Annotated in this window: 38 protein-coding genes and 1 pseudogene (1 of these 39 running past the window's edge); 34 read left to right on the top strand and 5 right to left on the bottom strand. The window is 66.7% G+C overall.

Annotation, left to right across the window (positions count from 1 at the left end; translation table 11 throughout):
- The 4 genes from ACIGII_RS05270 to ACIGII_RS05255 form a co-directional block, all read left to right on the top strand.
- A protein-coding gene (locus tag ACIGII_RS05270) for a hypothetical protein (RefSeq protein WP_399634615.1) crosses the window boundary here: on the top strand, nucleotides 1-577 show its 3' portion. The gene continues 107 nt to the left of window position 1, outside the view; the window shows 577 of its 684 coding nt (coding positions 108-684); its start codon lies off the left edge, out of view; its stop codon occupies nucleotides 575-577.
- Between the two features lie 87 nt (nucleotides 578-664).
- Nucleotides 665-955 carry a hypothetical protein gene (locus tag ACIGII_RS05265; RefSeq protein ID WP_399634617.1) on the top strand — a complete coding sequence of 97 codons (291 nt, stop codon included), beginning with the start codon at nucleotides 665-667 and terminating at the stop codon, nucleotides 953-955.
- Nucleotides 956-1,028: 73 nt separating this feature from the next.
- Complete coding sequence (locus ACIGII_RS05260) at nucleotides 1,029-1,328, top strand: putative quinol monooxygenase (protein WP_399634619.1); 300 nt, start codon at nucleotides 1,029-1,031, stop codon at nucleotides 1,326-1,328.
- A gap of 143 nt (nucleotides 1,329-1,471) precedes the next feature.
- On the top strand, nucleotides 1,472-2,083 hold the full coding sequence (locus ACIGII_RS05255) for a hypothetical protein (RefSeq protein ID WP_399634621.1): 612 nt from the start codon (nucleotides 1,472-1,474) through the stop codon (nucleotides 2,081-2,083).
- Nucleotides 2,084-2,177: 94 nt separating this feature from the next.
- On the opposite strand, the gene ACIGII_RS05250 is transcribed toward ACIGII_RS05255, so the two are convergent.
- Nucleotides 2,178-2,744: a hypothetical protein gene (locus ACIGII_RS05250; RefSeq protein ID WP_399634622.1), complete on the bottom strand. Its 567-nt coding sequence runs from the start codon at nucleotides 2,742-2,744 to the stop codon at nucleotides 2,178-2,180.
- Nucleotides 2,745-2,986: 242 nt separating this feature from the next.
- On the opposite strand from ACIGII_RS05250, the gene ACIGII_RS05245 reads away from it, so the two are divergent.
- Together ACIGII_RS05245 and ACIGII_RS05240 are read left to right on the top strand one after the other, a co-directional pair.
- Nucleotides 2,987-3,262, top strand: a complete 276-nt coding sequence (locus ACIGII_RS05245; protein WP_314101665.1) for an alanine-zipper protein — start codon at nucleotides 2,987-2,989, stop codon at nucleotides 3,260-3,262.
- 157 nt (nucleotides 3,263-3,419) lie between these two features.
- Nucleotides 3,420-4,136 carry a hypothetical protein gene (locus tag ACIGII_RS05240; protein ID WP_399634698.1) on the top strand — a complete coding sequence of 239 codons (717 nt, stop codon included), beginning with the start codon at nucleotides 3,420-3,422 and terminating at the stop codon, nucleotides 4,134-4,136.
- Nucleotides 4,137-4,151: 15 nt separating this feature from the next.
- On the opposite strand, the gene ACIGII_RS05235 is transcribed toward ACIGII_RS05240, so the two are convergent.
- The 3 genes from ACIGII_RS05235 to ACIGII_RS05225 form a co-directional block, all read right to left on the bottom strand.
- Complete coding sequence (locus ACIGII_RS05235) at nucleotides 4,152-5,042, bottom strand: LysR family transcriptional regulator (protein WP_399634623.1); 891 nt, start codon at nucleotides 5,040-5,042, stop codon at nucleotides 4,152-4,154.
- Between the two features lie 14 nt (nucleotides 5,043-5,056).
- Nucleotides 5,057-6,091, bottom strand: a complete 1,035-nt coding sequence (locus ACIGII_RS05230; protein WP_399634625.1) for a YeiH family protein — start codon at nucleotides 6,089-6,091, stop codon at nucleotides 5,057-5,059.
- Between the two features lie 96 nt (nucleotides 6,092-6,187).
- Nucleotides 6,188-7,255, bottom strand: coding sequence for a LacI family DNA-binding transcriptional regulator (locus tag ACIGII_RS05225; protein ID WP_399634627.1), 1,068 nt, complete (start codon nucleotides 7,253-7,255; stop codon nucleotides 6,188-6,190).
- A gap of 325 nt (nucleotides 7,256-7,580) precedes the next feature.
- Here ACIGII_RS05225 and ACIGII_RS05220 point away from each other — a divergent pair, with 325 nt between their 5' ends.
- The 7 genes from ACIGII_RS05220 (at nucleotide 7,581) to ACIGII_RS05190 (ending at nucleotide 19,655) form a co-directional block, all read left to right on the top strand.
- The gene (locus ACIGII_RS05220; RefSeq protein WP_399634629.1) at nucleotides 7,581-10,712 is read left to right on the top strand and encodes a TonB-dependent receptor; all 3,132 of its coding nucleotides are present in this window, start codon (nucleotides 7,581-7,583) and stop codon (nucleotides 10,710-10,712) included.
- A gap of 71 nt (nucleotides 10,713-10,783) precedes the next feature.
- Nucleotides 10,784-11,542 (top strand): SapC family protein, encoded by a 759-nt coding sequence (locus ACIGII_RS05215; protein ID WP_399634631.1) that lies wholly within the window; start codon nucleotides 10,784-10,786, stop codon nucleotides 11,540-11,542.
- Between the two features lie 3 nt (nucleotides 11,543-11,545).
- Nucleotides 11,546-12,565, top strand: coding sequence for a cupin-like domain-containing protein (locus ACIGII_RS05210; RefSeq protein ID WP_399634633.1), 1,020 nt, complete (start codon nucleotides 11,546-11,548; stop codon nucleotides 12,563-12,565).
- Between the two features lie 13 nt (nucleotides 12,566-12,578).
- The gene (locus ACIGII_RS05205) at nucleotides 12,579-14,108 is read left to right on the top strand and encodes a tryptophan halogenase family protein (protein WP_399634635.1); all 1,530 of its coding nucleotides are present in this window, start codon (nucleotides 12,579-12,581) and stop codon (nucleotides 14,106-14,108) included.
- Between the two features lie 79 nt (nucleotides 14,109-14,187).
- Nucleotides 14,188-15,681, top strand: coding sequence for a xylulokinase (xylB, locus tag ACIGII_RS05200; RefSeq protein WP_399634637.1), 1,494 nt, complete (start codon nucleotides 14,188-14,190; stop codon nucleotides 15,679-15,681).
- Between the two features lie 45 nt (nucleotides 15,682-15,726).
- Nucleotides 15,727-17,061 carry a xylose isomerase gene (gene xylA, locus ACIGII_RS05195; protein ID WP_399634639.1) on the top strand — a complete coding sequence of 445 codons (1,335 nt, stop codon included), beginning with the start codon at nucleotides 15,727-15,729 and terminating at the stop codon, nucleotides 17,059-17,061.
- Between the two features lie 23 nt (nucleotides 17,062-17,084).
- Entirely contained in the window at nucleotides 17,085-19,655 is a 2,571-nt protein-coding gene (locus ACIGII_RS05190) for a glycoside hydrolase family 3 protein (RefSeq protein WP_399634641.1), read from the top strand.
- A 14-nt stretch (nucleotides 19,656-19,669) separates the two neighbouring features.
- On the opposite strand, the gene ACIGII_RS05185 is transcribed toward ACIGII_RS05190, so the two are convergent.
- Complete coding sequence (locus ACIGII_RS05185; RefSeq protein WP_399634643.1) at nucleotides 19,670-20,728, bottom strand: LacI family DNA-binding transcriptional regulator; 1,059 nt, start codon at nucleotides 20,726-20,728, stop codon at nucleotides 19,670-19,672.
- A gap of 137 nt (nucleotides 20,729-20,865) precedes the next feature.
- On the opposite strand from ACIGII_RS05185, the gene ACIGII_RS05180 reads away from it, so the two are divergent.
- The 21 genes and pseudogenes from ACIGII_RS05180 to ACIGII_RS05080 all read left to right on the top strand — a co-directional run.
- Nucleotides 20,866-23,049 (top strand): alpha-glucuronidase family glycosyl hydrolase, encoded by a 2,184-nt coding sequence (locus ACIGII_RS05180; RefSeq protein WP_399634645.1) that lies wholly within the window; start codon nucleotides 20,866-20,868, stop codon nucleotides 23,047-23,049.
- A complete protein-coding gene (locus tag ACIGII_RS05175; protein WP_399634647.1) occupies nucleotides 23,046-25,043 on the top strand; it encodes a sialate O-acetylesterase in 1,998 nt (665 codons plus the stop codon). Before ACIGII_RS05180 ends, ACIGII_RS05175 begins: the two co-directional genes overlap by 4 nt.
- A complete protein-coding gene (locus ACIGII_RS05170) occupies nucleotides 25,043-26,731 on the top strand; it encodes a glycoside hydrolase family 43 protein (RefSeq protein ID WP_399634649.1) in 1,689 nt (562 codons plus the stop codon). Before ACIGII_RS05175 ends, ACIGII_RS05170 begins: the two co-directional genes overlap by 1 nt.
- Nucleotides 26,731-29,400: a glycoside hydrolase family 3 C-terminal domain-containing protein gene (locus ACIGII_RS05165; RefSeq protein WP_399634651.1), complete on the top strand. Its 2,670-nt coding sequence runs from the start codon at nucleotides 26,731-26,733 to the stop codon at nucleotides 29,398-29,400. Before ACIGII_RS05170 ends, ACIGII_RS05165 begins: the two co-directional genes overlap by 1 nt.
- Nucleotides 29,303-30,859 (top strand): annotated as a pseudogene (locus ACIGII_RS05160) (MFS transporter); the annotation flags it as partial. The gene ACIGII_RS05165 and the pseudogene ACIGII_RS05160, both read left to right, overlap by 98 nt.
- Nucleotides 30,833-31,849, top strand: coding sequence for a glycoside hydrolase family 43 protein (locus ACIGII_RS05155; protein WP_399657462.1), 1,017 nt, complete (start codon nucleotides 30,833-30,835; stop codon nucleotides 31,847-31,849). The pseudogene ACIGII_RS05160 and the gene ACIGII_RS05155, both read left to right, overlap by 27 nt.
- Nucleotides 31,839-32,687, top strand: coding sequence for an aldose epimerase (locus tag ACIGII_RS05150; RefSeq protein ID WP_399634652.1), 849 nt, complete (start codon nucleotides 31,839-31,841; stop codon nucleotides 32,685-32,687). Before ACIGII_RS05155 ends, ACIGII_RS05150 begins: the two co-directional genes overlap by 11 nt.
- Before the next feature lie 66 nt (nucleotides 32,688-32,753).
- Nucleotides 32,754-33,674, top strand: a complete 921-nt coding sequence (locus ACIGII_RS05145; protein ID WP_399634654.1) for a 4'-phosphopantetheinyl transferase family protein — start codon at nucleotides 32,754-32,756, stop codon at nucleotides 33,672-33,674.
- Between the two features lie 231 nt (nucleotides 33,675-33,905).
- Complete coding sequence (locus ACIGII_RS05140) at nucleotides 33,906-34,706, top strand: thioesterase II family protein (RefSeq protein ID WP_399634656.1); 801 nt, start codon at nucleotides 33,906-33,908, stop codon at nucleotides 34,704-34,706.
- A gap of 72 nt (nucleotides 34,707-34,778) precedes the next feature.
- Nucleotides 34,779-36,209, top strand: coding sequence for an AMP-binding protein (locus tag ACIGII_RS05135; RefSeq protein WP_399634657.1), 1,431 nt, complete (start codon nucleotides 34,779-34,781; stop codon nucleotides 36,207-36,209).
- Nucleotides 36,206-37,768 (top strand): histidine ammonia-lyase, encoded by a 1,563-nt coding sequence (gene hutH / locus ACIGII_RS05130; protein WP_399634659.1) that lies wholly within the window; start codon nucleotides 36,206-36,208, stop codon nucleotides 37,766-37,768. The genes ACIGII_RS05135 and hutH overlap by 4 nt, the downstream gene beginning before the upstream one ends.
- A gap of 47 nt (nucleotides 37,769-37,815) precedes the next feature.
- Nucleotides 37,816-38,187, top strand: a complete 372-nt coding sequence (locus tag ACIGII_RS05125; RefSeq protein ID WP_399634661.1) for a phosphopantetheine-binding protein — start codon at nucleotides 37,816-37,818, stop codon at nucleotides 38,185-38,187.
- Between the two features lie 21 nt (nucleotides 38,188-38,208).
- Nucleotides 38,209-43,722 carry a beta-ketoacyl synthase N-terminal-like domain-containing protein gene (locus ACIGII_RS05120; protein WP_399634663.1) on the top strand — a complete coding sequence of 1,838 codons (5,514 nt, stop codon included), beginning with the start codon at nucleotides 38,209-38,211 and terminating at the stop codon, nucleotides 43,720-43,722.
- A 47-nt stretch (nucleotides 43,723-43,769) separates the two neighbouring features.
- On the top strand, nucleotides 43,770-45,158 hold the full coding sequence (locus ACIGII_RS05115) for a PfaD family polyunsaturated fatty acid/polyketide biosynthesis protein (RefSeq protein WP_399634665.1): 1,389 nt from the start codon (nucleotides 43,770-43,772) through the stop codon (nucleotides 45,156-45,158).
- Complete coding sequence (locus ACIGII_RS05110) at nucleotides 45,155-46,195, top strand: ABC transporter ATP-binding protein (protein WP_399634666.1); 1,041 nt, start codon at nucleotides 45,155-45,157, stop codon at nucleotides 46,193-46,195. The genes ACIGII_RS05115 and ACIGII_RS05110 overlap by 4 nt, the downstream gene beginning before the upstream one ends.
- Nucleotides 46,188-46,967, top strand: coding sequence for a hypothetical protein (locus ACIGII_RS05105; protein ID WP_399634668.1), 780 nt, complete (start codon nucleotides 46,188-46,190; stop codon nucleotides 46,965-46,967). Before ACIGII_RS05110 ends, ACIGII_RS05105 begins: the two co-directional genes overlap by 8 nt.
- A gap of 27 nt (nucleotides 46,968-46,994) precedes the next feature.
- Nucleotides 46,995-47,309: a hypothetical protein gene (locus ACIGII_RS05100; protein WP_399634670.1), complete on the top strand. Its 315-nt coding sequence runs from the start codon at nucleotides 46,995-46,997 to the stop codon at nucleotides 47,307-47,309.
- A 73-nt stretch (nucleotides 47,310-47,382) separates the two neighbouring features.
- Nucleotides 47,383-47,595, top strand: a complete 213-nt coding sequence (locus tag ACIGII_RS05095) for an MbtH family protein (protein WP_399634671.1) — start codon at nucleotides 47,383-47,385, stop codon at nucleotides 47,593-47,595.
- Between the two features lie 51 nt (nucleotides 47,596-47,646).
- Nucleotides 47,647-54,369, top strand: a complete 6,723-nt coding sequence (locus ACIGII_RS05090; RefSeq protein ID WP_399634673.1) for an amino acid adenylation domain-containing protein — start codon at nucleotides 47,647-47,649, stop codon at nucleotides 54,367-54,369.
- The gene (locus ACIGII_RS05085; RefSeq protein ID WP_399657439.1) at nucleotides 54,359-56,905 is read left to right on the top strand and encodes a condensation domain-containing protein; all 2,547 of its coding nucleotides are present in this window, start codon (nucleotides 54,359-54,361) and stop codon (nucleotides 56,903-56,905) included. Before ACIGII_RS05090 ends, ACIGII_RS05085 begins: the two co-directional genes overlap by 11 nt.
- Nucleotides 56,906-56,993: 88 nt before the next feature.
- Nucleotides 56,994-57,671, top strand: a 678-nt coding sequence (locus tag ACIGII_RS05080) for a hypothetical protein (RefSeq protein ID WP_399657436.1), incomplete at its 3' end; no start/stop codon positions are given.

Here is a 57,671-nt window from a genome sequence, read left to right as displayed (position 1 = left end):
GACGCTCATTGTCGACCGATCCCCGCAGACCACCGTGGACACCCCCGACCACGACCGCATCACCGCGCGCCGCATCGATATCGTCGACGAGAAGGGCACGATCCGCATGACCCTGTCCGGGCAGACCCCGGCCCCGATCATCGACGGCATCCAGTACAAGCGCGCCTTCAACGTCGCCGGCATGGTCCTGTACGACGACAAGGGCAGCGAACGCGGTGGCTTCGGCACTGCCGACCTCAATGGCGGCATGGCGGTGCTGGCGCTGGACCACCCGGCCATGGACGCGATCGGCTGGCGCGTGTCCCCGGACGGCGAAGTGCGGTTCTCGATCAACCAGGCGCCGCCCCTGATCCGCGAGCCCGGGCTCGACAACCGGCTGATTCCCGGCGTGGCAACGCCCACCCGCATCCAGCTGGTGGTGGGCGCCGACGGCACCCCGGCCATCGCCCTCAACGACAAGGCCGACCGTGCGCGCCTGCGCCTCACCGTCACCCCGGAAGGGTACGGCGCCATCGAGTTCCTGGACGCGCAGGGCAAGGTCATCCACACCCTGGCCCCGGAGGCGAACCTGCCCTGAGCCCGGACCTGCGTTGGCAGAACCGCTTGACCGCCAGGCAGCCGGCACCCGAAGATCGGCGCTGACCAACGGGATCAGGGATCGACCATGGCAGGCATCATCGGGGAACTGCTGGAGGGCATCGCGGATTTCGTGACTGACGTGTGGCTGCTGCGCCGGCAGCGCAGCGCCAGCGGCCGTCCCGGAAACAGATGGGGCACCGATGCCGCCGATGTCGCGGTATTCAATGCGTGGGCGATCGGCCTGTCGATCGCAGCGGTGGCGCTCGCAGCAATCCTGTTCTTCGTGCTGAAGCTTCCGCCCTGGATCGGCCTGGCCCCGGTGGTGGCAGCTGGCATCTACCTCGGCTATCGATGGCTGACACTGGCACGCGCGTGAGGCGGGGACAGCGGAAGCGCGGGGACGCTGGTGCACGCATAGCAGTGACTTACCTACATAGTCAGGACGCTCCATGTACGGATTGATCGGCAAGATGCTTGTCGCACCTGGCCAACGCGATGCGGTGATCGATATCCTTCTGCGGGGAACGGGGTCCATGCCCGGGTGCCAGAACTACATCGTGGCCCGCGACCCCGCCGACCAGGACGCGATCTGGATCACAGAGGTGTGGGACAGCGCGGAGCAACACCGCGCCTCGCTGGCATTGCCGGCCGTGCAGGAGGCCATCGCCCAGGCGCGTCCGCACATCACCGGCTTTGGCGAGCGCTTCGAGACCGAGCCGGTGGGCGGGATCGGGTTGCCGACCGCATAGCGGACGGTCGCCATGCTCCTGGCGAACCTGGCTGGCCGGTATCTTTTCTGAGCACGGCACAGTAGTTGTACGGGGGCGCCGGGGCAGGGCAGCTGATGCAATGCCGGGGCATCGGCCGTCCGGCCGCCGTCCTGGAGCTTTCCATGCGCATTCGTTCGCTTTCTCCCTCCGCCGTGCTCGTTGCGGCCCTTGTAGCCGCCGGTGCGGGCAGTGCCGCACCGCCCGCCGCCGCACCCGCCGCCCGTAGCATGCCCGGGCCCGTCAACGCCGCATCCGCAGGCGTGACCCTGCAGGGCACGATCACCGCACTGGATACCCGCACCCGGGCGGTCACCGTGACCGGGGCCGATGGCAGTGCGGTGGACTTCGTTGCCGGCGCCGACGTGCGCAACTTCAACCAGTTGAAGGTAGGCGACAAGGTCACGCTCGATTACACCGCTGCGGTGGCCCTGGACCTGCAGCCGGCCGGCAGTGCGCCGGTGGGCCTGACGAAGTCCCAGGCGCAGACCGTGCCCACCCGGGGCGCCAAGCCCGGCGGCGCACGCTCGAGCACGATAGAGCTGGTCACCGAGGTGGCCGCGGTGAATCCCACCGCCAACACGATTGCCCTGCGAGGCCCGAGCGGCAATACACAGCTCATCGCCGTGGAACGGCCGGACCTGCGTGCCAAACTCCCCAGCGTAAAGCGGGGCGATCTTGTCAAAATTTCCTATACCGAAGCGGTGGCGCTGTCGATTCGCCGCGACAGCAAATGACCGGGTGAACCGAAGGGGCCCGGCCACGGAGTGTGGCTGGGCCTGGAGGCATTTCCTATCCTTTACTGCAGCTCGCGCCGCAGGCGACGGGCGGTTACAGCGCGCCTTCGCTGCCGGAATACGTGACGCTCCACGGCTTTCCCTTCGCGTCGGTCATGCACGACCAGGGGGCATCGGCGCCGGGCACGCGCACCTTGACCAGGATGCCCGCTTCGGCGCCCAACGCCTCGTTGACCGTGAGTTTGGCAGCGGGGACGCGCGTCTTGGCAGCCACGGCGGCCAGGCAGGCCTTCTCTGCGCCAGGGTGCGATTCGCGCGGTGCCGCGGCGGTCGGCGGCGCGCCCGGCGCAGCCGATGCGGCCGGCACCACCCTGCACACGCCATTGGCGCGGTTCTTCCCGGTGTAGCTCACGTCGGTGGAACCGTCCGGGTTCCGACTGATCGAGACAGTGACGCCAAGTTTCGCATCCCTGGCTTCGTAGTAGTTTTCGTTGGATGCCTTCAAGACGGCTTCCCGCCCATTGATGAAGGCTGGCCCGCCCTGGTCCACGTGCAGCTCGATGTTGCCCGGGCAGGTCGCGTTGAGCTGTGGAAGCTGCGCCTGCGCCGCGAAGGACGCCAGCGAAGCAAGCAGGGACACGGATACCAGCAGTGTTTTCATCGGCGTACTCCGTTGGCGGGATGGCGCCAGATTATCGACTGCAGCCGCATACGCAGCGTGTTGATCCAGCCAGGCGGCGGCGCACGCCAATGCGAGTGCAACGCCCTACCACGTGCCCGTTCAGTCTTCTTCACAGTTCATCTACGTAACCCAACGCAAGCTACATGCGGGGTCATGGCTCCGGTAAAAATCCGCTCCAAGCCTGCAATATTTCCGACGTCCCAGACGAAAGGAGAAGTGGAATGAACATCTCGAAGAAGCATGTGGCAACAGCGCGTACCCTCGTCGTCGCACTCGTCGCAGGCCTGAGCCTTGCCGGTTGCGCCAGCTACAAGAACGAGTTTGCAACGATCAACTCGCGACTGGATTCACTGGATACCAAGGTGAACAGCGCGGCCCAGAGTGCAGACCAGGCCAACCAGTCCGCACAGCAGGCCAACCAGCGTCTGGACCAGATCGAAGGTCGCCTCCAGCGCCTCGAATCGCAGCCGACCACCAAGCGTCAGCCGCGCGGCTGATTGCCGTTGGGCAACACGTAATACATTGTTGAAAACCGGGACCCGGTGGCCGTTCGTGGCCACCGGCTTCTTTTGCTTGACCCGCAGTAGATTCAAGGAATCCCCCATCATCATGTCCCTGCATTCCTCCTTCCGGCCTGTTTTTGGCGCCTTGGCGCTGGCCCTGTCATTGGCCTGTTCTGGTGCGGCTGTCGCCCAGGAAGCGCGGTCGATCGAAGCTGATCACTCGACCGAGGCCGTGGACATGCTGCCCACCGGGCAGGAAGTCTCGCAGACGGTCATCGATCTGGCGGGATGGATCAAGGCAAGCAACAACACCGTCGGCTATCCCTTTGCCGTCATCGACAAGGGAAATGCACAGATACTGGTCTTCGACGGCAAGGGCAAGCTGCGTGGAGCGGCGCCCGCACTGTTCGGTTCGGACAAGGGCGACTACTCCGACCCCAGCGTCACCAAGTACGCATTGAAGGATATCCCGCAGGGCCAGCGCACCACGCCGGCCGGGCGATTCATCGGTGGGTATGGCCCCTCGCTGGACACCGGGCGGGTCCTGTGGATGGACTTCGATACCGCGGTGTCCATCCATCCCACGGCGACCGGGGTCAAGTCCGAACGTCGACCCGAGCGACTGGCATCGCCGGCTCCGGACGACAACCGCATCACCAACGGCTGCATCAACGTCGACCCCGGGTTCTACGCCAAGGTGATCAAGCCCACCTTCGAGAAGGGCGGGCTGTTCTTCGTGCTGCCGGAGGTCATGGCAATGGCCGACGTCTTCCCGGAGTTCGTCGAGAGCCAGTCCACCGCGCAGCACAAGGAGGGCAAGCGCCCCCGGCGTGAGCGGGCGGACGTGCAGGACGGCGTCTCGCCGTAACGTTTCGCGTGCCAGTCAGCCGGCCGGTGTCGGCTGGCGCACCATCTCCAGAAACGCATCGACGGCGGGCGCCTGCCAGGCACCCTCGCGGCGGATGATGCTGAGCGGCCGCTGCAGGGCAAGCGCCCGCGCTGGCAGCTTGACCAGTCGACCTTCCTGCAATTCGCCGTCAACGCTGATGCTGGGCAGCCACGCGATGCCGCCCCCGTGGATCGCAGCCTGCTTCAGCGCTTCGGTGTTACCGAACTCGACGATGCTGCCGGTCTGCACGCCGAGCTGCTGCAGCAGCGTGGAAACCAGCTCGCGCGTGCCCGATCCCGGTTCACGCATCAACAGCGGTTCGCCGTCGATGTCCGACGGCGCCAGCCGCCTGCGTCGCGCAAGCGCATGCCCAGCGCCCACCACCGGGACCAGCTCGTCGCGGCTGAACGCCTCCGTGGCAAGCCCCTCGGCCCGGATCGGGCCTTCCACGAAGCCCAGGGTGAAGCGCAGATCGGCCACGCCCTGCGCGACTTGTCCGGTATTGCCCACGAACAGGGAAATGCCAATACCGGGGAAGGCACGCCGGAACTGCGCGATGTAGCGGGGCAGTACGTAGGTGCCGATGGTGTTGCTGGCGCCGATCGACAACTGCCCTGCACGCGCGTCGGCAAATGCGCGCATGGCCGCCTGCGCGCTGTCGGCCACCGCGAACAGCCGCGCCGAATAGCCGTGCAACACGCTGCCCGGTTCGGTCAGGCGCATGCCGCGCGCTTGCCGTTCGAACAGCGCCACTCCCAACCGCGACTCGAACGCCTTCAGTTCCCGTGACAGCGCCGGCTGGGAGATGTGCACGCGAACGGCCGCCGCCGAAATGCTGCCGGTTTCGGCAATGGCATGGAAGATGGCCAGGTGATGGAGGTTCATGCGCGGAAAAACGGTCAGAGCTGCCCGCTAAAGTACTGCACAAGGAGGCTGCTGACTGCCACGGCCACCCAGACGCCCAGGCCCAGCATGATGGGGCGGAGGCCTGCGGCCGCCATGCGACGCAGGTTGGCCGACAGGCCGATCGCAGACAGGGCGAACACGATCAGCACCTCGGCGACCCCCTGCAGCACGGGCAGCGCGGCGGCGGGAACCCAGCCCGCGGTGCGGATGCCCGAGGCGGCCAGGAACCATAGGATGAACCAGGGGAAGATCGCCCCCAGGGTGAACCCGGCGGCGCGCGCCTGGGTGGCGCTGCGGCGCCTGGCCAACGCGGCCATGGCAACGGTCAGTACCAGGCAGATCGGAATGATCAGGGTCGAGCGGGTCAGCTTGACGATGGTGGCGTAGCCGCCGGCAAGGTCGCTGTAGGCGTAGCCGGCGGCGACGACCGAGGAGGTATCGTTGATCGCGGTGCCGGCCCACAGGCCAAAGCCCAGGTCGCTCATCTGCAGCAGGTGGCCGAGCAGCGGGAACAGCAGCACCGCGATCACGTTGAACAGGAAGATGGTGGAAATGGCGAGCGCGGTATCGTGGTCATCCGGTTTGAGGATGGGCGTTACGGCGGCGATGGCCGACCCACCGCAGATGGCGGTGCCAACCCCGATCAACACGGTCAGCTTGCCGTCCACGCGCAGCCAGCGGCCCAGCGCCCACGCACTGGCGAAGGCCACGGCAACCGTCACCAGCGTCACCGACAGCGATTCCCGTCCGGTCCTGAGCACGTCGGCCAGGCTGAGGCCGAAACCCAAGGCAATGATCGACCCCTGCAGCACCTGCCGGCCGCCGAAGCGGATGCCCGGGTCGAAGCGCGGCGGCGGCGACAGCAGCTGCCTGGCCGCCATGCCCAGCACGATGCCGAACACCGGGCCGCCTACCCAGGGCAGCAGGTGCCCCAGCAGCAGCGCCAGCGCCGCGACAGCGGCGGTCAACAGCAGGCCGTGGGCGTGATGGCGGATCCAGCGGGAGGGAAGGGCGGGGGCGGTGTTCATGGCGCATGTGGACGGGAGGAAGGGGCCCAGTCTGGGCCGCCACGCACCATGCATCCAATACAAATAATCTGGCTGAGCCATGCCTTCAAAGCATGGCTACACAGGCCCTGCGGCGCCGGGGGCCGCCACCGACGCCCGGGTGATCAGCTGGTGCGCCAGCACGTGGTTGACCGTGACCGGTCCGGCGCCGTTGCTGCGTCGAATCTCCCGCAGCAGGATGTCGATGGCGGTGTCGGCCATCTCCGCCACCGGTTGATGGACGGTGGTCAGCTCCGGCCAGACCATGGTCGAGGCGGAGGTGTCATCGAATCCCACCACCGACAGATGGCCCGGCACCTGCAGGCCACGACGATGCGCCACCGACACCACTGCCGCGGCCATGTCGTCGTTGCTGGCGAAGATCGCGCTGGGTGGCTGCCGCAGGCTCAGCAACGTTTCCGCCGCTTCCAGCCCGGAGCGGTAGGTGAAGTAGCCGGGCTGCACCAGCGCCTCGTCGTATGCGATACCGGCCGAGGCCAGCGCATCGCGGTAGCCCTGCCACCGGTGCGCGCTGGCGGTCTGGTTCGGGTCGCCGGTGATGTAGCCGATGCGGCTGTGTCCGTGGGCGATGAGGTGCGACACCATCTCCTGGCTGGCGCGGCGGTCGTCGATGCTTACGCAGGAGATGCGGTCGCTGAAGTGGCTGGAAGCGATGGCCACCACCGGCACCCCCGCCTTGACGAATTCGTCCACGATGCGTGTTGACTCGCACAGCGGCGGCGGCAGGATCACGCCCGCCACGCGGGTGGACAGCTGGCGCGCGGCGTCACGGCGTGCCTGTGCGCCCAGGCCATCCCACGCCGCGATCACCAGCTGCGCTGCGGACTGGGTGGAGCCCTGCAGCGCACCCACCAGCAATTCGCGCAGGTAACTGGCGCTGGGGTTGGTGTAGATCAGGGCGATGCAGGTGTGCTGCGCTGCCGCCAGTGCGCTGGCCGCCAGGTTCGGGCGGTAGTCCAGGGCGAGCACGCTGCGCATCACCCGTTCGCGGTTTCTTTCGCGCACGCCGGCATGGCCGTTGATCACCCGCGACACGGTCATCGGGGACACGCCGGCATGCGCGGCGACCTCGTCGATGGTGACCGCACTCGCTTTGCGACGCACTGCCTTCGGGGGGGTGCTCAAGGGCCGGGCTCCTTTGCTGCGCTGCATGATGACAAGCGTATTACCGGGTGATTAGTCTGCGCCCTGACGCGATGGTAGCGCTACCACTGAGCCGACATGAGGCGAAGCGGGACCCCCCCATTTACCGCGCGGCTGTTCTGGCAATTCTGAAAGCGAGCTTGAGTCGCACTGCGCCAAAAACGCGTGTTGCGATATTCGGTGTGGAAGACGGGCCTCGCCCGTGCGTGCCCCCAGGAGGGGCGGTACATCCATTCGATCGTATGTCAGAGGGGAGAGTCATGAGCGCTTGTGCTTTCCGTCGTACCCCAGCCCTGGGGGCTCATCCATGAGCCGCACGCTGGCGAAACTTACTTCCCGGGCCATGTTCACCTTCGTCGGTGGCGTCCTGGTCATCAACCCCGCTTTCGCACAGGACGCCGCGGCGCCGGCCACCGCCACGCAGCAGCCGTCCCAGCCCAGCCCGACCCAGCTGGACACCGTGCAGGTCACCGGTATCCGTAACAGCCTGAGCCAGGCGATGGATATCAAACGCGATTCGGCCGGCGTGGTGGATGCGATCAGCGCCGAGGACATCGGCAAGTTCCCCGACACCAACCTGGCCGAATCGCTGCAGCGCATCACCGGTATCTCGATCGAACGCCGTGATGGCGAAGGTGCGCAGGTGACCGCACGCGGCTTTGGTCCGCAGTTCAACCTGGTCACCCTCAATGGCCGCCAGATTCCGGGTGCCGACGCGTTCGGTGCGGCCGGGCAGGTGGCCATCGGCGGCGTCGACGGCGGCACCCGCGCGTTCAACTTCGCCCAGCTCGCCGCTGAAGCCATCAACGGCATCGAAGTGTTCAAGACCAGCCAGGCCAACGTGCCCAGCGGCGGCATCGGCGCCACCATCAACATCCTCACCGCGCGCCCGTTCGACCATGAAGGCGTGGTTGCCAGTGCCGGCGCCAAGGCGGTCTCCGACGAGAGCCAGCCGTTCGGCAACGACATCACCCCGGAACTGTCGGGCATCTTCAGCTACAGCAACCCGGACAAGACCTTCGGCGTCGGTGTCAGTGCCAGCTACCAGAAGCGCAAGGGTGGCTCGGTGCAGGCCACCAACAACTACTGGAACATCCAGCCGTGGACCGGCACCATGCCGGGCAACCCGACCGTGGTCAACGCACCGGCGGTGGGCGCGCTGTACGGCCGTCCGAACGACCTGCGCTACGCCTTCGCCGAGTTCGAGCGCGAGCGCACCAACGCGCAGGCGGTCCTGCAGTTCGCACCCACCGACGCGGTGACGCTGACCCTGGACTACACCTACTCGACCAACGAGATCGAAGAGAATCGTGGCGAACAGGGGATGTGGCTGCAGAACAGCAACTACACCGACGTGGAGTTCGACACCAGCGGCGCGGTGGCCACGCCGATCTACATTCGTGAGATCGCCGGCACCAAGGACTTCGGGCTTGAACAGCAGCGCAGCATGCAGAAGTACAAGCTGGGCTCGCTGGGCTTCAACGCGCTTTGGAATGTCACCGACCGCTTCAAGCTGACCTTCGACGCGCACAACTCCAAGAACGAAAGCCGCCCCAACGATCCGCTGACCGGCGGCGGTTCCATCTTCGCCAGTATCGCCGGTACCAACAACTGCACCGTGGGGCCGCATTGCGGTGGCACCTATGTGCAGGAAATGAACTTCAACAATGGCCTGCCGGTCGGCACCAAGACCTGGTACCCGACCTCGGCCGACGCCATCGCCGGAACCAATGGCGTGGTCAATCCCGCCTTCGAGACCGGCGAGATCGGTTCGCAGGTGCTGCGCATCAATTCGCAGACCCAGGTCAGCGAGGTCAAGGCCGGCCGCGTCGACGGTGAGTGGAGCTTCGACCAGGGCCGCTTCCAGTTTGGCGTGGACTCGAGCAAGCAGACCACCCACCGCATCCAGGCAGCGGAGAACTACAACACCCTGGGCGACTGGGGCGTGGCCAACGTCGACGGGGACGTGGCCAATGGACTGATGGACCTGCTGCAGCCGGTGAACATCGTGGGGCTGTTCAACGACTTCAATGCCAACAGCTTCACCGCCTGGCGCGGGGATGCCGGCCGGCTCGCGCAGTGGTCGGCAGACAACTACGGTGCCGACCTGGGCGTAAGCCCGCAGCGCGCCGCCGACAACTTCGTGGAAGAGAAGACCAAGTCCGCCTACTTCCAGGTGGAACTGGATGGCGAACTGGGCGGGCTGCGCACCAATACCCGCCTGGGCGTGCGCTATGAAACCACCGACGTGGTGTCCACGTCGATCATCGCCATTCCCGAAGCCATCGAATGGCAGTCCAACAACGACTTCCGCGTGATGTTGTCCGACGAGCAGCAGCCGTTCACCGAAAAGAACAGTTACAGCTACATCCTGCCCAACCTGGACTTCAGCATCGACCTCATGGACGACCTGAAGGGCCGCGTCTCGTTCGGCAAGAGCATCGCGCGCGCGCCGATCGGCAACCTGTATGCGGGGCCGACCGCCCAGCAACCGTTCGGCTCGGTGCTGATCGACCCCTCCACCCGGGCCAGCGGAACGGCACAGAACCCGCAGCTGAAGCCGCTGGAGTCGGACAACCTGGACCTGGCGCTGGAGTGGTACTTCGCTGACGCCAGCTATGTGTCGGTGACGTACTGGAACAAGCAGGTCGACAACTTCATCGGCAATACCATCGTCCAGGAGAACCTGTACGGCCTGCGCGACCCCACCTCCGGCCCGGATGCGCAGACCGCGCTGTCGTTCCTCACCAGCGGTGCCTGCGTTACCCAGGTCGGCCCGGCCAATGCGGCGGCCTGCAACGCCAACGACACCGCGTTGTTCACCGCGCTGGCGTTGCTGCGCAACAATCCCGCCGGGCTGGGTGCCTACAACGGCACCGACGCACAGGTCCTGGCCACCGAAGCGGCGTACGACCTGTACGGCACCGCCGCCGACCCGCTGTACCAGTTCAACGTCAACCGCCCCATCAACCAGAACCAGTCCAAGCTGCATGGCTGGGAACTGGGGGGGCAGTACTTCTTCGGCGATACCGGGTTCGGCGTGCTGGCCAACTACACCATCGTCAACGGTGACGTGGGGTACAACGACGCCGGCGACCCGAACATCGACCAGTTCTCGCTCACCGGCCTCAGCGACACCGCCAATGCCATGCTGATGTACGAAAAGTACGGCTGGTCGGTGCGCCTGGCCTGGAACTGGCGCGACGAGTACCTGATCCTGGCCAACCAGGGCGCCAGCCGCAATCCGTACTACGTGGAGGAGTACGACCAGTGGGATCTCAGCGTGAACTACACCCTGGATGATCACTGGTCGTTCGGCCTGGAAGCGATCAACCTCACCGGCGAGGACGTCCGCTGGCGTTCGCGCACCTCGCAGATGATCGTGAAACTGGCCGACCAGAGCCCGCGCTACATGCTCGGCGTGCGGTACCGGTTCTGACGGGCCACTGGTACCGCTGCTCCGGCAGCGGTACCTTGGCGGCGCGGCTTCTGATTGCTCTGGACATCCCCATGGCTCGATACGAAACGCTCAACAACATCGCCCACCAGGACCTGCGGGTGGTCACCGGCTTTGGCCCGGAATACGGCGATGCCGTCGGCATGGTGCCGGCCTATCCGAGCGAGTTCGCCGAACTGCAGCGCGAGTACCCGATCTTCCTGCGCCGCGACACGGCGAGCGGGGAATGGCAGTCGGTGGTACTGCTGGGGTTCGAACAACACGAAAACCTGTACCTGCAGGACGACCGCTGGAATGCCTCCTACGTACCCGGGGCGGTAGCCAAAGGGCCGTTCCTGATCGGATTCCAGGACCACCAGGTCGACGGCATGCCGGCTCGCGAGGCGGTGATGCATGTGGACCTGGAACATCCGCGGGTCAGCGCGGGCACGGGCGAACCGCTGTTCCTGCCGCAGGGCGGCAACACGCCCTATCTGGACCATATCGCGGGCGTGCTGCGCGGCATCCATGACGGCAGCCTGTTCGGCGCGGCCATGTTCGCCGCGTTCGACGCCCATGGCCTGATCCAACCGCTGCAACTGGACGTGCAGATCGAGGCCCGGCACCGGGTGGCGGTGAACGGCCTGCATGGCATCGACAAGGACCGCCTGGCCCAGCTGGACGGCGAGGCGCTGGTCGCCCTGAACCGCGCCGGCTACCTGGAAGGGGCCTACCTGCTGGTGGCGTCGCTGCACAACATGCGACGGTTGATCGCCGAAAAGCAGCGGCGCCTGCGTGCGCAGGATGCCGCCAGCGCGACCGGTAGAAACTGAGCGATGCTGGACCGCGTTGCCATGCGCACCCTCGAAGAAAGCGACGCCACGGCGGTTTCGCTGGAGGCCCTGGCCGACGCCGCCGAACCGGTGGTGCTGCGTGGCATTGCGCGCAACTGGGCGCTGGTACAGGCCGGATTGCGCTCCGCCGGGGAGGCAATGGACTACCTGCGTGGTTTCGACGCAGGCGTGCCCATCACCTATTCCTGGGGTGGGCCCGAGATCGAGGGCCGCCCGTTCTACAGTTCTGACTTCACCCGGTTGAACATCGAAATCCGGCGCGGCCAGCTCGCGCAGGTGCTGGACGAGATCGCCGACACCTTCGGGATCGCGCAGCCGCCCACGCTGTATGTGGCGTCGCTGTTGATCGAGCGGGCGCTGCCCGGGTTTGCCCGCGACAACGATGCCGGCCTGGCCGGGCAGGGCATCGACGCCGCGGCCAGCATCTGGATCGGGAACCGGGTAACGGCGTCCTGCCACTACGACACCCCGGACAACCTGGCCTGCTGCGCGGTGGGCCGGCGCCGCTTCACCCTGTTCCCGCCGGACCAGATCGACAATCTGTATCCGGGTCCGCTGGAGCCGACACCCGGCGGCCAGGTGGTCAGCGTGGTGGATGTCGAGCGCCCGGACCTGGAGCGTTACCCGCGTTTCAGCGAGGCGTTGGCGCATGCGCGCACGGCGGTGCTGGAACCGGGCGATGCGATCTTCATCCCCAGCATGTGGTGGCACCACGTGCGCAGCCTGGAACCGTTCAACGTGCTGGTGAACTACTGGTGGCGTCGTTCACCGGCGTTCCTGTCCTCGCCGCTGCCGGCGCTGCAGCACGCGATGTGGGCGCTGCGCGACCTGCCCGAGCCGCAGAAGCAGGCCTGGGCGAAGATCTTCGACTATTACGTATTCGGTCCCGGCGGGCGCGCAGGCGAGCACCTGCCCGACGCTGCCCGGGGCGAACTGGCACCTTTCGACGAAACGCAGGCACGACGCACGCGCGCGATGCTGCTGGGTCGTCTCAATCGCTGACGGGAGCACGGCTGTGAATGCTGCAGGGCAGGTAGACGGGCGGGTCCGGAAAGTGATCATCGCCGGCGGTGGTACCGCAGGCTGGCTGGCCGGTTGCGCGCTGGCGCAGCAGTTCCGTGACCAGCTGGAGATCACGCTGGTCGAATCCGAACAGATCGGTACCGTGGGGGTTGGCGAATCCACCGTGCCCACCATCCGCACCTTCCATCGGTTCCTGCAGATCGATGAGCAGGAGTTCCTGCGCGCGGTGGCCGGGACCTTCAAGCTGTCCATTTCCTTCGAGAACTGGCGTCGACCCGGCGAGCGTTTCATCCATCCATTCGGCACCATCGGCCAGGGGACCTGGGCGACACCGTTCCATCATTTCTGGCTGGACAGCCTGCGCCGTGGCATGCCCTCGGAGCTGGGTGATTTCTGCCTGGAAAGCGTGGCCTCGCGCGGCGACCGGTTCTCGCTGCAGACCCAGCCCCAGGTCAACTATGCGTATCACTTCGACGCCGGGCTGTACGCCAGGTTCCTGCGGGGCAAGGCCGAAGCGCATGGCCTGCGACGGGTGGAAGGCAAGATCCGCGAAGTGCGTCAGCACGCGCATGACGGGTCGGTGCAGGCGCTGGTGCTGGAAGACGGGCAGGTGCTGGAAGGCGACCTGTTCATCGACTGCACCGGGTTCCGCGGCCTGTTGACCGAACAGACCCTGCAGACCGGCTATGAAGACTGGAACGAGTGGCTGCCCAGCGACCGTGCGGTGGCGGTGCAGACCGCGTCGGTCGCGCCGCCGGTGCCGTATACCCGGGCCATCGCGCACGAAGCGGGCTGGCGCTGGCACATCGCCCTGCAGCACCGGGTAGGCTGCGGGCTGGTGTATTCCAGCCGGCACATGTCCGATGACGAGGCGCAGGCCAAGCTGCTGCGGGAGGTCGACGGCGAACCGCTGCGTGACCCGTGGCGGGTGCCGTTCCGCAGCGGACGGCGCCTGAAGGCGTGGAACCGCAACGTGGTGGCGCTGGGGCTGGCCAGCGGTTTCATCGAGCCGCTGGAGTCGACCAGCATCCACCTGACCATCAGCGCGGTGGTGCGGCTGATCCAGCTGTTCCCGTCCGATGGCATCCGCCCGGCCATGGTCGATCTGTACAACGACATCAGCCGCCAGGAGATGGAGCACGTCCGCGACTTCATCATCCTGCACTACCACGCCACCCAGCGCGACGAGCCGATGTGGAAAGCCTGCCGCGAGATGGCGCTGCCCGAGTCGCTGGCGCTTCGGCTGCGTGCATGGCGCGAACGGGCGCATGCCTGGCAGGACCCCGGCGAACTGTTCCGGGTGGATTCCTGGACCAGCGTGCTGATGGGGCAGGGCATCCAGCCCGGGTCGCCGCACCCGCTCGCGCGCGCGATCGGCGACGAGGACCTGCGCACCCTGCTGCAGCGGATCCGCCAGCCGGTGCAGCAGGCGGTTGCCTCGATGCCGTCGCAGGGCGCGTTCATCGAACGCTACTGCAAGGCGTCGCCGGAGGTATGGCCACGGGGAATGGCGGTCGCGTAGCCAGGCTGCGCGTTGTTGCCTGGAATTGGTAGCGCTACCTTTCGAGCGCTGCGGTGCGGATCAACACGGGGTACACGGGATGGATCTGGTTGCAGGAATCGATGCAGGAACACAGAGTCTGAAGGTGCTGGTCTACGACCCTGCCGCGCGCAAGGTCGTGGCCAGCACCAGCGCCGCACTGGCGCTGGACAGCGGCGCCGATGGCAGCCGCGAACAACAGCCGGCCGACTGGGTGGCCGCGTTGCACACGTGCTTTGCCGGCATTCCAACGTCGGTGCGGTCGCGGATCACCGCGCTGGCGGTGTCCGGCCAGCAGCATGGGTTCGTCCCGGTTGACGCGGCGGGGGAGGTGCTGGCGCCGGCCAAGCTGTGGTGCGACACCAGCACCGCCGCCGAGTGCGTGCAGATCATGGACGCCGCCGGCGGCTGCGCCGCCACCATCGCGCTGGGCGGCAACCCCATCCTTACCGGCTACACCGCCTCCAAACTGCCGTGGACCCGGACCCACCGGCCGGACGCGTATGCGCGCCTGGCCACCATTCTGCTGCCGCACGACTACCTGAATTTCGTGCTCACCGGCCAGCGATTCTGCGAATACGGCGATGCCTCGGGGACCGGCTGGCTGGACGTGCGCAGCCGCACCTGGTCGCCCGAGCTGCTGCGCGCCACCGACCCGGACCGCGACCTCGCCGGCTGCCTGCCGCCGATCGCGGCACCGGATGCGCTGTTCGACATCGCCCCGGCTGCCGCGAAAGCGCTGGGTGTGCCGACCAGCGTAAAGGTGGCGGTGGGCGGCGGCGACAACATGATGGCCGCCATCGGTACCGGCTGCGTGGTGCCCGGTCGCCTGGCGATGAGCCTGGGCACTTCGGGCACGCTGTTCGCGTATTCGGACACCCCCGTGGTCGACCCCGACGGTGCCTGGGCGGCGTTCTGCTCCTCCACCGGGGGCTGGCTGCCGTTGATCTGCACCATGAACTGCACCGTGGTCACCGAACAGGTGGCCGATGCGTTCGGGTTCAGTACCCGCTTCGGCGACGGTCACCTGCGGGCGACCGCGCCGGGGGCCGACGGCCTGGTGATGCTGCCCTTCCTCAATGGCGAACGCACCCCGGACCTGCCGCACGGCAAGGGCGTGCTGGCGGGACTGGACACCGCCAACATGACCCCGGCGCACTTCTACCGGGCGGCCATGGAGGGCGCTACCTACAGCCTGAAGTACGGCTACGACGCCTTCGTGCGCGCCGGCATGCAGTTCGAGCGCATCGTGCTTACCGGCGGCGGCAGCAACAGCGCGCAATGGCGGCAGCTGGTGGCCGATGTGTTCGGCCTGCCGGTGGACGTGCCCACCCAGCCGGAAGGCGCCGCCTTCGGCGCTGCGCTGCAGGCGCTGTGGGCACTGGGCCGGGCGCGCGGGGAGGGCGCAACCATTGCCGACATCACCGATCGGCACGTGGCGCTCGACCCGACGCTGTCCGCACGCCCGGATGCCTCGCGGGGCGCTGCCTACGCCGCCGCCTACGACCGCTTCCTGCGCCACCTCGACGCCATCACGCCGCTGCAGCGCGGCTGATCCCGCTTTTTTCGCGACACCTCGCACAACGAAAGGAACCGCAGCATGAGCACCCAGCCCTTCATCGGCGCCACCGAATACTTCCCCGGCATCGGCCGCATTCCCTTCGAAGGCCGCGGGTCGGACAACCCGCTGGCGTTCAAGGTGTACGACGCCAACAAGGTCATCGGTGGCAAGACCATGCAGGAGCACCTGCGCTTCGCGGTCTGCTACTGGCACACCTTCTGCAACGCCGGGCATGACCCGTTTGGCCCGGGTACGCGCCGCTTCCCGTGGGAGGCGGGCACGCCGATGGCCAGTGCCGAAGCCAAGGTCGACGCCGCCTTCGAGTTCTTCACCAAGCTGGGCGTGCCGTACTGGTGCTTCCACGATATCGACCTGGCACCGGACGCCGACGATGTCGGTGAGTACGAGAAGAACCTCAAGCACATGGTCCGCCTGGCCAGGGAGCGCCAGGACGCCACCGGCATGAAGCTGCTGTGGGGCACCGCCAACCTGTTCTCGCACCCACGCTACATGAACGGCGCCTCGACCAATCCGGACTTCGCCGTGGTGGCGCGCGCCGCGGTGCAGGTGAAGGCGGCACTGGAAGCCACCGTCGAACTGGGCGGCGAACATTATGTGTTCTGGGGTGGCCGCGAAGGCTATGCCTCGCTGGTGAACACGCAGATGAAGCGCGAGGTCGACCACTTCGCGCGCTTCCTCACCATGGCGCGCGACTACGGCCGCAGCATCGGCCTGAAGGGCAACTTCCTGATCGAGCCCAAGCCGATGGAGCCGATGAAGCACCAGTACGATTTCGACAGCGCCACTGTCGCCGGCTTCCTGAAGGAACACGGGCTGCACAAGGACTTCAAGCTCAACATCGAAGCCAACCACGCCACGCTGTCCGGCCACACCTTCGAACACGACCTGCAGGTGGCGTCCGACCACGGCCTGCTGGGCAGCATCGACGCCAACCGCGGCAACGCGCAGAACGGCTGGGATACCGATCAGTTCCCGACCGACCTGTACGACACCGTCGGCGCCATGCTGGTGGTGCTGCGCCAGGGCGGTCTGGAAGGCGGCCTGAACTTCGACGCCAAGGTGCGTCGCGAGTCGACCGACCTGGAGGATCTGTTCGTGGCGCACATCGGCGGCATGGACGCCTTTGCCCGCGGGCTGGAAGTGGCCCATGGGCTGCTCAACGACTCGCCGTGGGAGCAGTGGCGTGCCGAGCGCTACGCCAGCTTCGACAGCGGCGCCGGCAAGGACTTCGAACATGGCAAGCTCAGCCTGGCGGACCTGGCCGCACTGGGCGCGAAGGGCGGTGAGCCCAAGCAGATCAGCGGCAAGCAGGAACGCTACGAAAACCTGATCAACACCTACCTGCTGCGCTGAGTGCGGCCACAAGGAAGAGCACCATGACCCACCACACCCTCCCGCGTCGTGCCCCCGTCCTGATGGTCGCGATCGTCCTGGCGCTGGTTGCCTGCAAGGGCGACGACAAGGTCGCCGCCACGGCGGCGCCCGCAGCCACTGCCGAGGCTACCCCGTGGCCGTCGGTGAGCTGGCCGCTGGCCGAAGACCCTGCCCTGGAAAAACGCATCACCGAGCTGATGGCGGGCATGACGGTGGAGGAGAAGGTGGGCCAGCTGATCCAGGGCGACATCGCCAGCACCACCCCCGAGGATGTCCGGAAGTACCGGCTGGGGTCGATCCTGGCCGGCGGCAACTCCGATCCCGGCGGCCGCTACGATGCCTCGCCCGCGGCATGGCTGGCGCTGGCCGACGATTTCTACGCAGCCTCGATGGATACCGCACAGGGCGGCAAGGCGATTCCGGTGTTGTTCGGCATCGATGCGGTGCACGGGCAGAGCAACATCGTCGGCGCCACCCTGTTCCCGCACAACATCGGGCTGGGCGCGGCGCGCAATCCCGAGCTGGTGCGCCGCATCGGCGAAATCACCGCGCTGGAAACCCGGGCCACCGGCATGGAATGGGCGTTCGCGCCCACCGTGGCGGTGCCGCAGGACGACCGCTGGGGTCGGACGTATGAGGGCTACTCCGAATCGCCCGAGGTGGTGGCCAGCTACGCCGGCAAGGTGGTCGAAGGATTGCAGGGCAAGGTCGGTTCGCCGGAATTCCTCGACGGTCGCCATGTCATCGCCTCGGTAAAGCACTTCCTCGGCGACGGCGGCACCACCGACGGCAAGGACCAGGGCGACACGAAAATCAGCGAAGCCGAACTGGTCCGCATCCATGCCGCCGGTTACCCCCCGGCGATCGCGGCCGGCGCGCAGACCGTGATGGCGTCGTTCAACAGCGTCAATGGCGAGAAGATGCACGGCAATAAGCCGTACCTGACCGACGCACTGAAGGGCCGGATGAACTTCGGCGGCTTCGTGGTCGGCGACTGGAACGGGCACGGCCAGGTCAAGGGCTGTACCACCACCGACTGCCCGGCCACGATCAACGCCGGGCTGGACATGCCGATGGCCTCGGACAGCTGGAAGGGCATGTACGACACCACGCTGGCGGCGGTGAAGGCCGGCACGATTTCGCAGGAGCGCCTGGACGACGCGGTGCGCCGGATCCTCAGGGTGAAAATGCGGCTGGGCCTGTTCGAGGCCGGCAAGCCATCCGCGCGGGCGGTGGGGGGGCAGTTCGCCCTGATCGGCGCGCCGGAACATCGCGCAGTTGCCCGCCAGGCGGTGCGCGAATCGCTGGTGCTGTTGAAGAACCAGGGCGGGATCCTGCCGCTGGCGCCGAAGCAGCGCATCCTGGTTGCCGGCGACGGCGCCAACGACGTCGGCAAGCAGGCCGGTGGCTGGACCCTGAACTGGCAGGGCACGGGCACCACCCGCAAGGACTTCCCGAACGCGGACACGATCTTCGAGGGCATCGCCCAGCAGGTGAAGGCGGCAGGCGGCCACGCGGAGCTCGCGGTGGATGGCGCCTGGAAGACGAAACCCGATGTCGCCGTGGTGGTGTTCGGCGAGAACCCCTATGCCGAATTCCAGGGCGACCTGGCCACGCTGGCGTACAAGCCGGGCGACGAGACCGACCTTGCGCTGATCAGGAAACTCAAGGCAGCAGGCATTCCGGTCGTTGCGGTTTTCCTGAGCGGTCGCCCGCTGTGGGTCAACCGCGAGATCAACGCGGCCGATGCCTTCGTCGCTGCATGGCTGCCGGGCTCGGAAGGCGCTGGCGTGGCCGACGTGCTGCTGCGCAGGCCCGACGGTGCCGTGCAGAACGACTTCAAGGGCAAACTGAGCTTCAGCTGGCCGCGCACGGCGGTGCAGTACGCCAACAATGTGGGGCAGAAGGACTACGACCCGCAGTTCGCATTCGGCCATGGCCTGACCTACGCCGACAAGGGCGATCTGGCCGCGCTGCCTGAAGTCTCGGGGGTGACCGGTAACGAGGGCGCGGCCGGCGTGTTCTTCGCACGCGGTGACGCCGGCGCCGGCATGGCGCTGCGGCTGGAAACCGCCACCGGGCAGGGCGTGACGGTCACCAAGGTGCCGGAAGGCCTGGACGGCGACCTGCTCAAGGTCACCGGGGTGGATCACCTGGCGCAGGAAGACGGACGGCGCTTTGCCTGGTCGGGCACTGGCGAGGCGGCTGCCGCGCTGCAATCGCACACGGCGCTGGACCTGCAGCGCGAGAGCAACGGCGACCTGATGCTGGTCACCACGCTGCGGGTGGACGCCGCGCCCAAGGGCGATGCCTGGCTGGCAGTGGGCTGTGGCACCGGCTGCACGGCGCGGGTAGCGATCGGCCCGACCCTGGCGAAGCTGCCGGTGGGGCAGTGGACGCGGGTGGGCGTGCCATTGAAGTGCCTGGCCGGTGCCGGCGCGCAGGTGGGCACGCTGGACCGCCCCTGGTCGCTGGTGACCGCCTCGGCCATGACCGTCTCGATGTCGCGCGTCGCGCTGGGCGCATTGAACGAAGCGGACGTCACCGTCGCATGCACGGGCACCGGCGCATGACGGTGCGGCGCGCCCTACCGGCCCTTGGGCGGGCGCGCCACCGAGTCGCGCATGACCAGCTGGTGCGGCAGCACATGGTCGGTCAACGGGCGCGCCGTGTCGTTGCGGTGGCGGATGGTGCGCAGCAGGATGTCGATGGCCGCATCGGCCATCGCCGCAATCGGCTGGTGGATGGTGCTCAACTCCGGCCACACGGTGGTGGCGGCCGAAGTGTCATCGAAGCCGACCACCGACAGGTCGCGTGGCACATCCAGCCCGCGCCGGTGCGCGACCGAAATCGCGGCAGCGCCCATGTCATCATTGCTGGCGAAGATGGCGGTGGGCGGCCGCGCATGCGCAAGCAGCAGCTCCGCCGCGTTCAGTCCGGAGCGGTAGGTGTAATTGCCACGCTGGACCAGCTCGGGGTCGACCTGCAGGCCCGCCTCCTGCAGCGCCACGACGAACCCGTCGTAACGGCGTGCGCTGGCGCTGAGGTCATCGCGACCGCAGATGAAGCCGATGCGGGTATGCCCGTGCTGGATCAGGTGCTCGGCCATCTCTTTTCCGGCATGGAAGTCGTCGATGCGCACGCAGGAAATACCATTCCCCTGGCGACCGGAAGCGATCGCCACCACCGGAATGCGCGCCTTCACCAGCTCGCCCACGGCGGCCGCGGATTCGCACAGGGGCGGCGGCAGGATCACGCCATCGACCCGGCTGGCCAGGCTGCGCGCGGCCTTGCGCTCGGCCTCGGCATCCATGTTTTCCCAGTAGTCGATGGTCAGTTGGACCGGCGCGTTGGACGCCACCCGCAGCAGGCCCACCAGCAGCTCACTCAGGTACGCACCGCTGGGGTTGGCATAGATCAGCGCGATGCGGGTGTGCTGCGCGGCCGCCAGCGCACTGGCCGCCACGTTGGGCGTGTAGCCCAGTTTGCGCACCGCGCGCATCACGCGATCGCGGGTCTCTTCGCGCACGTTGCCCTGGTTGACGGCCCGCGACACGGTCATCGGCGACACGCCTGCCAGTGCCGCCACCTCATCGATCGTCACGCCACTGGTTTTACGGCGAACCGACTTCTTCGGCTTGTCCAATATGCGTTTCCTTTCGTTTTCGCAACGCTGCCGTGCGGCGGGCAGGGGAGATGATGCAGCGACCCAGGCACGTCTCCAGCTTACCCGGTTTACTGCCGAAAACGCCGCGCCGTGCCGCTGTCGCACGGTGTCATTGGATGTCGAGCGCTGTCATCGCGGTGCTGCTTTTTGTGGGCAACGCACGCGCCGAAGACGGTCATTCGCTGTGGATGCGCTATGTACCGATCGAGCCGGTGCGCGCCGCCGCCTACCGCGCGCAGCTGAGCAGGATCGTCGCACCTGATGCCACGCCGACGCAGCGCGCTGCGCGCGCGGAACTGGAGCGCGGACTCGCCGGTTTGTTGGGCAAGGCGCCGCGGTTGCATGCCGACGCAGGCCGGTATTCCGTGATCCTGGGAACGCCACGGTCGTCCAACGTGATCGCAGCGCTGCACGGCGAGGTCGAAGCGCTGGGGCAGGAGGGCTATCTGCTGAAGCACGTGCAGCACGATGGACGCAGCGTGCTGGTGGTGGCAGGGCAGCGCGACATTGGCGTTCTCTACGGCGTGTTCCACCTGCTGCGCCTGCTCCAGACCGGGGCTGCGCTGGACAGGCTGGACGTGCGCGAATCGCCGCGCGTGCCGCTGCGGGTGCTCGACCATTGGGACAACCTGGACGGCCATGTCGAGCGCGGCTATGCGGGCCGTTCGCTGTGGGACTGGCAGAGCCTGCCGGAATGGAAGGACCCCCGTTACACCGATTACGCGCGCGCCAATGCGTCGCTGGGCATCAATGGCACCGTGCTCAACAACGTCAATGCCAGCGCCTGGAGCCTGGCGCCCGCGTACATCGAGAAAGCGGCGGCGTTGGCGGAGGTGTTTCGTCCCTATGGCGTCCGCGTTTACCTGAGCGCGCGCTTCAGCGCCCCCATCGAACTGGGCGGGCTGAAGAGCGCGGATCCGCTGGATCCGGCGGTGCAGCGCTGGTGGCGCGACAAGGTTGCCGAGATCTACACACGCATTCCGGACTTCGGCGGCTTCCTGGTCAAGGCCAACTCCGAAGGCCAACCGGGCCCGCAGGATTACGGGCGCTCGCATGCCGACGGCGCCAACCTGCTGGCCGACGCGCTGGCGCCGCACGGCGGCGTGGTGATGTGGCGGGCCTTCGTCTATGCCCACGACGTACCTGCCGACCGCGCGACCCAGGCCTACACCGAGTTCGCCGGGCTGGACGGTGCGTTCCGCCCCAACGTGATCGTGCAGGTCAAGAACGGGCCGATCGATTTCCAGCCGCGCGAACCGTTCCACCCGCTGTTCGGCGCGATGCCGCGCACCCCGCTGATGCTGGAGTTCCAGCTCACCAAAGAGTACCTCGGCTTCGCCACCCACCTGGTGTACCTGGGGCCGTTGTTTGAGGAAGTGCTGCGCGCGGACACCCGCCGTCGCGGTGCGGGACCGACGGTCGCCGAGACCCTGACCGGCATTGCCGGGGTGGCCAACATCGGCAACGACCGCACCTGGACCGGCTCGCACTTCGACCAGGCCAACTGGTACGCGTTCGGTCGCCTGGCCTGGAATCCGCAGGCGTCGGCGCGCGGGATCGCAACGGACTGGGCGGCGATGACCTTCTCGCCTGACCCGGCCGTGGTGCGGCCCATCGTCGGCATGATGATGGCCTCGCGCGAGGCGGCGGTGAACTACATGACCCCGCTCGGCCTGCACCACCTGATGGCGCGCGGCCACCACTACGGACCCGGCCCCTGGGTGGACGGTGGCCCGCGTGCGGACTGGACCTCGGTGTACTTCCACCGCGCTGATCGCAACGGCATCGGCTTCGACCGCACCGCACGCGGCAGCAACGCCGTCGCCCAGTACGCCCCGGACGTGGCCGCCACCTACGCCGACCTCACGAAGGTTCCAGAACCCCTGCTGCTGTGGTTCCACCACGTCCCCTGGGACCACCGCATGGCGTCCGGGCGCACCCTGTGGGACGAGCTGGTCAGCCGCTATTCCCTGGGCGTACGCCAGGTCCAGGCCATGCAGGCCACCTGGGCCACCCTCGCACCGCCGCCCGGCAACGCAGACGTAGCGGTAACGGAACGCACACCCGAAGAGTGGGGCTCTGCCCCGCTTGCCGGCGGCATCGACTACCCACGACATGCCCAGGTCGCCGCCTATCTCAAGATCCAACTGCGCGAAGCGCAATGGTGGCGCGACGCCAGCGTCGCCTACTTCCAGTCGATCAGCGGCCGGCCCTTGCCCCCGGGCGAAGCGGCGCCGCCGCACCCGCTGTCGTATTACCAGGCACTGCAGTTTCCTTCCGCACCAGGAGACGGGCGATGAACAGGTCCGGATGGGCAATGGCCGCCGTGGTGACGTGCATGGCCACGCCATTGATGGCGCAGCAACCGGCGACGACACTGCTCCACCCGCTGTTCCAGGACCATGCCGTACTGCAGCGCGACCAGCCGATCCCGGTGTGGGGCACTGCCGATCCCGGCGCGGCGGTCGCCGTCACCTTCGCAGGCCACGCCGTCACCGCACGCGCAGAGGCGGATGGGCACTGGCGTGCCACGCTTCCGGCCACCGCAGCGGGTGGGCCTTACCCGCTCAGCGTGCGTGCCGGGCAGGCCACCCAGGTGGCACGCGACCTGCTCGTGGGCGATGTGTGGCTGTGCGCCGGCCAATCGAACATGGAGCTTCCGGTGCGGCGCGCGCTCGACGCCGACAGCGAGATCGCTTCGGCCACCCACCCGGACATCCGCGTGTTCACCGTGCCCAGGTCCGCGGCCGTCAGGCCCCAGGATGGGTTTGCCGGCCCCGTTGCATGGCAACCGGCAACGCCGGACAGCGTGCGCGACTTCTCCGCCGCCTGCTTCTACTTCGCGCGCGAGCTGAAAAAGACCGTCAACGTGCCGATGGGCCTGATCCAGTCGGCGTGGGGCGGCTCGCGGATAGAGGCGTGGACCAGCGCCGACGCCCTGCGTGCGCAGGGCGGCATGGACCCGGCGCTGGATGTCCTTGCGCTGCATGCTGACGATCCCGCCGGGGCCAACGCACGATGGGGTCAGGTGTGGCAGCAGTGGTGGGCGCAGCGCGAGGGCGCCACGCCCGGCGATGCCCCCTGGCAGCCCGACGCCAGCCGCACCGGGTGGCAGGCCGCACCGGCCACGCTCGGCGCATGGGAGCGCTGGGGCGAACCGGCGCTGTCCAGTTACAACGGCATGGTCTGGTACCGCACCCAGGTCACACTGACCGCCCCGCAGGCAGCGCAACCGGCCACGCTGGAACTCGGGCCGGTGGATGAAACCGACGTGACCTGGGTGAACGGCGTGGCGGTGGGCAGCCAGTACGGCCCCGGTGGGGCACGCCAGTATCGGCTCCCCGCCGGTGTATTGAAGGCTGGCACCAACCACGTGGTGATCAACGTGCTCGACACGTATGGCGACGGCGGACTGGCGGGTCCGGCCAGCGCCCACGCCGTGCGCCTCGACGATGGCACCCGCGTGCCCCTGGACGCCCCCTGGCAGTACCGGATGGCGCCCGGCGCACAGGCACCGCCGCCCGCGCCGTGGCAGGCGGCCACCGGCCTGTCGACGCTGTACAACGGCATGATCGCGCCCCTCGGCACGGTCGGCCTGCGCGGCATGCTGTGGTACCAGGGCGAGTCCAATACCGGCGACGGTGCGGCCTACGCCGGCCGGCTGCGCAGCCTGCGCGCGGACTGGCGCACACGCTTCGGCGCCGATCTGCCCCTGCTGATCGTGCAGCTGGCCGGCTATGGGCGACCGCCCGCCTCGCCGACCGGGAGCGGCTGGGCACAGGTGCGCGAGGCGCAACGGCAGGTGGCGGCAGACGATCGGCACAGCGGCCTGGCCGTGGCCATCGACATCGGCGATGCCTACGACATCCATCCGCCGAACAAGCAGGAACTCGGCCGACGCCTGGCCACGCTGGCGCGCCATGTGGTGTACGCAGAGCGCGCAGGTGCCGCGTCCGGGCCGGTGGCACGACGCGTAACGCGCACGCCGGACGGGCTGCGGATCCGCTTCGATGACGTCACTGGGCGCCTGACCACGACCGGTGCGACGGGACCGATCGGCTTCGAGGTGTGTGATGCCGAGGCGCGGCAGTGCCGGTATGCCGACGCCGCGCTGGATGGCAAGGACGTTGTGCTGCGACCGGACCGCGTGGCGCCTGAAAGCAGCAGCGGACAGCACCGCAGCGCACGCGTGCGCTACTGCTGGGCCGATGGCCCGGTCTGTACGTTGTTCGACCGCAGCGGCCTGCCGGCGGGGCCGTTCGAACTGAGTGTTGACGAAGCCGGGGGCCCCTGATGCGCGTGCTGCTTGCCATGCTGCTGTTGCTGTCCGTCGCGACCCAGGCCAGGGCGGCCGACGCGGCAGCGCCGGTCTACTTCGACTGGTTCGAATACACCGGTCGCGACCGGGCGTTTGAAGCGCCATTGCCTGCGGGCCACTACCGCAATCCAATCCTGGCCGGGTTCCACGCCGACCCCAGCATCGTGCGCGCGAACGGCCGCTACTATCTGGTCAATTCCAGCTTCACCTACTTCCCGGGCATTCCGGTGTTCGAAAGCGCGGACCTGGTGCACTGGAAACAGATCGGCAACGTCATCGACCGGCCCTCGCAGCTGGATTTCGACGGCCTGGGCGTGTCGCGCGGCATCTTCGCGCCCGCCATTTCGTTCCACGACGGGCTGTTCTACGTGGTCACCACGGCGGTGGACAGCGGCGGCAACTTCATCGCCACCGCACGCGACCCGGCCGGTCCATGGTCCGACCCGCACTGGCTGCTCGGCATCGAGGGCATCGACCCGTCGCTGTTTTTCGATGACGACGGCAGCGTCTACCTGCTCAACAACGATGTACCGCCCGGCGCCCCTCGCTATGAGGGTCACCGTGCGATCTGGATGCAGCAGATCGACCTGGACCGGTTCGCTCCCGTCGGTCCGCGCAGGGTGCTGATCGACGGCGGGGTGGAACCTGCGAAGCAGCCGATCTGGATCGAAGGCCCGCACCTCTACCAGCGCGATGGCTGGTATTACCTGTCCGACGCGGAGGGCGGCACCGGTCCACAGCATTCGCAGGTGGTGCTGCGCAGCCGCGAGGTCTGGGGGCCCTACGTGCCGTATCCAGGCAATCCGATCCTGACCCAGCGCGACCTGCCCGACGACCGGCCGCTGCCGGTCACCAATGCCGGGCATGCCGACCTGGTGGAAGGCCCGGACGGTTCCTGGTGGGCGGTGTTCCTGGCCAGCCGCAACTACGCCACGCGCCACTACAACACCGGGCGCGAGACCTTCCTGCTGCCGGTCCAGTGGCGTGATGGCTGGCCGGTGATCCTGCCGGCGGGCCAGGTCATCCCGTATGCGGTCAAGGCACCGTCATGGATGCAGGGCGAGGCGTCGCAGGCACCGTTGACCGGCAACGTCGTGGACCGCGACGACTTCACTTCGCCGACGCTGGGCGCCGGGTGGCTGCGCGTGCGCGTTCCGAAACAGCCGTGGGCAGACCTGCACGATCGGCCCGGCAGCCTGGCCGTTCACCCACTGGCGGAGGACCTGGACACGCTCAAGAACCCCGCGTTCCTCGGCCGACGCCAGCAGCACCTGCGCTTCGACGCCAGTACCGCGATGACCCGCCCGCAGGCCGGCGTGGCCGCAGGGCTGGCGGCATTCCAGAGCGAGGCGTACTGGTATTTCCTGGGCGTCCGCAGTCTCGACGGCGACCGCATGGCGGTCTTCCTTGAAGGGCGCGACGGCAAGGGCGTAACCCGCACGCTGGCAACCCGGGAGCTGGAGGCAGCGGCGTCGCTGCAGCTGAGGATACGCGGTGACGAAGGCCGCTATGCGTTCGCCTTCGATACCGGCGACGGGCGGGGCTGGCAGACGCTGGCCGATGACGTGGACGGAACGGTGTTGAGTACGGATCGTGCAGGCGGCTTCGTCGGCGCCCTGCTGGGACCATTCGCGCGCGATGAGCGTGCACTGAGGAGCAACTGATGACGCGCAGGCCCTTCTTCCACACGCTGGCGCTGTGCGCCGCCATCGCACTGTCGCCGGCAATCCGCGCTGCCGCGCCAGCGCCCTGGCTCGACACGTCGGCAAGCTTTGAAACCCGCGCCGCCGCACTGGTCGCGCAGATGACGCTGGAAGAAAAGGCGGCGCAGATGCAGAACGCCGCCCCGGCCATCGAGCGACTGGGCGTGCCGGCCTACGACTGGTGGAACGAAGGCCTGCACGGCGTGGCGCGGGCAGGGCAGGCCACCGTGTTTCCGCAGGCGATCGGCCTGGCCGCCACTTTCGACGTACCGCTGATGGGGCAGGTGGCAACCACCATCAGCGACGAGGCACGCGCCAAGCATCACCAGTTCGTGCGCGAAGGCGCGCATGGCCGCTACCAGGGGCTGACCTTCTGGTCGCCGAACATCAACATCTTCCGCGATCCGCGCTGGGGCAGGGGCCAGGAAACCTACGGTGAAGACCCCTACCTGACCGCGCGCATGGGCGTTGCCTTCGTCCACGGCCTGCAGGGCGACGATCCGACGTACCGCAAGCTGGACGCCACCGCCAAGCACCTGGCCGTGCACAGCGGGCCCGAGGCCGACCGCCACCACTTCGACGCCCGGCCCAGCAGGCGCGATCTGTACGACACCTACCTGCCGGCCTTCGAGGCACTGGTGAAGGAAGGGCAGGTGGATGCGGTGATGGGTGCCTACAACCGCGTCTATGGCGAATCGGCCAGCGCCAGCCAGTTCCTGCTGCGCGACGTGCTGCGCCGCGACTGGGGCTTCAAGGGCTACGTGGTCTCCGACTGCTGGGCCATCGTCGACATCTGGAAGCATCACAGGATCGTGCCCACACGCGAGGCCGCCGCTGCCCTCGCGGTCAAGAACGGCACCGAACTGGAATGCGGCCAGGAATATGCGACGCTGCCGGCGGCGGTGAAGCAGGGGCTGATCAGCGAGGCGGAGATCGACGATGCGGTGACCCGCCTGTTCACCGCACGGATGCGCCTGGGCATGTTCGATCCGCCCGGGCAGGTGCGCTGGGCACGCATTCCGCCGGAGGTGAACCAGGCCCCGGCGCACGATGCGCTGGCCCTGCAGGCAGCACGGGAATCGCTGGTGCTGCTGAAGAACGACGGCGTGCTGCCGCTGCCGCGCACGCTCAAGCGGATCGCCGTGGTCGGCCCGACCGCCGACGACACCATGGCGTTGCTCGGCAACTACTTCGGCACGCCGGCGGCGCCGGTGACGATCCTGCAGGGGATCCGCGACGCCGCCAAGGGCGTGGAGGTGCGCTATGCGCGCGGCGTGGACCTGGTCGAAGGCCGCGACGATCCGGACGCCACCCCGCTGATCGAAGTGGCGTACCTGCGCCCCACGCCCGACTCGCCCGAGCGCGGCCTGCGCGGGGAATACTTCCGCAGCGCCAACCTTTCCGGGACACCGGCGCTGGTGCGCACCGATGCGCAGATCGGCTTCCGCTGGGATCGCGGCTCGCCGACCGACAACCTGATGGCGCGGGGTGAAGCCGGGCCGGGGCAGGGGGTTCCCAACGATCACTTCAGCATCCGCTGGACCGGCCAGCTGCTGCCGCCGGTGTCGGGCCGCTATCGCATCGAAGCCGCCGCCGACGACGGCTTCCGGCTGTACGTGGACGGCATGCGCGTGCTGGAGCACTGGGCCGACAGCGACCGCATGCAGAGCGGCGGCGTGGAACTGGACCTGCAGGCCGGCCAGGCCTATGACCTGCGCCTGGAGTACTACGACGCCGAGCGCGACGCCGGCGTGCGCCTGGGCTGGCGCATGCCCGGGGCCAAGCCGCCGTTCGAGGAGGCGCTGGAGGCGGCGCGCAGTGCCGACGTGGTGGTGTTCGTCGGCGGCCTGACCGGCGACGTCGAAGGCGAGGAGATGAAGGTCAACTACCCCGGGTTCGCCGGCGGCGACCGTACCGACCTGCGCCTGCCGGCCACGCAGCGGGCGCTGCTGGAGGCGCTGCATGCCACCGGCAAGCCGGTGGTGCTGGTGCTTACCGGTGGTTCGGCCATGGCCGTGGAATGGGCCCAGGCCAACCTGTCTGCGATCCTGATGGGCTGGTATCCCGGGCAGCGCGGCGGTACCGCCGTGGGCGAAGCGCTGTTCGGCGACATCAATCCGGGCGGGCGCCTGCCGGTGACGTTCTACACCGCCGACCAGGCGATGCCGGCCTTCGACGACTACAGCATGGAGGGGCGCACCTACCGCTACTTCCGCGGCACCCCGCTGTACCCGTTCGGGCACGGGCTGTCCTACACCCGCTTTGATTACGGCAAGGTCCGCCTGGACGCCTCGCGCATCGCCGACGATGGCCGTTTGAACGTGTCGGTCAAGGTGGCCAACGCCGGCAGGCGCGACGGCGAGGAAGTAGTGCAGCTGTACGTGCGGCGGGTGGCGGCCGGGCCGGGCGATGCGCTGCAGGCCCTGCGCGGTTTCCAGCGCGTGCACCTGGCTGCCGGCGAGCAGCGCACCGTGGCCTTCGACCTGGACGCGGCACAGGCACTGCGCCAGTACGACGAGACGCGCGGTGGGTATGTCGTGCCACCCGGCGAGTACGAAGTACGGCTGGGCGGCTCCAGTGCCGACGCCCGTGTGCTCAAGCGCTTCACCGTGGAGGCCAGACGTGACTGATCACACCCTGTCGGTGCGGGAAAAGTTTGGCTACAGCCTGGGCGATCTCGCGGCGAACCTGATCTTCCAGACCCTGGTCACGTACCTGGCGTTCTTCTACACCGATGTGTACCGGCTGCCGCCGGCGACCGCGGCAACGCTCATTTTCGTGATCGGGCTGCTCGGCGCGTTCGTGTTCACCCCGCTGATCGGCATCCTGGCCGACCGCACCGCCACCCGCTGGGGCCGGTTCCGTCCCTGGATCCTGTGGACGTCGGTCCCGTTCGGCGTGCTCTCGCTGCTGGCCTTCAGCACGCCGGACTTCGGCGAGCGCGGCAAGGTGGTCTATGCCGTGGCCACCTATGGCCTGCTGATGCTGGTGTATGCGGCCAACAACCTGCCGTATTCCGCCCTGAGCGGCGTGCTTACCGGCAGCATGGCCCAGCGCAACAGCCTGTCCGCCTACCGCTTCGTCGCGGTGATGATCGCGCAGTTCATCATCCAGGTGCTGCTGCTGCCGCTGGTGCTGATCCTGGGCGACGGCGACCGCGTGCTGGGCTTCGAACGGGTGATGACCGTGTTCGCCGTGGTGGGCACCGTGTTCTTCCTGATCACCTTCGCCACCACCCGCGAGCGCGTGGTGCCGGCCAGGGAACAGACCGGCGGCGTCCTGCAGGACCTCAAGGACCTGCTGCACAACCGACCGTGGCAGGTGATGCTGGCGCTGACCGTGCTGGTGTTCGTCAACCTGGCGCTGAAGGGCGGAACGTACATCTATTACTTCCAGTACTACATGAGCGAACCGGCGTTGGCCGGCTTCCTCGACAGCTCCGGGTTCAACCGCTTCATCGGTGGCCTCAACGCACTACTCAGCAGCTGGGGGCTGGCCGGCTTCACCTGGCCCGAGGACCCGGCCACGTCGGCCTTCAGCCTGTTCAATGCCTGCGGCATCCTGTGCATGATCCTGGGCATCGGTGTTTCCCGCCGGTTGGCCGACCGCTTCGGCAAGCGCGATGTGTTCGGCGCCGCGCTGCTGCTGTGCACCGTGTTCCTGCTGGTGTTCTACCTGTTCCCGCCGACCGCCGTGGCGGTGGCCTTCGCCTCGTTCATGCTGCACGGCTTCTTCTACGGCATCACCATTCCGCTGCTGTGGGCGATGATCGCCGACGTGGCCGACTATTCGGAATGGAAGAACCACCGCCGCGCTACCGCGATCATCTTTTCGGCCATGCTGTGCGGCCTGAAGATCGGGCTCAGCGTCGGCGGCGCACTGGTCGCCGCCATCCTGGCGCACTACGGCTACCAGACCGGCGCCGCCGAGCAACCCGATGCCGTGGTCGACGGCATCCGCCTCACCGTCAGCGTGTACTGCTCCATCCCGTTCCTGGTCGCGGTCGCGCTGCTGTTCCTCTACCGGATAGACAAACGCATGGAAACCCGCATCGAGCACGACCTGCTGCAGCGTCGCAACGGCACCGACCTGCAGCAGCTGGCCGCACGCGCCATATCGCAGCCGCTGGTGACGCACATCTACACCGCCGATCCGTCCGCGCATGTCTTCGAAGGTCGCCTCTACATCTACCCCTCGCACGACATCGACGCCGGTACGCCGTTCGACGATGAAGGTGGTCACTTCGGCATGGAGGACTACCACGTGCTGCGGATGGATTCGCCGCAAGGCGAGGCCACCGACTGCGGCGTGGCGCTGCATGTGCGTGACGTGCCGTGGGCGGAGAAGCAGATGTGGGCGCCGGATGCGGCCTGCCGTGACGGACGTTACTACCTGTATTTCCCTGCCAAGGACGCCGAAGGCATCTTCCGCATCGGCGTGGCCGTGGCCGACCGTCCGGAAGGACCGTTCACCGCCGAGCCCAAGGCGATGCCCGGAACCTACTCGATCGACCCGGCCGTGTTCGAGGACCACGACGGCACCCATTACCTGTACCTCGGCGGGATCTGGGGCGGCCAGCTGCAGAAATACCGCGACAACCACTACGACGCGGCGCACCAGGAACCGAGCGGTGATGCCCCCGCACTGGGCCCACGCGTGGGTCGGCTGCAGGCAGGCATGACCCAGCTCGCAGAGCCCCTGCGCGAAGTGCGGATCCTGGACGAGCATGGGCAGCCGCTGCGCGCCGATGACCACGCGCGCCGCTTCTTCGAGGGAGCGTGGCTGCACACGTACCAGGGCCGCTACTACCTCTCGTACTCCACCGGCAACACGCACCTGCTGTGCTATGCCATCGCCGACAACCCGTATGGGCCGTTCACCTATGCCGGCGTGATCCTCAAGCCGGTGGTGGGCTGGACCACCCATCACTCCATCTGCGAGGTCGAGGGGCAGTGGTACCTGTTCTACCACGACGCCCTGTTGTCCGGCGGCGTCACCCACCTGCGCTCGGTGAAGTGCACACCGCTGCAGATGGACGCGGACGGCAGGATCCAGACGATCGATCCTTATGGCGCCTGAAACCCCCTTGCCGGACGACGACGCGCTCGCCCCGCTGCCTGCCGGTCGCCTGTATTGGCTGCGGGCCGGCGCGCTCGAGGTCGCCCTGGCGCCGGAGGCGGGTGGGCGCATCGCGCAGATCCGCTACGACGGCGTTGACTGGCTGGTCGGCGTGGACGACGGCGATTCCGCGGCGATTGCCTGGGGGTGTTACCCGATGGTGCCGTGGGCCGGACGCATCCGGCACGGGCGATTCGCATTCGACGGCACGCCGTACGCACTTCCGACCAACTTTGGTGGGCATGCGATTCACGGGGTGGGCTTTACCCGGCCGTGGGAAATCTCGTCGCTCGACGCGGCATCCGCTACATTGTCGCTGGCGCTTCCCGAAGACGACCACTGGCCGTTCGGGGGAAGCGCAACGCAGCGCATCCAGTTGACGCCCAGCGGGCTGCAGCTTCACCTCGCCCTGCAGACCGACAAGCACGCAATGCCAGCCGTACTGGGATGGCACCCCTGGTTCCACAAGCCGGAACGGCTGTTGTTCACCCCGTACGCGCTGTACCCACGGGACGGGGAGGGCATCGCCACGCTACCGATGGTGCATCCCACGCCGGGTCCCTGGGACGACTGCTTCCTGGTTGGCGGTGACGTGGCCCTCGAATTGGCGGGGCAACGCCTGCGGATGCGGGCGGGCACCGCACACTGGGTCGTCTACGACGCCGCCGCGCATGCCACCTGTGTTGAGCCTCAAACCGGCCCACCCGATGGGTTCACCCTGGCACCGTATCGGCTGCAGCCAGATCAGCGCCTGGAGCTCGCTTTCGAGTTGAGCTGGGAGACAGCCCTGCCTGGCTGAGCCGCCCAGGCAAGGCAAGCAGCCCCGGCCCTGGCGGCGGTGGCGGTGCGTGCGGCGTACGCCGCGATGCGCAATGGACTGGACGCGGCAATCCAACTGCGGGACGCTGTCTACCTCAGCAGCTCGGAGGCGGCGCGCACGATGGACGACGGATTGCAGGATCTTGAGAATCGCATCGACGTCTGGCTCACGTTCCAGGACGAGATCGATGATCCGTCGCTCTTGACGGCGTTTGCCTCCCTGCTGGACGCCGAAGAGGCCCGGCGCAACGCCGCCTATCATTTTGCCCGGGACAGGAAGTGCCATCTGATTACCCGTGCCCTGGTCCGGACCGTGCTGTCTCGTTACGCACCCGTGCTGCCCAAGGACTGGGCGTTCACCACCAACGCTTATGGCAAGCCGGCGATCGTCAATGCCGTGCCGGCGGCAAAGGGTCTCGCCTTCAACGTATCGCATACACAGGGACTGATTGCGCTTGCCGTCGCCCGCAAGGGGAGGCTTGGCATCGATGTCGAAAATGCGGACGCACACGACGGGCTGGCAGCCCTGGCGGTCGATGTCCTTTCCGCCGATGAGTTGTCCGCATTCCGAAGCCTGCCCTCGACCAGGCGGGAGCACGCCTTCTTGCGGCACTGGACGCTGAAGGAGGCCTATGTCAAAGCCAGGGGGGCGGGGCTTTCGATTCCCCTGACCCGATTCAGCATCGGCCACGTGTCGCCGTGCGTCCAGCAGATGCATGGCGACCCTGCCGTTGCTGACGGCGAAGCACACTGGGTATTCGCGCAATATCAGATCGCCCAGCGGTTCGTGCTGGCGTTATGTTCATCGCATTCAGAAAACAATCCTTCAGCCCTACGGTTCCGCAAGGTCGTGCCGCTGTTGACGGAGGAAGCCCTGCTGCCGCAGCCCTTGGGGTGCCTGTTCCCGCATGCGCATCCCAGTGAGGCGTGCAGCGCGCTGGTAAGTGAGCAGCCGCTCACAACTTGATCCGGAGCTATTGACATCGCGCATCGCGCTGACGTTTACTCGAAGCTTGGGTAGATGGGGACGAGCGCGGTAGGGGTCGATACGCGCAGACGATACGCTGGACGTGCCGTGCAAGGCCGCTTGGAAGGGCGTTGTGCCGCATGGGGCAGCCGTGGAACAGGATCGCAAGGAGCGAGGTATGTTTCAGAGTGAGCGCAAGCCGTATTGCATCTGTCAAACCGGTTGTCTCCGATGACCGCCGACCATCAGTCATCACTGTGGTTCACCGTGCCGCGTCCGCGGCAACAGCCTGCAATGAGGTTGTTCTGCTTCCCTTACGCAGGCGGTAGCAGTACGGATCCGGTATTCCGCCAGTGGGCCCACGCGATGCCTGACGACGTCGAGGTTGCCGTGCTGGAAATGCCTGGAAGGTCCCGGCGTATGGCGGAGCCGTTCGAAAACTCACTGCCGCGCTTGGTGGAACGGCTGGTACCCGTGCTGGCAAACTACGCCGATCTTCCATTCGTGTTCTTTGGCCATAGCCTCGGCGCCATCATCGCCTACGAGCTGGCGCGGGCGCTTGCAGCGGCAGGCCTGCCGGTACCCACGCTACTGGTGGTGTCCGCAAAGCAGGCGCCGCATTTGCCGTATCGCCATCGCCTGTATGACCTTCCGCGCGATGAGTTCATCGGCGCGCTTCGCCGGTTGAACGGCACCCGCGACGAGATCCTGCAGAACGAAGAGCTTCTGGACATTGTTATCGCCGTGCTGCGAAATGACCTGGAGATGGCCTTCAACTACCGGTTCGAAGGCGCGCCACTGCGCACGGTGCCGATCGTTGCGTGCGCGGGCCAGGAAGATCCCCATGTCGAGATCGATTCGATTCTTGCATGGAAGCAGCACGCCGATCAGTTCGACGCTTCGGTGTATCCAGGCGGGCACTTCTACATCCAGCACGAATCCTGCGATGCGATCCGCCAACGCATCATCGAGCTGATGGTGGCACTCCGACACAGCCCGCGCACGTTGTCCGCACTGTTCAACGCGGCCTGAGGGTCTTGACGGCCCGGTCAGACGCCTCACGACAGCTTTGCAATTTCGGCCTGACGAACATGGAGGTTTGTTTTGCGCACGTTTCCAACGCTCGAATCCGTGGTGGCGCAAACACTGGATGGCCGCATCGTGGCAATCGCCGACGGCCAGCAGATATCGCACGCCCGGTTTCGTGATGATGTCGCAGCGTGGCATGACGCATTCGCCGCCCAGACCGGCAGCCGGTGGGCGCTGTACTTCGAAGACGCTTTGACCTTTGCCGCAGCCCTGTTGGGCGCATGGCAGGCCGGCAAGGTCATCTACCTGTGCGGCGACAACCTTCCTGCGACACTGCACCGCATGAACGACCATGTCGATGGCTACGCCGGCGATATGGAAGAGCGCTTCCTGCCGTTGCAACCGGTTGCCGGCGCCGTCGCACCCGCTGCCTGGCCGTCGTTGGACGGGGAGCAAGCACGCCTTTATCTGCAGACATCGGGTTCCACAGGCATGCCCGCGCTGGTCTGCAAGCGCCTACGACAGCTCGATGAGGAGGTTGGTGCGCTTGAACGCCAGTTCGCGCCGCTGTTCTGCGCATCAGATGCCACGTCTACCGTGGTCCATGGCACCGTCTCACACCAGCACATCTACGGCTTGCTGTTCCGCGTGCTCTGGCCGCTGGCGTGCGGACGCCCGTTCGCTTCGCGGTTGTTTGGCCACGCCGAACTGGCAGACGTACTGGGCGGTGGCGATGGCGTGCTGGTTACGAGCCCCGCGCATCTCAAGCGCCTGCCGGTGGACCTGGACTGGTCCGGGGCTCGCCATTTCCTTCGTGCCGTATTCTCTTCGGGCGGTCCTCTGGACGATCATGGTTCGGCGCACGCATGGGCCGTACTGGGTGTCGCGCCGGTGGAGATACTGGGCAGCAGCGAGACCGGCGGCATCGCTTTCCGCAGGCGTACGCCGGCCGACCACAGCGCGCATGCCTGGCAAGCGCTGCCCGGCGTGGAGTGGCGGATCGAGGGCGACCAGCTGGAAGTGAAATCGGCCTTCCTGCCGGATTCGGACTGGCTGCGCACCGAGGACCGCGTGGTGCGCGATAGCGAACATGCATTCCGTCTGATCGGTCGCGCCGACCGCGTCGTCAAGATCGAGGAGCGGAGAGTGTCACTGACCGCGCTGGAGACTGCCATTGGCGACCATCCGATGGTTCAGCAGGTGCGTGTGTTGGCGCTTGAAGGCGACAGCCTCGAACTGGGCGCGGTGGTGATGCCGACCGATGAAGGCTGGAGACAGTTGGAGCTGCTTGGGCGCTGGCGCTTTGCCCAGACCATCAAGGCCGCGCTGGCGTCCGTGGCCGACGCCACGTTACATCCGCAACGCTGGCGCTATGTCACTACGTTTCCGATCAATGCCCAGGGCAAGGTTACGCAGCAGCTGTTGCAGACGCTGTTCCGCGGGGTGCCTGAACCGCTTGGAAACCCGGTGGACCCCTGTCCGTCACTCCTGAAGGAACCGCAATGAATCTCCCTCTTCCTGCCGATATCGGTAATTCGCTTCCTGTTGTATTTGGCGACAACACGTTACGTATCGAGGACGTATGCGATCTGTCGGCACGCCGGCGGCCTGCCGAGATCAATCGAAGCGCTACGTTCTCCGACAAGATCGCCCGCGGGGCCGATCTGCTTGATCGCATCCTTGCCGAAAACGGCGTGATCTACGGCGTTACGACCGGGTATGGCGACTCCTGTACGGTCGCCGTCCCGGCCGAGCTGGTGGCTGAGCTGCCCCACCACCTGTTCACCTACCATGGCTGTGGCCTGGGTCGCTACCTTGAAGCGGACGAGACCCGCGCCGTCCTCGCTGTCCGACTCGCATCGCTCGCCTACGGAGTTTCGGGGGTCAGTCCGCAGCTGATCGAGGGGCTGGTTACCCTGCTGCACCATGATGTGCTTCCGCTGATTCCAGCAGAGGGGTCGGTAGGGGCCAGTGGCGATCTCACGCCCCTGTCTTATGTAGCCGCCGCGTTGTGCGGTGAGCGGGAGGTCATGTTCCGGGGCGAACGCGTACCCGCTGCCGCCGCCCTGGCAGACATCGGGATGCAGCCGCTGCGGCTGCGCCCGAAAGAAGGTCTTGCCATCATGAACGGCACTGCGGTGATGACGGGGCTGGCCTGCCTTGCCTGGAAGCGCGCTGATTACGTGTGCCGCCTTGCGACGCGGCTGACCGCCTACAACGTGGTTGCCACGGGCGGTAACGCACATCACTTCGACGAGGTACTGTTCCAGGCAAAGCCGCACCCCGGGCAGATGTCGGTGGCCGCGCGGCTGCGACAGGACCTGCGCAGTGCGGCTGAACTGCGCAACGACAGTCGCTTGCAGGATCGCTATTCGCTGCGCTGCGCGCCGCACGTGATCGGCGTGCTCGAGGATGCCCTGCCGTTCCTGCGCCAGCTGATCGAAACCGAGCTCAACAGCGCCAATGACAATCCGCTGATTGACATCGTCGGCGGTCGAACGCTGCATGGTGGACATTTCTACGGCGGCCATATTGCCTTTGCCATGGATTCACTGAAGAACCTCGTCGCCAACGTGGCGGACCTGTTGGACCGGCAACTGGCTCTGCTGGTGGATGCACGCTACAACCATGGCCTGCCGGCCAACCTGTCGGGTTGCATTGGGCCGCGCGCTTCGATCAATCATGGATTAAAGGCGCTGCAGATCAGCGTGTCGGCCTGGACGGCCGAGGCATTGAAGCAGACGATGCCGGCGTCGGTATTTTCCCGCTCCACCGAATGCCACAACCAGGACAAGGTGAGCATGGGAACCATTGCCGCCCGGGATTGCCTGCGGGTGCTGGAGCTCACGGAGCAGGTGATCGCGGGCATGCTGCTGGCCGCCCGACAGGGTGTCGCGCTGCGGCAGCGGATGGCGCCGGAAACGGCGCTGGAAGGGGACGCGGCGGTGATGCTGGAAGACCTGACCGCGCGCATTCCTCTGGTGGAGGAAGACAGGGCGCTAGACACTGAACTGCGGCGCTTGCTCGACGAAGTGCGCCAGCAGCGTTGGCCTCTATATGCGTGACGCGCATTGGGGATGGAGGTCGGTACCGAAAAGTCGAGGGAGCGCAGATGCAATTCCATGACCTGAAGTGGCTGGAGCAGGAGATCAGGCTTCTCATCGTAGAGACGTTGAAGCTCGAGGATCTCGAGGCCGACGACATCGATCCGGACATGCCCCTGTTCGGCGGCGGGTTGGGGCTGAGTTCGGTCAATGCGCTGGCGCTGGACGCGGCGCTGGTGCGTCACTTCGCCGGGCTGCGTGGCGGTGACAGCGCGCCGCGCGCCGGCTCTGTCGATCTGTTCAGGTATTCGACCGTGAGGCTGCTGGCCGAACACCTTGGTGACAGCGGTTCCCCGGAGCAGGCAATGCCGGTGGCGCGAGACGTGGGCGCGCGTCGCCGCGCTGCGCTCCTCGAAAAAAACAACGGCCGAAAGGCGTAAGCGACATCCCAGGGAGGCTCCATGAAGGCTAGCGAATGCAGGCAGATCCACGGCGCGGTTGCCATTGTTGGCATGGCGTGCCGGTTCCCGGGAGCCAGCTCGCCGGACGCGTTCTGGGAGAACCTGTGCAACGGTGTTGAATCGCTGCGCACGGTTTCCGAGGAGGAGCTGGACAGCGCCGGGATCAGCCGGAAGTCTCGACGCAACCCGGCGTATGTGCCGGTGTTCGGCGGCCCCGAAGGGGTAGACTGCTTCGATTCGGCCTTCTTTGGCATCACACCGGGCGAAGCCGAATGCATCGACCCCCAGCATCGGGTTCTTCTTGAATGCGCGCATGAAGCGCTGGAACGTTCAGGCTTCGGGTTTTCGCGCTATAGCGGAAGAACCGGAGTGTTCGGGGGCACGGGTTCGCTGAACTACATCGTGCGCAATGCGCGGCCCTTCGCTCCCGATCCCATGGAGCCGGTAAGCGGAAACCTGTCGCGTGAGATGCACATCATGCTGGGCAACATGAAGTCCTACGTGTGCACGCGCATTTCGCACCGGCTGGACCTGCGCGGACCCAGCGTCTACGTCGAGGCTGCCTGTGCCACGTCGCTGGTGGCGGTGCACCTCGCGTGTCGCTCGCTGCTGGACTTCGAATGCGACACTGCCGTCGCTGGTGCATCGCGGGTAGAGCTGGACCGGCCCGCCGGCTATCTTTACCACGAGGGCGGCATGACCTCACCGGTGGGAAGGTGCTGCGCGTTCGACAAAGATGCGCAGGGAACGGTGTTCGCCAACGGCGCGGGTGCCCTGGTCCTGAAGCGGATCGAAGATGCGGTTGCGGACGGCAATACGATCTATGCGGTAATCCGCGGGAGTGCATTGAACAACTCCGGAGATGACAAGGCCGGCTTCAGTGCGCCGAGTTTCGAGGGCCAGCGTGACGTGATCCTGGAGGCGCTGTCGTTTGCCGACATCCGCGCCGATACGGTTTCGTACGTGGAGAGCCATGGCACCGGCACCATCATGGGCGACCCGATCGAGCATTCGGCCTTGACCGCGGCCTATCGGCAGCACACCAGCCGACGCGGTTATTGCGCGCTGGGTACCCTGAAGCCCAACATCGGCCACATGGACGCCGCGTCCGGAATAGGCGGGGTGATGAAAATGGCCTTGGCGATGCATCACAAGCGTATCCCACCCTCGATCAATTTCCATACACCCAACCCACGCATCGATTTTGCCGACAGCCCATTCTTCCTCAATACCGGACTGCGCGAGTGGACGGTGGATGGCGTGCCACGTCGCGGCGGCGTAAGCGCATTTGGCGTAGGCGGCACCAACGCCCATCTGGTCATGGAGGAATTCATCGACGATGCGCCCGTGCAGGAGGCGGCGGGCTACCAGGTGCTTCCGTTATCGGCCATGAGCGAAGCCGCACTGCATGAGATGGAGGCGCGCCTGGCTGACGGAATTGCCGGAGATCCTGCGCTGAAACTCGCCGATGCGGCATTCACCCTGCAAGAGGGGAGGGAGGCGTACGCATGGCGCTCGGCGCGGGTGGTACGCAACACCGAGGATGCCGTGCAGGCGTTGCGTGCGCCCGACAGGCCGGCCGCGTTGAAGATCGACATCTCGGCCCGCCGTTCAATTTCATTCCTGTTTCCGGGGCAGGGAGCACAGGCGTTGCGCATGGCAGCCAGTCTGTACCGCCTCGAACCCGTCTTCAGTGATGCCCTGGAGGAATGTTCCCGGCTGCTGCGACCGCACCTGGAGCTGGATCTGTGCGCGCTTCTCTATCCGGACGCCGCCGACGAAGACCGCTGTGCGGCGTTGCTGGATCAGACCTGGGTGACCCAGCCGGCACTGTTCAGTGTGTGCTGGTCGTTGGCGGCATTGTGGAAGGCCTGGGGGGTCGAGCCTGCTGCCATGATGGGCCACAGCGTGGGTGAGTACGTCGCGGCGTGCCTGGCCGGGGTAATCGCGCTGCCGGATGCACTTGGCGTGGTCGCTGCGCGTGGCCGCCTGATGCAGTCGATGCCAGCGGGGGAGATGATGTCGGTCCCCCTGGGTGAGGCGGAACTGCAAGCCTGCCTGGCGCTGGGCGTCGATCTGGCCGCGGTGAACGGACCCCGTTCCTGCGTGCTGGCGGGGCCTGCCTCAGCGATGGCTACGGTAGAGACGATGCTCCGGGCGCAGGACATCGAGATACGCCGCCTGCGTACGTCACACGCTTTCCATTCGCGAATGATGGACCCAATGCTCGAAGCGTTCGCGCTCGAGCTTGCGCAGGTGCCCCTGTCCGCGCCGTCGATCCCGTACATTTCCAACGTTACCGGTACGTGGATCACCGAAGCGCAGGCGACCTCACCGTCTTACTGGGTAGAGCATCTGCGCGGCACCGTGCGCTTCGCCGACGGTGCCCGGGTGCTCGCCGAAAATCCCGAGCAGGTGCATCTGGAGGTGGGACCGGGAAGCACGCTTTGCCAGTTCCTGCGTCAGCTTCCCGGCGCCCGCAAACCCGAGACGGTATCTTCGCTGGGTCCCGCGCGTGAAGCGCTGGATGCGTCCCGTGCCATGCGCGAAGCCTTTGCTGCCCTTTGGACCCATGGGCTGCAGTTGGACTGGTCGCGCCTGGAACCCCGAACGCAGGCGCGGCGCGTGGAACTGCCGACCTATCCGATGAACCGCAAGCGCTACTGGATCGACTATCGCCCGGAGGATGCCGGCACCCGCGCGGCCGGGCAAGGTCCGCTTCCCCCGGAGGAGTGGTATAGCGCCCCGGTGTGGACCCGATCTGCGCCGCTCGCACCGGCCCGCTTCCCCAGCCAGGTGCAATGGCTGGCGTTCACCGACCAGGCTGGCCAGGTGGAACACGTATGCGCTGCGCTGGAGGCCGCAGGCCAAGCGGTCGTGCGCGTGCGCCGCGGTGCCGCATACGCCTGGCTGCCAGATCTCCGCGAGGCCGTCGTTCGCGCCGCAAGTGTCGACGATTACGCCCTGCTTCTGGCCGAACTCGACGCCGCGGGCCAGCGGCCGACGCGCGTGGTGCACGGTTTCTGCCTGGACGACGCATGCGGTGATGCCGCGTTGGGCTGCGACCTTGGCTTCTACAGCGTGCTGCATCTGGTGCAGGCACTTGCGCAGATGCCTGATGCGACCGACATCCGCCTGGATGTGCTGTCGACCGGGTTGGCGGATGTAAGTGGCGAAGAGCCCATCGATGCGCTGAAGGGCGCGGTGCTGGGGCCGGTCCGCGTGGTGGGCTTCGAACAACCGTCGATCGTTGCCCGCCATCTTGATCTCCCCGCGCGACCGGATGCGCGCACCCACCGCCAGCTCCTGGCCGAGCTGGCGGTGGTGGGTAAACCGGGATGCAGCGTCGCGTTTCGTGGTTCGCACCGTTTCGAGCTGGGCCAGCACCCGTGGGACCCGGAGGCCGCGCGCGGTCCGCAGGCGGCGTCCCTGTTTGCCGAACGCGGCGTCTACCTGATCACCGGTGGGCTGGGCGGCCTGGGCCTGGTGTTTGCAGAGCAGTTGGCCCGTGACTACCGGGCGCGCCTGGTCTTGACCGGGCGCACTGGCCTTCCGGCCTCGTCGGAGTGGAGCCATTGGCTTGCCGAGCATCCCGCTGCCGATGTCACCAGCGAGCGGATCCGTGCAGTCCAGCGCCTCGAGGCGATGGGGGCCGAAGTGATGGTAGTGGGCGTGGATGTGACCGACAGCGCGGCGATGATGGTGCTGCGTGCGCAGATCGCCACACGCTTCGGCGGTCTTAACGGCATCATGCACGCCGCCGGCGTGGCGGGCGGTGGCATCATGCAGCTGAAAACGCGTGAAGCAGCAGCGCCGGTGCTGCAGCCAAAGATCCATGGCGTGCAGGTGCTGCGGCAGGTGTTTGGTGCGGATCCGCTGGACGTGGTGGTGTTGCATGCTTCCCTGTTCGGTGTCATCGGCGGCTCCGGGCAGTCGGATTACTGTGGTGCCAACGCATCCATGGATCTGGCCGCTGCCGACTGGTCGCGAAGCGGCCAGACGGTGGTATCCATCGATTGGGATGGCTGGACCGACGTCGGCATGGCCGCACGCGCCGGCCTGTTCGGGGCAACCGCGAAGCCGCTGGATGCCGGACAGACGGTCGACCACCCGCTGCTCGACCGGGCGTGGGCCTATGCCGATGGCGGATTCGAGTTCTCCAGCCACCTGCATCCCGGGAAGCACTGGATCGTCGACGAGCACCGGATTGAAGGTCGCAGCGTGGTCCCGGGCACGGCCGCCATCGAAATGATCCTGGCCGCCTGGCGCCACGTGCGGCCGTCGCAGCAATCGGTACTGCGGGACCTGCTGTTCCTCTCGCCCATGATCGTGGATGCGGTCACCGGCACCGGCTTGCGCATCCGCTTCGAGCCCGGTGACGACGGCTTCAAGGTCCGCATGCAGCGACAGTCAACGCCAGGGAACTGGGAAGACCACGTGGTGGCCGAACTTGCTGCTGCCGACGGCGCAGATGCCGGGTTGCGCCCACTGGCGGGCGTTCCCGCGCAACTTCGCGATGGCACGGCTTCGCGCCAATGGGACTTCTGCGGACGGGCCCGCGACGCGTTGCCGCCGGGAGACTGGCTGGCCCTGAGCGGGCGCTGGGAATCCATCCTCCAGGTCGACGCCAACAGCACCGAAGCGCTGGTCAGACTGCAGCTGCCGTCGGCGTATGCCCCCGATCTGCGGCATTACCACTTCCATCCCGCGCTGGCCGACCTGGCAACTGGCGTGGCCAACGCGCTCTGGCTGCACGGCGAGGAGGGCGATGGTGGGAAGCGCTTCCTGCCGCTCGGGTACCAGCAGCTCATCGTCTGGGACGCACTACCGGCGCAACTGCGCGCATATGTGCGGCTGAATGGCGCGCGCAGCCAGGATGAGGACGTCATTTCATTGGACATTTCCCTGCTGGGGGAAGCGGACCGGGTGCTGGGCGAGGTGAAGGGCTTCTCGGTACGTCGCATGGACGCCAATGGAGCTGGCCCGGCTTCGGAGCGCGCGGTGGCACCCCTGCGTGTGCCCGCTGCGGACCTGTCCGAAGGCATCGCGCCGCAGCAGGGGGTGCAGGCACTGGAGGCCATTCTTGCGGCCAACGCGCCTGCACAGGTCATGGTCAGCAAACGCGACTTCCGCCGCGCGATGGAGCATTACGCCAGCGATATCGGCAGGGATGCTTTGGTCGGGCGCAACGATCGCCCCGACATCGACAGCACCTACGTTCCACCCGGCAACGAGCTGGAGGAGGTGCTGGTGGAGATATGGCAGGAACTGCTGGGCATGAATCAGGTGGGTATCCACGACAACTTTTTCTCGCTGGGCGGAGACTCGCTGCTGGCGACCCGCATTCCGGCCAAACTGAGGGCCGCATTAGGGGTGGGGGTCGAACTAGGTACGGTGTTCAAGGCTCCTACTGTGGCGCTGCTGAGCGAACAGCTGCAATTGCGCCAGTGGTCCGGACACGTGCAGCCGGATCCGGGCAGTGAGCGTGAGAATCGCGAGGTAGGTGCGCTGTAGGGCTGTCCCATCCGTACACGACGAACAAGGATCCGCAGGTGGATTGCATGCAGCTGGAGGCGCCCGACATCAAGCGCAGCGAAGCGCCGACCAGGCTCGGCAGCGGGCGGTTCATGCGTACGCATGGCACCCGGCTCGCCTGCTATGCCGGCTCGATGTACAAAGGCATCAGTTCGGTGGAGATGGTGGTGGCGCTGGCACGGGCTGGTTTGCTCGGGTTTCTGGGGACCGGCGGCGTTTCGCTGGCAAGCGTGGAGCGCTCGCTCGTGGAGCTCCGCTCAAGGCTTTCCGATGCCACCAACTGGGGGGCCAACCTGCTGTGTACCCATTCCGATCCGGACCGCGAGGAGGCCCTGGTCGATTTGTACCTGACGCACGGCGTACGCAGGATCGAGGCGTCCGCCTACCTGCGCGTGAGCCCCGCGCTGGTTCGTTACCGTTTCGCCGGTGCGCGGCGGCTGCCCGATGGCAGCGTGTTTGCACCCAATGCGGTGATTGCCAAGCTGTCGCACCCTGGCGTCGCCGAGCAGTTCATGCGTCCCGCGCCTGCCGGACTGGTCGAAGCGCTTCGGATGAGCGGCAGACTCACCGACGCCGAAGCGGCGGCTGCACTGCACGCCCCGATGGCGGAGGATATCTGCGTGGAAGCCGATTCGGCAGGCCATACCGATCGGGGCGTGGCGCTTGTGCTGGCACCGGTCGTGCAGGACCTTCGTGACCAGATCGTCGCCAGCTATGCTGGGACGCCGGACATCCGTGTCGGCATGGCGGGGGGACTGGGAACGCCGCGTGCAATTGCTGCCGTGTTCGCGCTTGGTGCCGACTTCATCGCCACCGGGTCGGTCAACCAATGCAGTGTGGAAGCGGACATCAGCGAGGCTGTCAAGGACCTGCTGCAGGCAGCTGGGGTGATGGATACCACGTTCGCGCCGGCCGGGGACATGTTCGAACTGGGCTCCAGAGTGCAGGTGCTGGCGGCGGGGCTGCAGTTTCCAGCCAGAGCCAACAAGCTTTATGAACTCTACGGTCGCCATGAGGGAATCGAGGCGCTGGATGCGCGGACGCGCTCGTTGCTGGAGGAGAAGTACTTCGGAACCTCGATCGACGACGTATGGGCTCAGACGCGTGAATACTGCCAACGAGAATGTCCTGGCGAACTCGAGAAGGCGCAGCGGCTTCCCCGGCACAAAATGGCGCTCGTGTTCCGCTGGTACTTCGCGAGAACCAGTCGCTTGGCCCGCGAAGGCGAGCTCCAGCATCAGCCGAACTTCCAGATTCACTGTGGACCGGCAATGGGCGCGTTCAATCTCTGGGCGCGCGGCACGCGTCTGGAGCATTGGAAGAACCGCCATGTCGCGGACGTGCTTGAAACCTTGATGGCCGGTGCCGCCACTCACCTGTCGCAACAACGTCATTGCCTGGAGGATGTTCAATGAGCACCGTTGCAACCGACCTCGCGCCTGACGCGGGGAATGAGACACTGCGAGGCCTGGACGCGCCTCCAGCACCGCTCGCGGCACAGGTTGCCCCGCGTGAGGCGAATGCATCGGTTGCAGTGGCGCCGGTGCTTCAGGTAGCAACGCTGCGCAAGGCATTCGGCGACAACGTGGTCGTCCATGACGTCTCCTTCAGCGTGGCGGCGGGCGAGGTATTCGCGCTGCTGGGGCAGAACGGCGCAGGGAAGACCACTACCATCAAGATGTGCTCCGGCCTGCTCAGCCCGGACGAAGGCAGCGTCCGCATCAACGGCTGCGATCCGCAGAAAGGCAGAACTGCAGCCACTCAGCTGGGGGCACTGCTGGAGGGCAACCGGAATCTCTACTGGCGCATGACGCCCATGGAGAATCTGCGATACTTCGGCGTGCTCAAAGGCATGTCGGTGGCCCAGGCGGTTGCGCAGGGCAGGGTGCTGCTGGACCGGTTCGGCCTGGCGGACAAGGCGGACCGGCAGGTACAGACGCTCTCGCGCGGCATGATGCAGCGCCTTGCCATCGCGGTGTCGATGCTGAACGACCCCAAGGTGCTGTTCCTGGACGAGCCCACGCTGGGCCTGGATGTGGGGTCGGTGGCCCACATGATCGCCATGATCCGCTCCTTGTCGGAGGCCGGCGTTGCCATCATCCTGACTACCCATCAGCTGGATATCGCCGAAGCGCTGTCACACCGCGTCGCGATCATGCACCGTGGCCAGGTGATACGCATCGCGCAGACCGAAGACCTGAAGCACGAGTTCTCCAGTGCCGGGTACGAGATCCGGATGCAGCAGCCGGTAGTCGATGCGGTGCGGCGGCGCATCGAAAATGAACTGGGCGGCGTGGTGGATGGCTGCAACATCCGCGTGCGCGAGGACGGCGACGCGCTCTACTCGGTATTGGAAGCGATCAGGCCCGATCCGGTGGAGCATGTGCGTCGTTGCAAGGCCGACCTGACTACCATTTTCCTGCGTCTTACGGGAGAGCAGACCCATGTATAGGCTGTTCCGGGTAGAGCTGGCACGCGTGCTGGCACTCAACCTGCGTTATCCGACCAACTTCGTCAGCAGTCTGATGATCAACACACTGATGTTCTACGGTCTGTTCAAGGGTGCGCAGTATCTGTCCGGGCAGCAGGTGTTCGGGGAACGTCTGGACACGATGATCGTCGGCTACGCGGCCTGGGTGCTTGTCACCAAGGCGATCAACCGCACTCCCATTGCCATCCAGGAGGACGCGGATACGGGTGTTCTGGAGAGCCTGTTCCTTTCCGTATACAGGAAGGATGTCCTGTTCCTGACGCGGGGACTTGCGGGTGCGGTGATCGATGTCGTGACAGTGGTAGCGATAGTGTTTCTTCTGGTGTTTTTCACGGGCAGCGGCATCGCCTTCTCCGCGTGGGTACTGCTGCCTGTAGTGACCCTGGTGCTTTCTGCGATTGGCCTGGGCCTGATGCTCGGCGCGTTCGCGCTGCTGGTCAAACGGGTGAGTGCGATTCTGCCCTCGGTACAGCTGTTGGCGCTTGGCCTGATGTTCACGCCATTCGAAGAGCTGAGCCGCGGCTGGCCCGAGATGGTCAGCCAGCTCCATCTGGCTCTGCCGATGGTGCCGAGCGTGGTGCTGCTGCGGGAGCTGATGGTGCAGCAGGTGGTGAATCCGCTGAGCATTTCGATGGCGATTGCCAATGCAATCAGCTATGTTCTGCTGGGCATGTTGTTCTTCAGTGTGATGACACGCCGTGCGAGGAGCAAAGGGCTCCTCGGGGGGCACTGACCAGGGAGAGGGATGGTGGCTAGAGAAATGGGCAACTACTGCAAAGCGTACCTTCTGGCGGATCTGCGGCGCTTTCCGCGCTGGCAGGAGCAGGCCCACAACGCACGCGTCGAATCGGAAGCGGAAGGGGGCGCTGGCGCCGCCCGACAGCTCAACGACGATGATGTGGTGTTCGTGCAGGAATCGTTCGTGGTGACCGATGGCATCTTCCGCGACGAGAACGTTATTTTCGACGCAGTAGATGCGGAGTGGATGACCTTCTGCCAGGACACGCTCGGCTTCTGCATTCCGGAGGACGTGGTCCAGGCCATCCGGGAACAGGCGGAGCCGACCGCTGCCTGAGCGCTTGAAGGAACCGAAGGCTCAACGCAGGGCGCGCGTTGAACGTCACATTGACCAGCAGGAGCATCAACGGATGGACGAGACACCTGATACCCGTACGTTTGTAGTGGTCATCAATCACGAGGAGCAGTACTCGATCTGGCCGCTGGGCGCCGATGTGCCGGTCGGATGGCGCGCGCTTGACTGCACCGGTCCCAAGGACCACTGCCTGGCGCATATCAAGGAAGTCTGGACGGACATGCGTCCGCTCAGCCTGCGCCAACGCATGCAGGGCGCGCGCAACTGAACGCATGATGCTGTTTCAACGCGCCGTCGCGCGACTCAACTGGATGAGGCTATGTCGACGCACCTGGGGGAGATCTTCCGTAGTCTGGCAGCGAAGGACATCCGGCTTTGGCTGGAGGGCGATGCGCTGCGCTTCGACGCACCCGCCGGTGCGCTCGACGCGGCCCTTCGCGCGACGCTGGTGGCGCGCAAGCAGGACATCATCGAGGCGCTGCGCGCCATGGCCGAGCCCGGCAACAGCGCATTGCCACGTCGCGCGCCCGGCAGTCGCGTGCCGCTCACGGCTGGACAGGAGCGTATCTGGTTCCTGCACAAACTGATGGGTCCCAACGCCGTCTACAACGTGGTGTGCGCGGCGGAACTGGAATACCCCATCGGCCATGATGCATTTGCATCGATCGTCGCGGTGGTCCTGGCACGCCACGCGGCCCTGCGCACGCGGATTGAGGAAGATGCGGACGGACGACCGCAGGCCGGGGTGTCGTCCAGCGAAGCGCCGCATGTGCCGCTGGTGGACCTGTCCGGAATCTCCAGTCCGGCCCTGCGCGATGCGGAGGTCCGGCGCCTGGTGGCCCAGGAAGAATCCCGGCTGTTCGATCTGGCGCGAGGGCCGCTACTTGCGGCATCGCTGATCCGCTTGACGAACGGGCGGAGCGTCGCGCTGCTCAACTGCCATCACATCGTCGTGGACGCCTGGTCGATGGGCATCATTGCCGGCGAGCTGCTTCAGCTCGGCAGGCAGGTCGTGAAGGGCCAGGCCCCGGACATGAGCCTGCCGCCCGTGGACTACCAGTACGCGGACTTCGCCTGCTGGCAGGCGCAGCAGGAGGCCGCGAATGCCTTCGATGGGCAGATCGACTATTGGCGCCAGCAGCTGGCGGAGCTTCCACCGTTGCTTGAACTGCCCACCGATTTCCCGAGGCCGGACCGCCAGCGCTTCCAGGGGCGAACCAGAAAGCTGCTGCTGCCCGCCGCGCTTGCGGGGACACTGCAGGCGCTGTGCGGGGAGCGCGACACGACGCTGTTCGTCGGTCTGCTTGCGGTGTTCAACTTGCTGCTGTCGCGCTACACCGGTCGTCAGGACATCGTGGTCGGCTCGCCGATGAGTGGTCGCAGCCATCCAGAGATCCATGCAACGGTGGGGTTGTTCACCAACATGGTGGCGCTGCGCTGCCGAGTCGATGAACACCAGGACTTTCTCTCTCTGCTCGACCAGGTGCGCGGTGTTGCCGAGCAGGCGCAGCGACATCAGGACGTGCCCTTCAGGCAGGTGGTGGAAAAGCTGGCGGGCGCGCGAAGCTTGAGCCACACGCCGCTGTACCAGGTGTCGTTTGCCCTGAACAGCGCGGCGGAGCAGGCGGTGAACGCCGTGTTGGCGCAAGGCGGGGGCAGCTACTGCGACAACGATGGGGTGCTGGCGGGCACGGTCAAGGATGACCTGGCGCTGCAGGTCCGGCGCGTCCCTGGCCATCTGGAGTTGAAACTCAGCTATGACAGCGCGCTGTTCACCGCAGCCACGGCGGACCTGCTGCTGGCGCACTACGCGGCGCTTCTCGACGCCGTGGCGAACGCGCCGTCGCTGCCGATGTACCGGATCGACATGCTGGGTGCGCAGGCCAAGAACGCGTCGCAGGTTCGGGGCCGGCCAGGTGTCGCGCTCACCGGTAACGTGGTGGAGGCAATTGCACGGCATTCGGCTGACCGTCCCGATGCAATCGCGGTTCGCTTCGGAACGCGTCAGCTGACCTATGCCGCGCTGGCGGCGGCCGCTGCACGACTGGCCAACCGGTTGCAGCAGCGAGGCCTGGCTGCCGAAGAACCTGTGGCCATTTGCATGGACCGCACCGAGCTGCTGCCGGTGGCGATGCTTGCCGTGCTCGCGGCCGGAGGCTGTTACGTGCCGATCGACCCACGTGCGCCCGCACTGCGGCGCGCGGCGATCCTTGCCGACTGCGGCGCACGCTGGCTGCTGGTCGAACCGGGGATGCAGGCACACGCAAACGACAGCGTGGATGTGATCGAGGTCGATCTCGAACCGGGCATCGGCTCGCCCCGTCCATGCCCGCTTGTGGCGCCTGGCGGCATGGACGACCGCCTGGCGTACGTGATCTATACGTCCGGGACCACCGGCGTACCTAAGGGAGTGGCCGTGTCCCACGGCAGCCTGGCCCATCTCTGCGACTGGCATCGGCGCGCGTTCGCGGTAGGTGCCGGGGCGCGCGCCACCCAGGTCGCAGGCGTCGGCTTCGACGCCATGGCGTGGGAGGTCTGGCCTTACCTTGCCGCAGGCGCGAGTGTCACCCTGATCGACCGCATATCCGCAATGGACGGTGACGCGCTTGCGCGCGCATTGCGTGATGCGCGTGCCAGCCATGCCTTCGTGCCGACACCGATGGCCGGCCCGCTGCTGTCCGCGCTGGCGTCGCTACCCTCGGTCAGCACGCTGCTGGTCGGTGGCGACGCGCTTGGCCCGGTCGAACACGTTCCTGCGGGAGTGCGCCTGGTCAACAACTACGGCCCGACCGAAGCGACCGTCGTGGCGACGTCCGGTGATGTCGTGCCCGGCCGGCAGGTGCCGACGATCGGAGAGCCGATCGACGACACCGACGCGTATATCCTGGATGCGTGGCTTCGTCCGGTGCCGCCAGGCGTCGCCGGTCAGCTCTACCTTTCCGGACCCGGCCTTGCACGTGGGTACCTGGGGCGTCCGGACCAGACCGCCGAGCGCTTCCTGCCCGATCCGTTCAGTGCCCGCCCCGGCGCCCGTATGTACAGCACCGGGGATGCGGTGCGATGGCGTGCGGAGGGCGGCCTGGCGTTCATTGGCCGCAGCGACGGCCAGGTCAAGCTGCGCGGCTACCGCATCGAGCTGGCTGAAATCGAACATGTGCTGATCCGTCACCCGGCCGTGGATCAGGCCGTGGTGCAGCGTCTCGGCGAGGAACCGCATGCGCGGCTGGTGGCATACCTCACACCGATTGATGCCCCTGTTGAGGCGGTCCGGCAGCACGCGGCGACGTTGTTGCCGGAGTACATGGTTCCGGCGCAATGGGTGTCGCTGGAGGCGGTGCCCTTGACCCACAACGGCAAGCTCGACCGCAGTGCGTTGCCGCTTCCTGCAGCGGACAGTGACAGCGCCAGCGGTGTTGTGCCGGTGGACGAGCGCGAGCGCGCCCTGGCGGCAATCTGGTCGGAGCTGCTGGGCGTGCCGCAGGTCTGGCGAGATGACAGCTTCTTCGGACTGGGGGGGCATTCGCTGCTGGCTGCGCGGATGATCGATCAGGTAAAGGCCCATTTCGGCCATGCCCCAGGCCTGGAAGTGCTGTGGCAGGCCCCGACCCTGAAGGCATTCTGCGCGCGATTTGACGACAGTGCCGACGCTGCGCCTTCAGCACCGGTGCTCATTGAGCACGACGCTGCTGGCCGCTACCGGGACTTCCCGCTGACCGGCATCCAGCAGGCCTACTGGTTGGGCCGCTCGGACGCTTTCGAGATGGGAAACATCGCCGCGCACGCCTACGCGGAGCTGGATCTCCACGGCCAGTTCGACCCTGCAGCGTTCGAACACGCGTTCAATGTGCTGATCCAGCGCCATGACATGCTGCGCGTAGTGGTGGCGGAAGGCCGGCAGCGCGTACTAGCCGATATTGGCCGGTTCGTATTGCCGGTGGATGATCTTTCCATGCTGGACGGCGCAGAACGCGACAGCCAACTGCGGTCGGTGCGCGATGCCATGTCACATCATGTCTTCGCTCCTGATCGGTGGCCGCTGTTCGACGTCCGTGTCACCCGCCTCGGTCCGGCGCTGCATCGCCTGTACTGGAGCTTTGACGGCCTGGTGATGGATGGCTACAGCCTGCGGCTGCTGGTAGACGAGCTGGATGCGCTGATGCGCGATCCCCATGCAACGCTGCCGGCCATTGAAGTCACCTTCCGCGATTACGTGCTGGGGCTGGAAACGTTTCAGCAGGGGCCACTGTACCGCGAGGCACGCGACTACTGGCAATCGCGCCTGGATACGTTGCCGGTCGGCCCCGAGCTGCCGCTGGCACAAGACCCGTCGCAGATCATCAAGCCCGGCTTCGAGCGGCGCCAGTGGACACTCGATGCGGCGCGCTGGCAGCAGCTGAAGCAGCAGGCGGTCGGCGCAGGGATGACGCCCTCGGCGCTGTTGCTGGCCGCGTACGCCGAGGTCCTGGCCGAGTGGAGCCGCACCCAGCGCTTCAGCGTCAACCTGACCACGTTCAATCGGCTGGATCTGCACGCAGACGTCCCCCGCATCCTCGGCGACTTCACCTCGCTCACGCTGTTGGAGGTTGACCGGGCATCGTCCGGCACTTTCCTTGGGCGCGCACGCGCCATCCAACAGCAGCTGTGGACCGATCTGAAGCATCGACACTTCTGCGGGGTGGAAGTGATCCGTGAAATGCGCCGACGGCGCCAGGGCGGCGTGGCCATGCCGGTGGTATTCACCAGCATGCTCGGCTTCGACAGCAGCGGCAGCGATCGTGATCTGGCCTACCAGGCTGAACTGGTGCATGCCGTTTCGCAGACCTCCCAGGTGTGGATCGACCACCAGGTGAGCGAACGCGGGGACGCACTGCATACGGTGTGGGATACGGTGCAGGAGCTGTTCCCGGCCGGCGTGGTAGATGCCATGTTCGACGCCTACTGCCGTCTGGTCGAGCGACTGGCCGACGATGCATCCGCTTGGCAGATCGCCGAAATGGTACCGTTGGCGCCTGCACAGCAGCAGGTCCGCGACCGGGTCAATGCCACCGTGGTGCGGCGCGAGGCCGACCTGCTGCATGCGGGGTTCCGGCGCTGGTGCCTGCGTACGCCCGACGCCCTTGCCGTCGTCCAGGGTGATCGACACTTCAGCTATGCCGAGCTGGCGCGACACGTTCGTTACCACGCCGTGCGGTTGCGTGCGGCGGGGGTGGTTCCCAACCAGCTCGTCGCCGTGGTAATGCGCAAGAGCTGGCGGCAGGTGGTGGCGGTGCTGGCCATCCTCGAGGCCGGTGGTGCGTACCTGCCCATTGACGCCGATCTGCCGGGCGCCCGCATCGGACAGCTGCTGCGCGCTGGCGAAGCCGGCATCGCGCTGATCGAACCTGGCTTCGCGCCACCGCCCGAGTGGCCGGTCCAGGTTTCGCCGTGGGTGGTGGATGCGGCAGACATCGAGTGGGCGCTCCCGCCCGCGCTGCCCGACGCGCAGTGCGAAGACGACCTTGCCTACGTGATATTCACCTCGGGGTCCACCGGCGTGCCCAAGGGCGTGGCCATCGACCACCGCGGTGCGTGCAATACCCTGGAGGACATCAACCGTCGCTTCGACATCCAGCCGACAGACCGCGTGCTGGGTCTGTCCTCGCTGAGCTTCGATCTGTCGGTCTACGATATCTTCGGCCTGCTGGCGGCCGGTGGCGCCCTCGTGCTTCCCGCACAGGGTAGCGAGCGCGACCCGGCGCACTGGCGCCAGGCCATGTCCCGGCACGCGGTCAGCGTCTGGAACACCGTGCCGGCGCTGATGCAACTGCTGGTGGATGAGCATGAACTGCAGCATCAGCCGCTGGCGTCCAGCCTGCACACCGTCATGCTCAGCGGCGACTGGATTCCGGTGACCCTGCCGGGACGCATCGCCGCGCTCTCCGGGCGGGCAAGGGTCACCAGCCTGGGCGGGGCAACCGAGGCGTCGGTCTGGTCGATCCAATACCCTGTCAAGCATGTCGCGCCGGCGTGGCGCAGCATCCCCTACGGGACGCCGCTGGCCAATCAGAGCTACCACGTGCTGCAGGCGGACCTGCGGTCGTGTCCGGACTGGGTCACCGGCGATCTCTACATCGGGGGTGTCGGACTGGCGGTGGGGTACTGGAAGGATCCGGATCGTACTGCCGCCAGCTTCATCGTACATCCCCGGTCCGGCGAACGTCTGTATCGCACCGGCGACATGGGCCGGTACTGGCCAGACGGGACCATCGAGTTCCTGGGACGCGAGGACAGCCAGGTGAAGATCCAGGGCTACCGCATCGAGCTGGGCGAGATCGAAGCGGTCCTGGCCCGCCAGCCCCACGTTCGTGAGTGTGCGGTGGTCGTGGCGGGCGATGCGCAGCGCCGCCGCCTGGTCGCCTACTACGCCACCACGCCCGATGGAACGGCGCCGCAGGCAGTGGTGTCGCAGCAGCTTGCCGCCGCGCTTGCCGCCACATTGCCGGTTTACATGGTTCCGTCCAGCTTCGTGGCGCTCGACGCGTTGCCGCTGACCGGCAATGGCAAGATCGACCGCCGTGCGCTGCCGGCTCCGCCCGCCATTTCAGCTACGGCGTGCGCGTCGGCCGCTGAACACGCCGATCCGCGCCTGCGGGTACTGGAGGCACGGTTGATGGACATCTGGCGCGAGGTATTGGCGCTGGACGTACTCTCGTGCACCGATCAGTTCTTCGACATCGGCGGCGATTCGCTGAAGGTCGTGCAGGTCCAGATCCGTATCCGCAGCCATCTCCAGGTAGACGTCGGGCTGGGTGAATTGTACCGCCATGCGTCGGTACGCCAACTGGTCACGCTGCTTGCCCAGCGGTGGATCGACGTACAGGACGCCGCCCGGATGCCGCTTGCCGGGCCCGGGCAGGTCGCGCAGCTCTCGCGCCGTCAGCAGGGCCGGCTGCGGGTGGCACTGCTGACGCCGGCAGCGCTGGCGCAACTGCTCGCCCACGCGGAGCCCGCTGCCGTCACGCGCGCAGGGAAAGCACACATGGAGGCCCTCGATGCAGTCTGATCCGCTGGAATTGCTGGACAAGGACATGGATACGGACATCGATATGGATGTAGACCAGGCACGGTCCCGGGTCCTGGCCTTGCTGGACGCGGGCACCATCGACCTGGAGGCGTTGCCGGCGCCCTTGGGGCACCCGCTGTCCGATGCGCAGTATCGGATGTGGCTGGCCGACGCGGCAGGCGGACCGAGTACGGTGTTCAACTTCCCGTCGGTCATGGCGCTGCGCGGCATGTTGGGAGTGGATGCGCTGCGTCGCGACTTCCAGACCGTGCTGCGCCGGCATCATGTTCTGACCGCTTCGTTCGTCGATCTTGACGGCGAGCCCCGGCAGGTATTCAGTCCGCACATCACACTGCGTTTGCCGCTTGTAGACCTTTCCGGACTGCCCGCCGCAGCACGCGATGTCCAGCTGCGCCGGCTGATCGACGCCGATGGCCGGTACATCTTCGATCTGGCCCACGGGCCGCTGTTGCGCCTGACCCTGGTACGTACCGCGTCGGCGCAGGCGCATCTTCTGATGAACGTGCACCACATCATCTCCGACGGTTGGTCCAGCACGATCATGACCCGCGAACTGATCGAGTTGATGCAGGCGGGTATCGAGCAGCGACGCGCCATATTGCCCGAGGTACCGGTGCAGTACAGCGATTATGTCTACTGGCAGCAGGCGACGCTGGCCGAGGGTGGTGCCGACACGCTGCTGGCCTACTGGCGAAGCAGGCTGGCAGGCTGCACCACGTTGCGGCTGCCGTTGGACCGAGCGCGGACCCCGCGCCGCCGTGTACAGGGCGAGACGGTGATCCGTCCCTTGTGCGCGTCTACCCTTCAGCGCTTGCACGAGGTCCGACAGGAGCGCCGCCATACGATGTTCTCGCTGCTGCTGGCAGCGTTCAAGGTGCTGTTGTCGCACTACCACGGTGGCGAGGACATCTGCGTGGGAACCTCGGTTGCACATCGGCCGTTGCCGGAGTTGGAGTCGCTGATCGGGTTGTTCGTGAACCAGGTGGTGCTGCGCAGCAAGGTGTCTCCACACCTGAGCTTCGACGCACTGGTTCGCCAGGTCGCGGAAACCACGGTGGAGGCGCTGGCACACCGGGACATTCCGTTCGAGCGCGTGGTAGCGGAGTTTCCGCAGCTGCGCGATGCCGGTTCTTCGCCGCTGTTCCAGGTACTGTTCCTGCACAACAACCAGCCGCGCCAGGCCATGCAGGGCGCCGGCCCGCTCAGCGTCACGTCGATTGCGCTGGACAACAAGGTGGCGCGCTTCGATCTGACCCTGATGATGTCCGAATCCGAGGATGGCATCCGTGCGGAGTGGACCTTCCGCAACGACATCTTCGACCGCGCCACGATCGAGATCATGGCAGCGCGCTACGAACACATGCTGAGCCGGCTGCTGGATGATTGCGAGCGCGCGGTCGGCGAGATCGGTCTTCATACCGATGAAGAGAACACCACGCGGAGAGTTGAAATGGACGAACGTGTCGAGTCGCGGGCAAGGAAGTTCGTGGCGGGGCGGCGCCGTGGCGTCAGCCTTGGCGACATCGCCATGGTAGACGAGCGCCCCATGCAGCCAGAGGCCGGCTACCCGCTGCTGATGACCCCCGCGCGTGAAGGGGTGGATCTGGCCGAGTGGGCTGGAAGCGATCCGGGTGGCATCGAGGCGCGCCTTCATCGGCACGGATCGATCCTGTTCCGTGGATTCGAGGTCACCTCGGCCGAACGTTTCGAGCGTTTCGCCAGCACGATCTGCCCGACCCTCAATGGCGAGTATGGCGACCTGCCCAAGGAGGCGCAGGGCGAGCGCATCTACAAGTCCACGCCGTATCCGGAAGACAAGACCATCCTGTTCCACAACGAAGGTTCGCATACGCACTGCTGGCCGATGAAGCAGTTCTTCAGCTGCCAGATCGTCGCACCGGTCGGTGGCGAGACCCCCATCGTGGATTGCCGCGGCATGTTCCAGCGCCTGCCGAAGCCGCTTGCCAGACGCTTCGCCGAACGCGGTCTGCTGTACGTGCGCAATTTCGTCGAGGGCCTGGACGTCAGCTGGCAGGATTTCTTCCGTACCGATGACCGGAAGGCGCTGGGACGCAGCCTGGATGCGCTTGGCATCCAGTACGAGTGGACCGGCACGAACAACCTTCGCACGCGCCAGGCCGGCCCCGCGGTGGCCTGTCATCCGCGAACCGGCGACTGGGTCTTCTTCAACCAGCTCCAGCTTCACCATGTCGGCTATCTCGCAACGGAGGAGCGCGCTGCTCTGCTGGAGCTGTTCGACGAACAGGATCTTCCCCGCAATGTCTACTACGGTGACGGCCAGCCCATCGAAGAGGATGTGATCGCCGAAATCGGTGCGCTCTACGCATCGATGTCGATCAGTTTTCCCTGGCAGAGCGGGGACGTCCTCATGGTGGACAACATGTTGGTGGCGCATGGGCGACATCCCTTCAGCGGGCCGCGCAAGGTGATCGTCGCCATGGGCGAGATGCTGGCAGCCAGCGATCTGCCCAGGGCACCGTACCCGTTCGATTGACTGCACACATTGCTGGAAACTGAATTCCGTATCGAGGTAGTCACGTTTGGATATGTCTACGAATCCCGCCAGTAACACTGCATTCCCCTTGTCGCTCGCGCAGACGCGCAGCTGGCGCTGGGATGCAGCGCGTGGCTGCGTCAGCCAGTGCGCGCTGCTGGTCACCGGATCGGCGACGGAAGCGCGCGAGCGTGCACGGGATGCGCTGTCGCGGTTGACCGATGCGCATGAAATCCTGCGCACCCGTTTCGTGCGTCCAACCGGGCTGCGCGAGCCGTTGCAGGTCGTGGGCGACGCCACTCGCCCTGGATGGATCGATGCGGACTGGCGCGCCCATGCCGACTGGGCCATGCGGCTGGAAGCGCTGTATGCGCAGCAGCGCGATGCCGGGCAGGGCGGTGACGGCGCGCGGGTCCAGGTCATGTGGCTGCAGCTGGCCGAGGATCAGGCCGTGCTGGTGGTGAGCGCATCGGCGTTGTATCTGGACGGTCACGGCGTGGCGGCCTTGGCGCAGGCGCTGCTGGCTGGTGCGTCGGGAGCGGACCGCGACGTCCTTCAGTACATCGATGTGGCAGAGGAGCTGAGCGCCACCCTGGCAACGGCTACCGGCGCGGAGGGACTGGCGCATTGGTCGCGCCAGCGTGCAATGCAGTGGGCGCAGGGGCGGGTGACTGCGGCGCGGTCGACTGCGTCGCAGGGCTGGGGCGAGGTGCGGCAGGCGGTGGTGTTGTCGGCGGCCGAGCTGTCGGTGCTGTCGGCTTGTCCG

It is taken from the genome of Stenotrophomonas sp. NPDC077420 (genome assembly GCF_044543385.1).
GTDB lineage: Bacteria > Pseudomonadota > Gammaproteobacteria > Xanthomonadales > Xanthomonadaceae > Stenotrophomonas.
The sequence above is the reverse complement of the archived record's forward strand: the minus strand, read 5'-3'. Positions and strand labels throughout refer to the sequence as shown.

What these genes read in the sequence shown, in the direction of transcription:
- ACIGII_RS05265 (WP_399634617.1), top strand. Translation starts at nt 665, where the DNA reads ATGGCAGGCATCATCGGGGAACTGCTGGAGGGCATCGCGGATTTCGTG.
- ACIGII_RS05260 (WP_399634619.1), top strand. Translation starts at nt 1,029, where the DNA reads ATGTACGGATTGATCGGCAAGATGCTTGTCGCACCTGGCCAACGCGAT.
- ACIGII_RS05255 (WP_399634621.1), top strand. Translation starts at nt 1,472, where the DNA reads ATGCGCATTCGTTCGCTTTCTCCCTCCGCCGTGCTCGTTGCGGCCCTT.
- ACIGII_RS05250 (WP_399634622.1), bottom strand. Translation starts at nt 2,744, where the DNA reads ATGAAAACACTGCTGGTATCCGTGTCCCTGCTTGCTTCGCTGGCGTCC.
- ACIGII_RS05245 (WP_314101665.1), top strand. Translation starts at nt 2,987, where the DNA reads ATGAACATCTCGAAGAAGCATGTGGCAACAGCGCGTACCCTCGTCGTC.
- ACIGII_RS05235 (WP_399634623.1), bottom strand. Translation starts at nt 5,042, where the DNA reads ATGAACCTCCATCACCTGGCCATCTTCCATGCCATTGCCGAAACCGGC.
- ACIGII_RS05230 (WP_399634625.1), bottom strand. Translation starts at nt 6,091, where the DNA reads ATGAACACCGCCCCCGCCCTTCCCTCCCGCTGGATCCGCCATCACGCC.
- ACIGII_RS05220 (WP_399634629.1), top strand. Translation starts at nt 7,581, where the DNA reads ATGAGCCGCACGCTGGCGAAACTTACTTCCCGGGCCATGTTCACCTTC.
- ACIGII_RS05215 (WP_399634631.1), top strand. Translation starts at nt 10,784, where the DNA reads ATGGCTCGATACGAAACGCTCAACAACATCGCCCACCAGGACCTGCGG.
- ACIGII_RS05210 (WP_399634633.1), top strand. Translation starts at nt 11,546, where the DNA reads ATGCTGGACCGCGTTGCCATGCGCACCCTCGAAGAAAGCGACGCCACG.
- xylB (WP_399634637.1), top strand. Translation starts at nt 14,188, where the DNA reads ATGGATCTGGTTGCAGGAATCGATGCAGGAACACAGAGTCTGAAGGTG.
- xylA (WP_399634639.1), top strand. Translation starts at nt 15,727, where the DNA reads ATGAGCACCCAGCCCTTCATCGGCGCCACCGAATACTTCCCCGGCATC.
- ACIGII_RS05190 (WP_399634641.1), top strand. Translation starts at nt 17,085, where the DNA reads ATGACCCACCACACCCTCCCGCGTCGTGCCCCCGTCCTGATGGTCGCG.
- ACIGII_RS05180 (WP_399634645.1), top strand. Translation starts at nt 20,866, where the DNA reads ATGTCGAGCGCTGTCATCGCGGTGCTGCTTTTTGTGGGCAACGCACGC.
- ACIGII_RS05175 (WP_399634647.1), top strand. Translation starts at nt 23,046, where the DNA reads ATGAACAGGTCCGGATGGGCAATGGCCGCCGTGGTGACGTGCATGGCC.
- ACIGII_RS05170 (WP_399634649.1), top strand. Translation starts at nt 25,043, where the DNA reads ATGCGCGTGCTGCTTGCCATGCTGCTGTTGCTGTCCGTCGCGACCCAG.
- ACIGII_RS05165 (WP_399634651.1), top strand. Translation starts at nt 26,731, where the DNA reads ATGACGCGCAGGCCCTTCTTCCACACGCTGGCGCTGTGCGCCGCCATC.
- ACIGII_RS05150 (WP_399634652.1), top strand. Translation starts at nt 31,839, where the DNA reads ATGGCGCCTGAAACCCCCTTGCCGGACGACGACGCGCTCGCCCCGCTG.
- ACIGII_RS05145 (WP_399634654.1), top strand. Translation starts at nt 32,754, where the DNA reads ATGCGCAATGGACTGGACGCGGCAATCCAACTGCGGGACGCTGTCTAC.
- ACIGII_RS05140 (WP_399634656.1), top strand. Translation starts at nt 33,906, where the DNA reads ATGACCGCCGACCATCAGTCATCACTGTGGTTCACCGTGCCGCGTCCG.
- hutH (WP_399634659.1), top strand. Translation starts at nt 36,206, where the DNA reads ATGAATCTCCCTCTTCCTGCCGATATCGGTAATTCGCTTCCTGTTGTA.
- ACIGII_RS05125 (WP_399634661.1), top strand. Translation starts at nt 37,816, where the DNA reads ATGCAATTCCATGACCTGAAGTGGCTGGAGCAGGAGATCAGGCTTCTC.
- ACIGII_RS05120 (WP_399634663.1), top strand. Translation starts at nt 38,209, where the DNA reads ATGAAGGCTAGCGAATGCAGGCAGATCCACGGCGCGGTTGCCATTGTT.
- ACIGII_RS05115 (WP_399634665.1), top strand. Translation starts at nt 43,770, where the DNA reads ATGCAGCTGGAGGCGCCCGACATCAAGCGCAGCGAAGCGCCGACCAGG.
- ACIGII_RS05110 (WP_399634666.1), top strand. Translation starts at nt 45,155, where the DNA reads ATGAGCACCGTTGCAACCGACCTCGCGCCTGACGCGGGGAATGAGACA.
- ACIGII_RS05105 (WP_399634668.1), top strand. Translation starts at nt 46,188, where the DNA reads ATGTATAGGCTGTTCCGGGTAGAGCTGGCACGCGTGCTGGCACTCAAC.
- ACIGII_RS05100 (WP_399634670.1), top strand. Translation starts at nt 46,995, where the DNA reads ATGGGCAACTACTGCAAAGCGTACCTTCTGGCGGATCTGCGGCGCTTT.
- ACIGII_RS05095 (WP_399634671.1), top strand. Translation starts at nt 47,383, where the DNA reads ATGGACGAGACACCTGATACCCGTACGTTTGTAGTGGTCATCAATCAC.
- ACIGII_RS05090 (WP_399634673.1), top strand. Translation starts at nt 47,647, where the DNA reads ATGTCGACGCACCTGGGGGAGATCTTCCGTAGTCTGGCAGCGAAGGAC.
- ACIGII_RS05085 (WP_399657439.1), top strand. Translation starts at nt 54,359, where the DNA reads ATGCAGTCTGATCCGCTGGAATTGCTGGACAAGGACATGGATACGGAC.